The organism is Desulfovibrio desulfopostgatei, from assembly GCF_053570645.1.
The window spans coordinates 2,091,231-2,147,184 of record NZ_JBRBQS010000002.1 but is presented as its reverse complement, the minus strand read 5'-3'; the positions used below and the strand labels follow the sequence as shown (position 1 = coordinate 2,147,184).

The 55,954-nt window shown below is 55.5% G+C and carries 53 protein-coding genes, 1 tRNA gene, 1 other RNA gene and 1 riboswitch (2 of these 56 only partly in view); of the genes, 29 read left to right on the top strand and 26 right to left on the bottom strand.

Annotation, left to right across the window (positions count from 1 at the left end):
- Positions 1-103, bottom strand: partial view of a hypothetical protein gene (locus ACUZ9Q_RS09420; protein WP_449247756.1) — the 5' end (the start) only. It extends 140 nt beyond the left edge of the window; only the first 103 of its 243 coding nucleotides appear in the window; the start codon lies at positions 101-103; the stop codon falls past the left edge of the window.
- A 50-nt stretch (positions 104-153) separates the two neighbouring features.
- Here ACUZ9Q_RS09420 and ACUZ9Q_RS09415 point away from each other — a divergent pair, with 50 nt between their 5' ends.
- The 4 genes from ACUZ9Q_RS09415 (at position 154) to ACUZ9Q_RS09400 (ending at position 3,218) form a co-directional block, all read left to right on the top strand.
- On the top strand, positions 154-750 hold the full coding sequence (locus ACUZ9Q_RS09415) for a phage tail protein (protein ID WP_449247755.1): 597 nt from the start codon (positions 154-156) through the stop codon (positions 748-750).
- The gene (locus tag ACUZ9Q_RS09410) at positions 747-1,547 is read left to right on the top strand and encodes a hypothetical protein (RefSeq protein ID WP_449247754.1); all 801 of its coding nucleotides are present in this window, start codon (positions 747-749) and stop codon (positions 1,545-1,547) included. The genes ACUZ9Q_RS09415 and ACUZ9Q_RS09410 overlap by 4 nt, the downstream gene beginning before the upstream one ends.
- Positions 1,548-1,622: 75 nt before the next feature.
- Positions 1,623-2,540: a tyrosine-type recombinase/integrase gene (locus tag ACUZ9Q_RS09405; protein ID WP_449247753.1), complete on the top strand. Its 918-nt coding sequence runs from the start codon at positions 1,623-1,625 to the stop codon at positions 2,538-2,540.
- Positions 2,541-2,687: 147 nt separating this feature from the next.
- The gene (locus tag ACUZ9Q_RS09400) at positions 2,688-3,218 is read left to right on the top strand and encodes a DNA-methyltransferase (RefSeq protein WP_449247752.1); all 531 of its coding nucleotides are present in this window, start codon (positions 2,688-2,690) and stop codon (positions 3,216-3,218) included.
- Positions 3,219-3,703: 485 nt separating this feature from the next.
- Here ACUZ9Q_RS09400 and ACUZ9Q_RS09395 read toward each other — a convergent pair whose 3' ends face one another.
- A complete protein-coding gene (locus ACUZ9Q_RS09395; protein WP_209819039.1) occupies positions 3,704-4,375 on the bottom strand; it encodes a Crp/Fnr family transcriptional regulator in 672 nt (223 codons plus the stop codon).
- Between the two features lie 217 nt (positions 4,376-4,592).
- On the opposite strand from ACUZ9Q_RS09395, the gene ACUZ9Q_RS09390 reads away from it, so the two are divergent.
- From ACUZ9Q_RS09390 to ACUZ9Q_RS09375, 4 genes are all read left to right on the top strand, one after another.
- Positions 4,593-6,041, top strand: coding sequence for an aryl-sulfate sulfotransferase (locus ACUZ9Q_RS09390; RefSeq protein WP_192113009.1), 1,449 nt, complete (start codon positions 4,593-4,595; stop codon positions 6,039-6,041).
- A 94-nt stretch (positions 6,042-6,135) separates the two neighbouring features.
- On the top strand, positions 6,136-7,536 hold the full coding sequence (locus tag ACUZ9Q_RS09385) for an SLC13 family permease (protein ID WP_449247751.1): 1,401 nt from the start codon (positions 6,136-6,138) through the stop codon (positions 7,534-7,536).
- Positions 7,537-7,565: 29 nt separating this feature from the next.
- Positions 7,566-9,152, top strand: a complete 1,587-nt coding sequence (locus tag ACUZ9Q_RS09380) for an outer membrane homotrimeric porin (protein WP_449247750.1) — start codon at positions 7,566-7,568, stop codon at positions 9,150-9,152.
- Between the two features lie 54 nt (positions 9,153-9,206).
- Positions 9,207-10,574 (top strand): aryl-sulfate sulfotransferase, encoded by a 1,368-nt coding sequence (locus ACUZ9Q_RS09375; protein WP_449247749.1) that lies wholly within the window; start codon positions 9,207-9,209, stop codon positions 10,572-10,574.
- A gap of 204 nt (positions 10,575-10,778) precedes the next feature.
- On the opposite strand, the gene gcvH is transcribed toward ACUZ9Q_RS09375, so the two are convergent.
- The 4 genes from gcvH to ACUZ9Q_RS09355 form a co-directional block, all read right to left on the bottom strand.
- Positions 10,779-11,159, bottom strand: coding sequence for a glycine cleavage system protein GcvH (gene gcvH / locus ACUZ9Q_RS09370; protein ID WP_449247748.1), 381 nt, complete (start codon positions 11,157-11,159; stop codon positions 10,779-10,781).
- A 25-nt stretch (positions 11,160-11,184) separates the two neighbouring features.
- Positions 11,185-12,558, bottom strand: a complete 1,374-nt coding sequence (locus ACUZ9Q_RS09365; protein WP_449247747.1) for a dihydrolipoyl dehydrogenase family protein — start codon at positions 12,556-12,558, stop codon at positions 11,185-11,187.
- Between the two features lie 9 nt (positions 12,559-12,567).
- Positions 12,568-13,389, bottom strand: a complete 822-nt coding sequence (locus ACUZ9Q_RS09360) for a glutaredoxin family protein (RefSeq protein WP_449247746.1) — start codon at positions 13,387-13,389, stop codon at positions 12,568-12,570.
- Between the two features lie 62 nt (positions 13,390-13,451).
- Complete coding sequence (locus ACUZ9Q_RS09355; RefSeq protein WP_449247745.1) at positions 13,452-14,786, bottom strand: MFS transporter; 1,335 nt, start codon at positions 14,784-14,786, stop codon at positions 13,452-13,454.
- Positions 14,787-15,116: 330 nt separating this feature from the next.
- On the opposite strand from ACUZ9Q_RS09355, the gene ACUZ9Q_RS09350 reads away from it, so the two are divergent.
- The gene (locus tag ACUZ9Q_RS09350; RefSeq protein WP_297145028.1) at positions 15,117-16,649 is read left to right on the top strand and encodes an outer membrane homotrimeric porin; all 1,533 of its coding nucleotides are present in this window, start codon (positions 15,117-15,119) and stop codon (positions 16,647-16,649) included.
- 329 nt (positions 16,650-16,978) lie between these two features.
- On the opposite strand, the gene ACUZ9Q_RS09345 is transcribed toward ACUZ9Q_RS09350, so the two are convergent.
- Positions 16,979-18,427: an aryl-sulfate sulfotransferase gene (locus tag ACUZ9Q_RS09345; RefSeq protein WP_449247744.1), complete on the bottom strand. Its 1,449-nt coding sequence runs from the start codon at positions 18,425-18,427 to the stop codon at positions 16,979-16,981.
- A gap of 298 nt (positions 18,428-18,725) precedes the next feature.
- Between ACUZ9Q_RS09345 and ACUZ9Q_RS09340 the strand changes: the two genes are divergently transcribed.
- Positions 18,726-19,394, top strand: coding sequence for a Crp/Fnr family transcriptional regulator (locus tag ACUZ9Q_RS09340; RefSeq protein WP_192113019.1), 669 nt, complete (start codon positions 18,726-18,728; stop codon positions 19,392-19,394).
- Positions 19,395-20,147: 753 nt separating this feature from the next.
- On the opposite strand, the gene eno is transcribed toward ACUZ9Q_RS09340, so the two are convergent.
- From eno to ACUZ9Q_RS09325, 3 genes are all read right to left on the bottom strand, one after another.
- Entirely contained in the window at positions 20,148-21,446 is a 1,299-nt protein-coding gene (gene eno / locus ACUZ9Q_RS09335; protein ID WP_215647437.1) for a phosphopyruvate hydratase, read from the bottom strand.
- Between the two features lie 82 nt (positions 21,447-21,528).
- A riboswitch (Fluoride riboswitch) is annotated at positions 21,529-21,587 on the bottom strand.
- A gap of 60 nt (positions 21,588-21,647) precedes the next feature.
- Positions 21,648-22,175 (bottom strand): Chromate resistance protein ChrB, encoded by a 528-nt coding sequence (locus tag ACUZ9Q_RS09330; RefSeq protein WP_192113021.1) that lies wholly within the window; start codon positions 22,173-22,175, stop codon positions 21,648-21,650.
- A 51-nt stretch (positions 22,176-22,226) separates the two neighbouring features.
- A complete protein-coding gene (locus ACUZ9Q_RS09325; RefSeq protein WP_225529991.1) occupies positions 22,227-23,450 on the bottom strand; it encodes an MFS transporter in 1,224 nt (407 codons plus the stop codon).
- An 807-nt stretch (positions 23,451-24,257) separates the two neighbouring features.
- Between ACUZ9Q_RS09325 and ACUZ9Q_RS09320 the strand changes: the two genes are divergently transcribed.
- Complete coding sequence (locus tag ACUZ9Q_RS09320) at positions 24,258-27,146, top strand: ATP-binding protein (protein WP_449247743.1); 2,889 nt, start codon at positions 24,258-24,260, stop codon at positions 27,144-27,146.
- A 75-nt stretch (positions 27,147-27,221) separates the two neighbouring features.
- Positions 27,222-27,701: a cupin domain-containing protein gene (locus ACUZ9Q_RS09315; RefSeq protein ID WP_192113023.1), complete on the top strand. Its 480-nt coding sequence runs from the start codon at positions 27,222-27,224 to the stop codon at positions 27,699-27,701.
- 86 nt (positions 27,702-27,787) lie between these two features.
- Here ACUZ9Q_RS09315 and ACUZ9Q_RS09310 read toward each other — a convergent pair whose 3' ends face one another.
- Positions 27,788-28,216, bottom strand: coding sequence for a DUF302 domain-containing protein (locus tag ACUZ9Q_RS09310; RefSeq protein ID WP_227119271.1), 429 nt, complete (start codon positions 28,214-28,216; stop codon positions 27,788-27,790).
- 872 nt (positions 28,217-29,088) lie between these two features.
- On the opposite strand from ACUZ9Q_RS09310, the gene ACUZ9Q_RS09305 reads away from it, so the two are divergent.
- From ACUZ9Q_RS09305 to ACUZ9Q_RS09285, 5 genes are read left to right on the top strand one after another with little or no spacing between them, the layout of a single operon-like run.
- Complete coding sequence (locus tag ACUZ9Q_RS09305) at positions 29,089-31,164, top strand: TonB-dependent receptor (RefSeq protein WP_449247742.1); 2,076 nt, start codon at positions 29,089-29,091, stop codon at positions 31,162-31,164.
- A 56-nt stretch (positions 31,165-31,220) separates the two neighbouring features.
- Positions 31,221-32,255 (top strand): ABC transporter substrate-binding protein, encoded by a 1,035-nt coding sequence (locus ACUZ9Q_RS09300; RefSeq protein WP_449247741.1) that lies wholly within the window; start codon positions 31,221-31,223, stop codon positions 32,253-32,255.
- Positions 32,242-33,255 carry a FecCD family ABC transporter permease gene (locus tag ACUZ9Q_RS09295; protein WP_215647430.1) on the top strand — a complete coding sequence of 338 codons (1,014 nt, stop codon included), beginning with the start codon at positions 32,242-32,244 and terminating at the stop codon, positions 33,253-33,255. Before ACUZ9Q_RS09300 ends, ACUZ9Q_RS09295 begins: the two co-directional genes overlap by 14 nt.
- Positions 33,248-34,006 (top strand): ABC transporter ATP-binding protein, encoded by a 759-nt coding sequence (locus tag ACUZ9Q_RS09290; protein ID WP_192113028.1) that lies wholly within the window; start codon positions 33,248-33,250, stop codon positions 34,004-34,006. The genes ACUZ9Q_RS09295 and ACUZ9Q_RS09290 overlap by 8 nt, the downstream gene beginning before the upstream one ends.
- Positions 34,003-35,049, top strand: coding sequence for an energy transducer TonB (locus tag ACUZ9Q_RS09285; RefSeq protein ID WP_449247740.1), 1,047 nt, complete (start codon positions 34,003-34,005; stop codon positions 35,047-35,049). The genes ACUZ9Q_RS09290 and ACUZ9Q_RS09285 overlap by 4 nt, the downstream gene beginning before the upstream one ends.
- 30 nt (positions 35,050-35,079) lie before the next feature.
- Here ACUZ9Q_RS09285 and ACUZ9Q_RS09280 read toward each other — a convergent pair whose 3' ends face one another.
- The 3 genes from ACUZ9Q_RS09280 to ACUZ9Q_RS09270 are packed head-to-tail and all read right to left on the bottom strand — an operon-like array spanning position 35,080 to position 37,233.
- Positions 35,080-35,901, bottom strand: coding sequence for a class I SAM-dependent DNA methyltransferase (locus tag ACUZ9Q_RS09280; RefSeq protein WP_449247739.1), 822 nt, complete (start codon positions 35,899-35,901; stop codon positions 35,080-35,082).
- On the bottom strand, positions 35,898-36,671 hold the full coding sequence (locus ACUZ9Q_RS09275; RefSeq protein WP_449247738.1) for a Rossmann-like domain-containing protein: 774 nt from the start codon (positions 36,669-36,671) through the stop codon (positions 35,898-35,900). Before ACUZ9Q_RS09275 ends, ACUZ9Q_RS09280 begins: the two co-directional genes overlap by 4 nt.
- On the bottom strand, positions 36,664-37,233 hold the full coding sequence (locus ACUZ9Q_RS09270) for an FmdE family protein (protein ID WP_449247737.1): 570 nt from the start codon (positions 37,231-37,233) through the stop codon (positions 36,664-36,666). Before ACUZ9Q_RS09270 ends, ACUZ9Q_RS09275 begins: the two co-directional genes overlap by 8 nt.
- A 353-nt stretch (positions 37,234-37,586) precedes the next feature.
- On the opposite strand from ACUZ9Q_RS09270, the gene ACUZ9Q_RS09265 reads away from it, so the two are divergent.
- Positions 37,587-37,751: a hypothetical protein gene (locus tag ACUZ9Q_RS09265; protein WP_022660060.1), complete on the top strand. Its 165-nt coding sequence runs from the start codon at positions 37,587-37,589 to the stop codon at positions 37,749-37,751.
- A gap of 486 nt (positions 37,752-38,237) precedes the next feature.
- On the opposite strand, the gene ACUZ9Q_RS09260 is transcribed toward ACUZ9Q_RS09265, so the two are convergent.
- The 10 genes from ACUZ9Q_RS09260 to ACUZ9Q_RS09215 all read right to left on the bottom strand — a co-directional run bounded on the left by ACUZ9Q_RS09260 (position 38,238) and on the right by ACUZ9Q_RS09215 (position 44,996).
- Positions 38,238-38,723, bottom strand: coding sequence for an Sbal_3080 family lipoprotein (locus ACUZ9Q_RS09260; RefSeq protein WP_449247736.1), 486 nt, complete (start codon positions 38,721-38,723; stop codon positions 38,238-38,240).
- Between the two features lie 371 nt (positions 38,724-39,094).
- Positions 39,095-39,170 (bottom strand) — tRNA-Thr (locus tag ACUZ9Q_RS09255).
- Between the two features lie 57 nt (positions 39,171-39,227).
- Entirely contained in the window at positions 39,228-39,608 is a 381-nt protein-coding gene (locus ACUZ9Q_RS09250) for a hypothetical protein (protein WP_306666374.1), read from the bottom strand.
- Positions 39,609-39,655: 47 nt separating this feature from the next.
- Positions 39,656-40,645: a tRNA glutamyl-Q(34) synthetase GluQRS gene (gene gluQRS, locus ACUZ9Q_RS09245; protein ID WP_215647368.1), complete on the bottom strand. Its 990-nt coding sequence runs from the start codon at positions 40,643-40,645 to the stop codon at positions 39,656-39,658.
- Between the two features lie 4 nt (positions 40,646-40,649).
- Positions 40,650-41,162 (bottom strand): rhodanese family protein, encoded by a 513-nt coding sequence (locus tag ACUZ9Q_RS09240; protein WP_215647367.1) that lies wholly within the window; start codon positions 41,160-41,162, stop codon positions 40,650-40,652.
- A 10-nt stretch (positions 41,163-41,172) separates the two neighbouring features.
- Positions 41,173-42,366: a C40 family peptidase gene (locus ACUZ9Q_RS09235; protein WP_215647366.1), complete on the bottom strand. Its 1,194-nt coding sequence runs from the start codon at positions 42,364-42,366 to the stop codon at positions 41,173-41,175.
- A gap of 87 nt (positions 42,367-42,453) precedes the next feature.
- On the bottom strand, positions 42,454-42,849 hold the full coding sequence (locus ACUZ9Q_RS09230) for a flagellar basal body rod C-terminal domain-containing protein (RefSeq protein ID WP_022657493.1): 396 nt from the start codon (positions 42,847-42,849) through the stop codon (positions 42,454-42,456).
- Between the two features lie 183 nt (positions 42,850-43,032).
- Positions 43,033-43,812: a GTP cyclohydrolase FolE2 gene (folE2, locus tag ACUZ9Q_RS09225; protein ID WP_192113037.1), complete on the bottom strand. Its 780-nt coding sequence runs from the start codon at positions 43,810-43,812 to the stop codon at positions 43,033-43,035.
- Positions 43,812-44,228 carry a nickel-responsive transcriptional regulator NikR gene (gene nikR / locus ACUZ9Q_RS09220; protein WP_022657495.1) on the bottom strand — a complete coding sequence of 139 codons (417 nt, stop codon included), beginning with the start codon at positions 44,226-44,228 and terminating at the stop codon, positions 43,812-43,814. The genes folE2 and nikR overlap by 1 nt, the downstream gene beginning before the upstream one ends.
- Before the next feature lie 57 nt (positions 44,229-44,285).
- Positions 44,286-44,996, bottom strand: a complete 711-nt coding sequence (locus ACUZ9Q_RS09215) for a class I SAM-dependent methyltransferase (RefSeq protein WP_215647365.1) — start codon at positions 44,994-44,996, stop codon at positions 44,286-44,288.
- 246 nt (positions 44,997-45,242) lie between these two features.
- On the opposite strand from ACUZ9Q_RS09215, the gene ilvA reads away from it, so the two are divergent.
- Positions 45,243-46,778 (top strand): threonine ammonia-lyase, biosynthetic, encoded by a 1,536-nt coding sequence (ilvA, locus tag ACUZ9Q_RS09210; protein WP_215647364.1) that lies wholly within the window; start codon positions 45,243-45,245, stop codon positions 46,776-46,778.
- A gap of 110 nt (positions 46,779-46,888) precedes the next feature.
- On the opposite strand, the gene ACUZ9Q_RS09205 is transcribed toward ilvA, so the two are convergent.
- Both ACUZ9Q_RS09205 and ACUZ9Q_RS09200 read right to left on the bottom strand, forming a co-directional pair.
- The gene (locus ACUZ9Q_RS09205; protein ID WP_192113040.1) at positions 46,889-47,389 is read right to left on the bottom strand and encodes a protoporphyrinogen oxidase; all 501 of its coding nucleotides are present in this window, start codon (positions 47,387-47,389) and stop codon (positions 46,889-46,891) included.
- A gap of 77 nt (positions 47,390-47,466) precedes the next feature.
- Positions 47,467-48,408: a spidroin-2 gene (locus ACUZ9Q_RS09200; RefSeq protein ID WP_449247735.1), complete on the bottom strand. Its 942-nt coding sequence runs from the start codon at positions 48,406-48,408 to the stop codon at positions 47,467-47,469.
- 136 nt (positions 48,409-48,544) lie between these two features.
- Here ACUZ9Q_RS09200 and ACUZ9Q_RS09195 point away from each other — a divergent pair, with 136 nt between their 5' ends.
- The 10 genes from ACUZ9Q_RS09195 to ACUZ9Q_RS09150 all read left to right on the top strand — a co-directional run.
- On the top strand, positions 48,545-49,129 hold the full coding sequence (locus tag ACUZ9Q_RS09195) for a manganese efflux pump MntP (protein ID WP_215647362.1): 585 nt from the start codon (positions 48,545-48,547) through the stop codon (positions 49,127-49,129).
- 44 nt (positions 49,130-49,173) lie between these two features.
- Positions 49,174-49,584, top strand: coding sequence for an OsmC family protein (locus tag ACUZ9Q_RS09190; RefSeq protein WP_192113043.1), 411 nt, complete (start codon positions 49,174-49,176; stop codon positions 49,582-49,584).
- Positions 49,585-49,681: 97 nt separating this feature from the next.
- Positions 49,682-50,797: a glycosyltransferase family 2 protein gene (locus ACUZ9Q_RS09185; RefSeq protein WP_449247734.1), complete on the top strand. Its 1,116-nt coding sequence runs from the start codon at positions 49,682-49,684 to the stop codon at positions 50,795-50,797.
- Between the two features lie 119 nt (positions 50,798-50,916).
- Positions 50,917-52,272, top strand: coding sequence for a bifunctional UDP-N-acetylglucosamine diphosphorylase/glucosamine-1-phosphate N-acetyltransferase GlmU (gene glmU, locus ACUZ9Q_RS09180; RefSeq protein ID WP_449247733.1), 1,356 nt, complete (start codon positions 50,917-50,919; stop codon positions 52,270-52,272).
- Positions 52,273-52,404: 132 nt separating this feature from the next.
- Positions 52,405-52,650, top strand: a complete 246-nt coding sequence (gene zapB / locus ACUZ9Q_RS09175) for a cell division protein ZapB (RefSeq protein ID WP_323390816.1) — start codon at positions 52,405-52,407, stop codon at positions 52,648-52,650.
- Positions 52,651-52,656: 6 nt separating this feature from the next.
- The gene (locus tag ACUZ9Q_RS09170; RefSeq protein ID WP_022657505.1) at positions 52,657-52,929 is read left to right on the top strand and encodes a cell division protein ZapA; all 273 of its coding nucleotides are present in this window, start codon (positions 52,657-52,659) and stop codon (positions 52,927-52,929) included.
- Between the two features lie 12 nt (positions 52,930-52,941).
- A non-coding RNA gene (ssrS, locus tag ACUZ9Q_RS09165) (6S RNA) lies at positions 52,942-53,125 on the top strand.
- Positions 53,126-53,336: 211 nt separating this feature from the next.
- A complete protein-coding gene (gene rny / locus ACUZ9Q_RS09160; protein WP_022657506.1) occupies positions 53,337-54,896 on the top strand; it encodes a ribonuclease Y in 1,560 nt (519 codons plus the stop codon).
- A gap of 128 nt (positions 54,897-55,024) precedes the next feature.
- Complete coding sequence (locus ACUZ9Q_RS09155) at positions 55,025-55,612, top strand: TRIC cation channel family protein (protein ID WP_227119258.1); 588 nt, start codon at positions 55,025-55,027, stop codon at positions 55,610-55,612.
- A gap of 340 nt (positions 55,613-55,952) precedes the next feature.
- Positions 55,953-55,954, top strand: a 2-nt sliver of a protein-coding gene (locus ACUZ9Q_RS09150; protein WP_449247732.1) for a hypothetical protein. It continues 295 nt past the right edge of the window; a 2-nt sliver of its 297-nt coding sequence is all that appears in the window; its start codon straddles the right edge of the window (only 2 of its three bases are visible, at positions 55,953-55,954); its stop codon lies beyond the right edge, outside the window.

Sequence of the window (55,954 nt, the reverse complement as noted above, 5' to 3'; positions counted from 1 at the left end):
ATTGCCGTCCTCCCGTATCGCCAGCACCAAAAGCACCAGTGGGAGCAATAAATTGAGCGTTATCAACAAAAATCTTCCCCGTTTGTCGCCTTTGCGCATCCATATGCACGCCTCCCACGCCGAGAGGCGACCAAAAAATTCAAGGAGTAAACAATGGCCCTAGCCCACAGATATACGCTGCCAGACCAGTATTATGCTTGTACCGTTGAAGACCACGGATACCAGCCCGGCAACAGCTTATATGAGCCTTTGCCTCCATTGCCATGGCCCAAACAATGGCCGAAAAATGTTAACGGCAAGTGGGTATTGGTCGAAGACCATCGCGAGCGCAAGGAGCCGTTTTTTGATGCGGCCCTGACACAGGACGCGACCGACTACTGGTTGCCGGATGACACCAACGCCAATCCCGCGCGCCGCATGACCAAGCCCGGGCCTCTGCCGGAGGGTGCTCTGATCGAGCGCCCCGCCAAAACTGATGCCGAGCTGCTGGCCGAGAGCAAGGCCGCGAAGACGGCGGAGATAAAGGCTGGCTACGATGCCGCCGTGGCCGCGTCTCTGACCATGCCCACGACGTCCCCGACGGAGCAGGATGTCACCATCGGCGCAGCCGCGTTTGCGGCGGAGGATGCGGAGGGCCTCGCGTATGTCATGCAGACGCATGCCGCCCGCCGCGACGAGCTGCTGGCCGCCGTGACCGCCGCAACCACGGTCATTGCCGTGCAAGACATGGTCGTCAGCTACGCGGTATGAGCATAATTAACCAGATCACCGGCGGCGTGTGTAACGGCCCGGCCAACCCCAAGGATGACGGCCTGACTGTTTACGGCTCCACGCATCGGCACACGGAGATAAGTCAGCGGGTGTATGATTTCCGCAATTATCCCAAGGCTGATCAGGATGAGGTGTTGAGCGGCGTGGATGGGGCCGAAGTGAGGCTATCCGGCGTCGTTATTCTGGGCGGCATAAAAGCGATTTTGGCTGGCAACGGTGACCACCCAGGCAATGATGTGCACAATGCACGCTGGGAGCTTGAGGATTGCGTTATCATCGGTGCAGGCCGACGCTGCCCTGAAGCCCAAGACGGCACAACTGTCATTATGCGCCGTTGCTGGATACACGATTTTGGCCAGACGTTTGACGTGCGGGCATTCGGCGGCTGGGCACACAGGGGCGCGCGGATTATTGCGGAAGACTGCCTGTTTACGCAGAGCGATTTATGGCCTTGGGGTCTGGATATTCTTACGGCAATCAAAGACATGGGCAACCACATCGGGCAGGCGGTCAATGATTATGGCCTCGGCGCAATGCTGTACCCGCGTACATATCTGCCCGGCCCATGCCGTGGTTTGACGGCAGACACTGGCGGTCTGGTGCTGGCCACGCGCTGCTATCGCAACCGTCTTTGGATCACGATTGACGGATGTAACAACTATATAGATAGGGCCGCCGCCAGAAAGATCGTTGCACATATTGAAACAGTATGTCCGGATATGACAGGGAAGCTCGGCCAGCCACTGACAGACTTTTTTGATATCGCTACGGTCTGAACAGGCTCTTTAATAATTGCATAGGGATTGTAAATGATTGGCAATGTGCCATAAGCCTTCGTATAAGGAGGGCTTATGGCATCGACGGTTACATTTGCGACTGTTGCGCGCGACTGGTGGGAGCGGTACATGCTCCAGGGAAATACTGAGTATGCGGAGGAGTCGTGGCGGCGGCTGGAGCGTGAGGTTATACCCCGACTAGGCGATAAACCTCTGACCAAGATTACCGCACCCACCATCCTGACGATTTTACGTCATATCGAACAGCGAGGCACACTGGTGGTCGCTCGCAAGGTCAAAAGTCATATATCCCAAATCATGAGATATGGCATAGCGTGCGGGTTTGTCAGCCGCGATCCGGCCCGCGACCTAGGTTGGGCGCTGACCCCTCACAAATGCAAACCCCGCGCAGCCATAACCGAGCCGCGCCAAATTGGACAGCTCATGGCCAGCATAGAGCGTTACCTCAACCACCAGCGCAGATGTTCCCTTAAGCTGGCTGCGTTGCTATTCGTCCGGCCCGGAGAATTATCGTCCGCTGCATGGAGTGAAATCGAATGGGACACGGCTACTTGGCGCATCCCAGCAGAAAAAATGAAGATGAAGCGCCCGCACAACGTGCCGCTAACGCGCCAGGCATTGGATGTTCTACGAGAGTTACAGCCAATAACGGGCAAAACCCAGTGGCTGTTTCCTTCGCGATGGGACAAAACGCGGCACGAGACAGGTCATGTGCTTAATCTGGCCTTACGTCGCATGGGGTACGGCCCGGAAACAATGACAGCCCACGGTTTCCGGGCAATGGCGGCCACAACTCTTTCTGAAATGGGTTGGGCAAGCGAGGTAATAGAAAGACAGCTCGCGCACGTAGATAAAAACCAAGTGCGCGCGGCATATCAACGTTCAGATCTGCTGACGGAGCGGCGCAAGATGTTGCAGGCGTGGGCAGATTATCTCGATTTACGTTGCGCTCAGGCGATTTTGGGGAGGTAACGATTGACAGTGGCGGGGGCGCGTCAACGCCCCCACCGGCGCGGCGTAGTGCCGCCGCACCACGGCCCTACATGGCGTTAGAGCGCTAAGCAGGCTGATCCCGCAAGCAAGTATCAGTCATCTGGCGTCAAACGCCAATATCCCCCGATGTTGGGAGATGCCAAAGACCAGCGTAGCTGGACGCACTGGTGCATGCTATGGCTGGCTGAATGCTGGCGTGTCAGTCGTGATGGCGCACCGCTCATGGTGTTTACGGACTGGCGGCAGCTTCCAGCGCTTACAGATGCGGTACAAGGTGCTGGCTGGCGTTGGCTCGGCATTGTGCCATGGGATAAGCGGACCGCACGCCCACAACTCGGCAGGTTCCGGCAACAATGTGAGTACGTGGTGTTCGCTGCCAAAGGCCGCCTTAAAAGCCCCACGCGGGCGTGCCTACCAGGCTTGTATGCGCACCCCGTGACGGCAGCCCGGACGGTTCACCTGACCAGTAAGCCAGTGGCGCTCATCCACGATTTGCTGGCAATCACGCAACAGGAAGGCACCGTACTGGACCCGTTTATGGGCGGTGGTTCGGTAGGCGTTGCTTGTGCCGAATCCGGTCGGAGTTATGTCGGTATTGTTGAGTTGTCTGCAGAGTATTTTGCTATCAGCTGGGATCGTATAGCTACCGTAAAGTAAATAAAAATGGGGCGGGATTTGTCCCGCCCCTACAATTCCAATAAATATATTCTGTGTGCCACATTTGGCACGGGTTAATCTGCTGTCATTTGTGCAAAATTAAGTGGCGTTTGGTCCAAATGTAAGGGGCGCGTTACATCCATCAGCCATTTCATCAGTGCAGAAGGCACACAAATCTCTCATGACATACAGTTGCGGCGAGGCGGGGGAGAGTGGTGAACTCTCATGCAAGAGGAATTTGCGTGGAAACCTCTTGCCGCAGCGTGGTGGTCAATTCCCATTTATCTTAATGGCAACCAAACTGATGCCGGCACTCTTTCGCCAGAGGCGAGCTGCGATGGGACTGTATTTTGCCTAATGAATCAGCTTGTCTCGTGTTTTTGGCAGGAACCTGCACAATCTGCGCGCGCAGATCTCCCGCTGTGCGGCAACTGGCCGCAATGCATCACCGCAAAGTGACTTTTCTGTCTTTATGTCGAAGCGCATCAGCTCCTTGCCAGCATAAAAAATTCTTCAGGGCGCAGAATTGTTACGGTTTTGCCGGAGAATGGCCCGAACAGACCGCTTTCCTCCTGCTGTCGCAAGATTTTGTACAAGGAAATTCTGTGTACGCCCAAAAGGCTGGCCATCTCCTGCTTGGAAACCCCCATATTGGCTGTGAGGGGGTCGCTGCCGGGGATTATGTGCTGCGCCAAAAATTTGCAGGTACGGGCCAGCACGTTATCAAGGTAGAGAGACGAAGCCTGATTTGAGAGCACCCGCAATTTTCGGGACATGGAGCACAACAGATTGATGAGCAGGTGGGGATAGTCCTTGCAGATTTCTTCTACATTTTCAGCCGTAAAGGCATAGCTCACGCAACCGGTTGCACACGAAAAATAACTCTCGGCAGGCATGGGATCAAAAAACGGCGTTTCACCAAAAACGCATCCCTCGTGAATGTACCAGAGGATTTTTTCTACCCCTTCCATGTTCTGATTCGTCAGCCGAACCCTGCCTCGATCCAAAAAGTACAATTCCTGCCCAAAGGGTACGCGATGCCCCTTGGGCCAAACCAGCTTTCGCCCCAGATGCAGTACAGAACGCCAGCTGGAGTTCATTTCGCGCATTTCCTTGAAGGCCAGGCTGCGTCCACAATTGATGCCGCGATTTTCCATTTTGCCTCCTTAGAACAGTTGCTCTGGCATTCTGATAACAGGGTTTTGCTCCAAAATGCAATTAATTGTGAAAAATGTTGCAAATGAAACACGTACCTTCCCTGAATCCGTACTATCCTGCCCAATAGAGTGGATCAAATACCTTGTGCGCTGTTCCTCGTCTTCTGCTGGATACTGGCGCATTCCGCAAACATCAATTGATCTGGAGGAATTTAATATGGGCCATCCAACAATTTACCCCACAGGCGTTACCATATTCAAACCTGAAAAATGCTGGGGCGGGTACACCATCTTTCAGGCTCAGGAAGTTGGCGCTGTGCTTATGGATATGAACGGACATGAAATAAATGTCTGGAAGGGCGTTCACGGTATGCCCAATAAAATTTTCCCCGGCGGGTACCTTGTGACAAGCAGAGGACGCCGCAGTGGTAAATTCAGTGTGCAGGACGGCCTTGATGTTGTCCAGGTTGACTGGGACGGCAACATAGTATGGAAATTCGATCAAAATGAATTTGTTGAAGATCCTGGCTATCCTGGCCGCTGGCTTGCACGTTATCACCACGACTTCCAGCGCGAAGGCAACCCCGTGGGCTACTATGCCCCCGGCATGGAACCCAAGGCGCTTGAAGGCAAAACCCTTATCCTGGCGCACCGCAACGTGCGAAATAGCGCAATCAGCGACAAGCAGCTGCTTGATGACCTCATCCTTGAGGTGGACTGGGAAGGGAACATCCTCTGGGAATGGTCGTGCAACGAGCATTTCGACGAAATGGGTTTCCGCGAAGGCCCCAAAAATACGCTTTGCCGTAACCCCAACTACCGTCCGACCCAGCCCGAAGGCATGGGCGACTGGATGCACATCAACTCCATGTCTGTGCTTGGCCCCAACAAATGGTACGATGCTGGCGATGAACGCTTTCATCCTGAAAACATTATTGTTGATGGACGCGAGGCAAACATCATCTTCATCATCAGCAAAAAGACCGGAAAGATCACCTGGAAGATCGGGCCGGACTACGACACCTCCCCCGAGCTCAAGGCCATAGGCTGGATCATCGGTCAGCACCATGCGCACATGGTGCCGCACGGCTTGCCGGGCGCAGGCAACATCCTTGTTTTCGACAACGGCGGCTGGGGCGGCTACGACGTGCCCAATCCCGGCTCGCCCACGGGCGTGAAAGCAGCCCTGCGCGACCATTCCCGCGTTCTTGAGATAGACCCGGTTTCTCTCAAGATTGTCTGGCAGTACACACCCAAGGAAGCCGGATTCCTTGAACCCATGGACAGCAACCGCTTCTACAGCCCCTTTATCAGCGGCATGCAGCGCCTGCCCAACGGCAATACCCTCATCACCGAAGGTTCTGACGGGCGTGTATTCGAGGTTACCCCCAACCACGAAATCGTGTGGGAATTTATTTCACCTTACTGGGGCAAGCATGTGCCCATGAACATGACCTACCGCGCATACCGCGTGCCTTACGAATGGGTGCCGCAGGTGGCAAAGCCAGTAGAAACCCCCATTGAACCGCTGAATGTTTCTACCTTCCGTGTGCCCGGGGCAGCCGCAGCCGGAGACCGCGCCAAAGAAGTGACCGTTGAGGGCTGCCAGCCCTACGAAGGCAGTAACGCGCTTTGCGTGGCTTCTGTGGAAGATCCCAAAGGCTAGGGCGTTAGAGAAAATTCGCGTTGAAGTGCTTCCGGGTTCGCCTCTGCCTAGTAGCGGGGCGAACCCATGATCCCCACTTTCACAGGAGATCCTCATGATTATCAAGACTTCAGACCTGACGCCCGGGCTGCTTGCCAAATGGGGCATCAACCTGGCGCTCCCCCTAGCCTTGTATTTCGCCCTTCCTCGCAGCGAAAGCCTTACTCCCCCCATGATAGCATTTCTGGCGGTCACGCTCTGGGCTGTAATTGCCTGGGCCCTGGATACGCTGAACGACATTGCCGTGGGTATCCTGCTGCCCATCCTTTACATACTGCTTTGCAGCACACCACAGAAGGTGGTTTTCGCTTCGTGGCTTTCCGAGGTGCCGATCATCGTTATTGGTGGTTTTACCCTGGGCAAGATCATTCAGGTCACCGGCCTTGGCAAACGCATTGCGCTGACATGCGTCAAACTTACGGGCGGCAGTTTTGCCGGGGCGCTTGCAGGCATTACCCTTGGGGCCGCCATTGTTTCTCCCCTTGTGCCTTCCATCATGGGCAAGGCGGCAATTTTTTGCGCCGTGGCGGTGAGCCTGTGCGATGCCCTCGATTTCAGGCCCAAAAGCCGCGAAGCCACAGCCGTTGTGCTTGGCACCTGCATTGCCGTAGGGGCAACCAAGCTGGCCTATCTTACGGGAGCTGGCGATCTGGTTATGGGCATGGGCATAGTGGACAAGGTCATGGGCATTCAAACCAGCTGGATTGAATACGCCAAGTTCAACTTCCTTCCCGCCATGCTGTACACGGCCATGTCGCTGGCAATTGTACTGCTGGTACTGCGCAGCTCGGTCAACAGGAGTGTTCTGTGCGCCGTAGTGGAGCAGAAACACGCCGAGCTGGGCGATGTTACGGATGAACAAAGGCGGGCGCTTATCCTGCTTTGCCTCACCCTGGTGCTGCTTGCCACCGACAAACTGCACCATCTGAGCGCAGGGTCAGTGCTGGTTATCATTACGGCGCTGGCCTTTATGCCCGGTATCGGGCTTATGGACGGCAAGCGCATGACTTCCATCAATTTTGCCCCGCTCTTTTTCATCATGGGTTGCATGGCCATCGGCAGTGCGGGCGGATTCCTCAAGGTTACACACTGGCTGGCAGGCCTTGTGTTGCCTCTGTTCAGCGAAACAGGGGCCTGCCTGGCCTCTGTATGCTCATATGTTGTGGGCGTTGTGCTGAACTTCCTGCTCACGCCGCTTGCGGCCACTTCGACTCTCTCCGCCCCCATTACTGAACTCGGCATGCAGATGGGTCTGGATCCGCGCATCCTGTACTTCTCGTTCCAGTATGGTCTGGACAACCTGATATTCCCCTATGAATACGCCTTGTATCTCTATTTTTTCAGCAGCGGCTACATCAACTTCAAAGAGATGGTTCTGGTCATGGCTTTGCGCATGCTGCTTACGGGCGGGTTTGTGGCCTTTGTGGCCATGCCCTACTGGCGCATGCTTGGATAACTCGCACACTGACAAAAGGAGGCGGGAGGATGAAAAAGCTGGGCATATTACTTTTGGCAGCAGGATTGCTGCTCGGAAGCGCACCCCAGTGCAGGGCGGTCGATTTTGACGTCAAGGGAAGCTGGCAGTTTGCCTTTGACTACATCAACGGCGGAAATTTCATGGGAAAGGACCGCAACGGCAACAACGTTGTGGGGCAACAGTGGGCTGCCATACACCAGCAAAGGGACGAGTTTGAAGCTATCCAGAGGTTGCACCTGCAACTGAACGCCAAGGCTTCCGAGAACCTTGCCGGCACCGTTTTTTTTGAAATTGGCGAACAGCGGTGGGGCATGGCAGCTCAGGGCGGCGCGTTGGGGGCAGATGGCAGCAACGTTGTCAAAGTCAAAAACGCCTATCTCGACTGGGTCGTGCCCAATACTCCGCTGAAGCTGCGCATGGGCCTTCAGGGCATAAAACTCCCCGGATTTGCTCTGGACAGCCCCGTTTTTCAGGACGATGTGGCCGGAATAGCGGCATCGTGGAAAATGAACGATGCCGTCAGCATCACCGGTGTGTGGATGCGCCTGCTCAACGACAACTGGAGCGGTACAGCCTCACAGCCTGCCAGTTACATGGATAATTTCGATCTGTTCGCGTTGACCGTGCCCGTGACGGTGGACGGACTCAAAATTACGCCCTGGGGCATGGGCGGCGCCATGGGGCCAAACAGCCTCATGCCTGCCGCAGTTACCAACATGCCTGGCGGCAGCAAAAAGGTCGCCTTGACCAATCCCATAACCGGGCAGGCCATTGACGGTCTGGAATTGCGCGATGGTTTGTATCCGGCTGCTTTCAGCTCCGCCAGGGGCACCTCCAGGCTGTGGAACGATGATTACAGCTCCATGTACTGGGGTGGGCTGACCGGGCAGTGGACCAGCTTTGAACCTCTCAGGATTTCATGGGATTTCATTTACGGCAGCGTTGACCACGGCAAGGAAGACCTGAACCGCCGGGGCTGGTTTGGCATGTTGCTGGCAGAATATGCTTTGGATTGGGGCCTTCCCGGCCTGTACGGCTGGTATTTCAGTGGCGATGACGACAACCCCAATAACGGTTCGGAACGTCTCCCTTACCTTGCCACCACCAATAACCTGACCAACTCGCTCTCCACTTTTGGCTACCGGGGCAATCCCATCATGGGCGGCGGCAAGGGCGTGCTGGGGGTTAACCCCAGCGGCACATGGGGCGTAGGCGCGCGCATCAAGGACGTGAGCTTTCTTGATGACTTAAGCCACACCCTGCGCGTCAACTATTTTGGCGGCACCAACGATACAAAAATGGCCTCATACATCACCGGGCGGCATGCCACTGATGCTTCAGGAAGGCAAATCTACCGCAATAACACTGACTTCAACTCGTTCGGCACGTATCTCACCACAGCCGATACGGGTATGGAAGTCAACCTCGACAGCAAGTACAAGGCAGCGGAAAATCTGACGTTTATCCTGGAACTGGGCTATATCCACCTTTGGCTGGACAATGACGTATGGGGCCACTACCAGAACATCTCCGGCACAAGCCTCAATGTCAAGGATGCATGGAAGGCGTCGTTCAATGTGGTCTATTCGTTTTAGACCCGAGCGATATTTTCGTACATGCAATGTTCACGAACTCGGAGGAATATGATCATGAGATTTCGTGCTTCCATTTCCCTGTTGGCAGGTCTGCTTGCCCTTGGATTGTCCACGCAGGCTCCTGCATATGAGGTGCATGACGGCCCCACCGGCGTCATCAAGCTCGTGCCCGAAAAAACCTTCAAGGGCTACACGCTCTTTGCGCCCACGGTCAAATGCACAACCACCTATCTAATTGATATGAACGGCGATGTTGTGCACACGTGGAAGAGCAAATACCCTCCCGGCCTCTATGCCACGCTGTTGCCCAACGGCAATCTGCTACGCGCAGCCGCCCCCAAGGATCAACCGGTTAAAATTGGCGGCGCAGGCGGCATTATTGAAGAAATGGACTGGAACGGCAATGTGGTGTGGTCGTACACCATGCTTACGGAAAACGAGATCCAGCACCACTGCTTTGACCGCATGCCTAACGGCAACACCATGATTCTTGGCTGGGAGCGCAAAACTCCCGCCGAATTCCAGGCCAAGGGCCGCAAGCCCGGCACGTGGCCTGAAGAAGTCAAGATCAAGGGGCAGGCCGTGCGCGACTTCTGGGTGGATTTTGTGCGCGAGGTGGACAAAAACGGCAAGACTGTCTGGGAATGGCATGCCTGGGATCATATCGGCACCGGCCCGGACCAACTGGACATCAACTTTGCTCTGCCCACACCTGTGGGGCCGGGATACGACAGCTTTGACTGGTCGCATTTCAACACAGTGCAGTACCTGCCCAAGACCGACCAGATTTTGCTGAATTCCCGCAACTTCAGCGAATTTTATATTGTTGACAAAAAGTCGGGCAAAATCGTCAAGCGCTGGGGCAACCCCGCCGCCTACGGCAAGGGGACGCGTCCCGAATGGTACTACGATGGCACCCAGCAGGTTTTTGGCGAACACAACGCCACCATGTTGCCCAACGGTAATGTGCAGATATTTGACAACGGTTCGGAACGGCCCGAAGGCAACCGCTCCCGCGTGATCGAGGTCGACCCTGCCAGCGGCAAGGTCGTATGGCAGTACGCCGCCAATGGGTCCAACAGCTTTTTCAGCTACCGTCAGGGCGCTGCGGAAAGACTGCCCAATGGCAACGTGCTTGTGACATCCACGCATCAGGGGCATCTTTTTGAAGTAACCCCCGCAGGCGAGGTTGTATGGGAATTTGTGAACCCCATCATGGCAGGGCAGGCCAAGCCTGTTTTCTCCGACCGTGAGGATGCCGTGCCCAATGCCCATCAGACATTTACCAATATGATCCACAGGGCTTATCGCTACGCTCCCGATTATCCCGGCCTCAAGGGCAAGGATCTGAGCGTTAAGGCTCCGTTGTTGCCCGGTTATCCAAAATTCTTTGAAGTTTGGAAGCCCACCGCAGTAAAATAAAATCCGCTCCACGAAAGTTCACAGCCCCTGAGTCTTTTACAGACTCAGGGGCTGTGCGTTTGTACGCCAAAAATTGTTGTTCAGTCAGTTTCGGCAGCGTGGTGAGTGCACATGAAGAAGAACGTTGCTACCGCGTGATAAAAGAATAGCCCCGAAGGGCAATTCTTCGGAGCTATTGCTGGGGGAGCTTAACAATGGGGGAGGTCAGCTTGCCACAGCCTGAGCGTATTCCTCGGCTGTAATGCATCCGCCTTCATCGGGGGCCGTGGGTTGCACCTGTATCAGCCATCCCTGATTGTAGGGATCGTCGTTGAGCAGTTCCGGGGCGTCTGCGAGGGCTTCGTTAATGGCCGTAACCTGACCGGAGACGGGCATGATGGCCTCGCTGGTCACCTTGACGGATTCAATGGAAGCGCAGGATTCCCCCTGCCGGAAGCTTGCGCCCACAGCGGGCAGGTCAACAAAAATCACCCCGCCCAGTTGATCCTGGGCAAAGTCGGTAATGCCGATGATGCAGGTGCCGTCAGGCTGGCTTTGCGCCCATAGATGTTCTGCATGATATTTTCTGTCGTGAGGAAAGTTCACGGTATTCTCCTTGGTGGTCGCCGGGTCAGTTGGATTCCACGCGCACCTTGGGCGCTAGAATGGACATGGACACAATTTCATCCAGCGTGGGATGGGCAAACATGATTTTGTGCAGGTTTTGCGCCGTATAGCCTTCCTTGATCAGCAGCAGGGCCACCATCACGAGGTGCGAAACTCCTGCGCCAACAGCGGCAATGCCTGCAATTTTGCCATCGCTCCATACTGTTTTGACAAAGCCGGCTGTGCCGCCGCTTGCCTGCGCAATGGGATTCAGGGACAGGGCCGCCTGGGAGACTTCCACGTTCTTGCCTTCGCGCAGGAGGGCCTCCGCCGTCTGGCCGACGCGCATGACTTCCATTGCCCCGTAAACGCATGAGGGCACCGGGCCGGACTGATATTCTCCGGCGCTTTCGCCAAGGATGCGTTCCGCCACATACACAGCCTGATGTTCCGCAGAGTGGGCCAGCAGCACAAGGCCGTTGACGTCGCCCACGGCGTAGACGTTAGGGGCGGCTTCAAGAAAGGCGTTTGTCTCAACATAGCCGCGCTTGTTGAGATTGCAGCCCCATTGCTGGGCGTTCAACCCGGCGGTGTTGGGCGTGCGGCCTACAGCCACCAGAGCCTTGGCTGCGCTGATGACCGTGCCGTCTTCCAGGGTGAGCTGCGCCTGCCCGTCAACTGTGCGCAAGTCTTTGGCCCGTGCGCCTTCGTGGCAGGTTATGCCGTTTTTTTGCAGTGCCCGGCGTAATTCTGCGGCGATATCGGTATCTTCCAGAGGTGCGATGTGGGGCGCAGCCTCCACTATGGTCACCTTGCTGCCCATGGCCGAGAAAAAATCACCCAGTTCAAGGCCGATGGCCCCGGCACCAATAATGACAAGACTTTCAGGAATAGATTCAATGCGCAGCAGGTCGGTGCTGTCCAGCACGCAATCGTGATCGGGCGTCAGACCGGGAAATGCCGCTGATGATGACCCGCAGGCCAGAATGATGTGCTGGGCTGTCAGATCCGTAGTGCCGTCTTCGGCATGGACGCGCACTGTGCCCGGCGCGATGCCTTCGCCGCGCCCGGTAAAGATCGTCACGCCCATGCTGGCAAGGCTTTTGCCAAGCGTTTTGCTCGTTCCTGAGGTGAAGCGGCTCACGCGCGTTTGGAGCGCTGCAAAGTCAACGGCAATTTCGCCCTTGGCTACACGGGTTCGTTGCTGGGCATGCAAGAGGGCCAGCGGGGCCACAGCGCCGAGCAGCATCTTGGTGGGGATGCAGCCGCAGTTCAGGCAGGTGCCGCCAAGGTGTGTTTTTTCCACCAGGGCAACGCTCCTGCCTGCCTGGGCAAGAATACGCGCTGCCGTGGTTCCGCCGGGGCCGCCGCCCAGAATGACAGTATCAAAAGATTGCATGACGCCCCCCTATTTAACGATGTCTGCCTTGAACAGGTGCTGGCGCGAGGCGGAGCGGTACATGAGCAGGTTCTGCTCCGGCAGGGGCTCAAGCCCGCGCATGTCCCATACCATATCTGCCGTGACGGCGGTGATGCTGTAGGGCATGGTGGGCTGACCGCATGCCTCGGCCACCAGTTTTGCCGCCGCTGCGGCATCTTCCCTCTTGGGCCAGTCCCAGCCATCGCCAGCGGGAAGCGGCATGGCCAGAAAGCGCACCGAGCCATCGGGCGTGGCCTGCACAAGGGCTATGGTTTTTGCCAGTTCTTCCTTGCTGGGCGCGCCGCCAAAAATTTTTGTGCTTGCCTCAGGGCCGCCCACAAGATTGCAGACTACGTGCACATCCTTGATCTTCAGCAGCTTTTCCAGCAGCTCCGGCTTGCGGCCATCGGTCTGCAACCAGACCTGCAAGCCGCCAGCAGCCAGGCGATCAACAAGAACCGCAAAATTATCTTCCTGCCCGGCAGGGCATTGCGAAGGGTAAAGGCCCGCAATTTTGCCGTGGAGCATGTTGCTGCGGGTTACGCAGGCCTCCAGCGTGTGGCCCGAGAGCAGGTAGGCGATGATTTCGCCGGAACCCTGCTTGATGACCTCGCCATCGGAGAACAGGGGGAATTCCACCCCTTCAGGATTGCGGTAAATGGCCTTGCGGTTTGTGCGATAGAACGTGTTGAATTCCTGCGCGTCAGCCTTGAAATCTATGGTGTCGTATGCAAGCCCGCGTTCGGCAAGAAAGGCTTTGACAATCTTGCAGCGGATGCAGTCCGGCGCTGTATAAAGGGTTATGCCCATGTGAGCCTCCTGTTACGAAAAACCGTGAATGCAGATGCGTAAATTCCTGTTTTAGCCGGAGGTTAGGCAATGTCTTCGAGCGACTTGCCACCCGTGCGCGCACCCCATACGCCAACGACAATGGCGGGGATGATGCACAGCATGCTGAAAATATAAAACACTCCGTCAAAGCTGTATGCTGCATAGACAACAGGAATGAGAGGTTGTGAGAAAGCAACGGCCAGACGGCCAATTGAGGAGTGGAAACCCGTGGCGGTGTTGCGAAGGTGGGTGGGGTAGGATTCCGCCGTGTAGGAAAATACGGTGAAACCCATGCCCATCACAAAGGCCGTAAGCACTGCGCCGGTAAGTACCACTACCCAGTATTGGCTTAAATTGCCGAAGATGGGGGCCAGCACGGCCATCACAATCAGCATGATGACAATGGGTATTTTGCGTCCGCCCTTGTCGGTAAAGGCGCTGGAGGCAAACAGCCCGAGCGGTACGCCAATGGAAATGAGCGTGGTGGCCATAAGTGTATCTTCAAGCGGGAAACCGTGGGCCTTGAGCAGAGTGGCAGTCCAGTTGGTGACCACAAAGGTGGCGGGGTTGGTGCAAACCACCAGCATAAAAATAACCAGAGTGCGCTTGAGATACTTGGAACTGCACATGCCGAGCAGCACTTCCTTGAGCGGGGGCTTGCTGGTCAGACATTTGCTGGCCGCATCGGCAAGGTCAACATCCCTGCCGGTAAGGTCTTTCATGACGGCTTCCGCTTCTGCAATGCGGCCACGGGCCACGAGCCAGCGGGGGGATTCATCAAGGTAGCGCCAGGCGATGATGAGAGCGATGTAGCCAACGCCGCCCATATAGAAGATGTAGCGCCAGGCTTCTTCGTGCAGGGGAATGATCAGGCGGCAGAGCATGCCCACGACCGGCACGGCGCAAAAACCAACGCCAGCGATCATGTTTTGCCATTTGCCGCGGCTTTCAGCAGGAGCCATCTCTGCAATATAGGCTTGCGAACACACCATGAGGCAGGACACGCCAAAGCCCGTCAGGGCGCGTGATGCCACAAATACGTGGAAGCTGTCTGTGAGGCCGTTGATGATGGAGGCAGTGGAAAACAGAGTGATGGCAATGAGGAAGGTTTTGCGCCGTCCGATGATGTCCGAGATAAATCCGCCGACAAATCCGCCGAGGGTCATGGAGGCAAAATACCAGAAGGTCACGGTTCCGATGTCCTTCATGGTCAGCCCCCAGTTGTGCATCAGCGCCGGGGCAATAAAGCCGAAGTTCCAGTTATCCATCTGTTCGCAGAAGTATGCGACCATGATGATAAAGAACACAGCCTTGTGGCGTCCTGTAACAGCAAGGCCGTCAAAGTAGTTATTGCTGATGCGCGGCGAATCCTGCATTGCGCCTCTCCTTTTCATTGTCTGCCATTTTGCATTTTTTGTGAAAAAAATCATCCACTGCCGTATTGGTTCAAAAACCTAGGCTAGCAGTGGTGCTGGTGACGTTGTTACGGCAACCTTTTCTGAATATTTTTTTCACATTTATAAAAATATTCTTTTTAAATAGCATGTTAAGTAATTTTTGAGAGGTGATGCCTGTTGATTGTGAAAAAATAAACTTTTTTCAAAAAACGTTGTTGCGGCAACGGTGCAGGCCCCCGGAAAGCGCCATTACAGAGCATTACTGGAAGAGGTTTCTGTATGGTTGCACCAACTTGCACAGGAGGAATGATGAAAGCTGTTCGCAACAACGTACTGGGAGTGTTGCTTGCCGGGGGCTTGCTGCTTGCGCCGGAAGCGGCCGAGGCGGTTGATTTCAAGGTCAAGGGGGCATTTGATGTAAGCTTTGAAGCATCCAATGTCATGCCGCGCGGGATTAAGGGGAGCGACACCTTCGGCGCCATCGAGCGCCTGCGCACCCAGATAGACGCAATTGCCAGCGAAAACGTGTCCGGCAGCCTGATGTTCACCGTAGGCACCGGCACCATGAATTGGGGCAAATCCGGCGATGGTGCATCTCTTGGAGCGGACAGTTCAAAGAATCTTGGCGTCCGGCATGCGTACATTGACTGGCTCGTGCCCAGGACTGATATAAAGGTGCGCATGGGTATGCAGCCGCAGCTTCTGCCCGGTTATGTGACTGGCTGGAGTGCGGTATATGGTCAGTATTCCACCGGTGTAACCGTCAGTTCTCCTCTGGTGAGCAGCGGGGATTACAAGATGGGGCTGACGGGCTTCTGGGCGCGGCCTTATAACGACAATTCTGAAATTACGCAAAACGGGCAGACGCAGAAAAACTACCTTGATAACCTTGATCTGCTGGCGCTGACCTTGCCGATCACCGGCAACGGCCTGAAAATAACCCCTTGGGGCATGTACGGCCTCATTGGCGAGAACAGCCTGCGCGGCATCAACAACAATACCGACCAGCGCGAACCTGCCATTTACGCCCCGCGCGGCGGGCTTATGCCTGTGCTTGGCAGCGGCGGCAATTACTTCAGCACGTTTGAAAAAAAATACCGCAACGCAAACAATACCTGGGGTAATGGCTTCTGGGGCGGCCTGACCTCTGACGTCACGGCTTTCGAGCCTTTTGATATCGCGGCGGAGTTCACGTATGGCCGCGTGGATATGGGTGAGTTGAAAGATTACACCCAGTTCAGCTCCACGGGACAGACCAAGACCTTTGATCTCGTGCGTCAGGGTTGGTACGCGGCCTTGCGTGTGGATTACAAATGTGACTGGGGCGTCCCGGGCATCACCGCCTGGTACGGCAGCGGCGACGACAGCAACCCCTATAACGGTTCGGAACGCTTGCCTGTGTTCAACTCTCCCTGGCCGGTCACGCCCCTGGGTTTTGGCGGCGGTTTCTTTGATCTCAATACATGGAAGGTCCTCGGGCACAACCCCGGCGGTCTGGCTGGCGTTGTGGGCACCATCAAGGATGTCAGCTTTATTGACGACCTTACCCACACCTTCAAGCTTGCGTATTTTCATGGCACCAACAGTGCGGAAATGCCCCGCAAGGCCAATATGACGAGTTATCCCAGCAGGGCCGATGGCCCCATGGCCTACCTCACCACCACCGACCATGCCTGGGAAGGCAGCGTGTCCAATACCTACAAGATTTACGACAACCTGCTGATGAATGTTGAAGCTGCCTATGTGAACCTGCATCTTGACGGCAGCACGTGGCGTGGAGTGGAAGATTCGCAGTATCGGGATAACTGGCGGGTTTCGCTGACCTTCCGTTATCAGTTCTGATTTTTTGCAGCCCTTGGGCTGATGTGGCGGGGGAGCTTGCTCTCCCGCCTTTTTTATGGCGAAAATTCGTGAGGGTAAGATTTGTTGTGGGGGGCTTCCTTAAAATTTTTGCCTTGTCCTGCGTTGTTGCGGGCTGCCTCCTGATCTGAAATTAGGGAGGGAAGCTGGCTTTCCGGTGATGTTGACCCCGCGTGGGAGGTGTCCTCATTCTGCAAGAGGCACTTGTCTGCATCATGAGGAACAGGCTTTGAGCGGGGGGGCATCCATAAACGGACAGAGGCCCCGCCCGAAGACGGAGCCCCTGCAAGGAAGGTATGGCGGACAGTTTTTTATTCCGTGGCGGCAACGCAGTGCCCTGCGCCGCTGTAGTACCCGATGGTGCCTTCAACCTTGACTTCAGACATAGGCCCAAACTGGGCCGCGCCGGGTACGCGGAAGGTTTTGACTTCCAGAGGTTCAATGGCTTTTTCTTCCGGCACGTCAGCCTGCGGCACCCAGGAATAGGGCAGGCGATAGGCGCGGTACACCCAGTTCATGGGCAGGCTGATGTGCCCCTTGTAAGGGCAGATGTATTCCCACACGATTTCGTGTTCTGCCGTCACTTCAAAAACGCGGCCATCAGAACCTTCGCAAATAAGCGTGTTGCCGTTGGGCAGGCGCTGGGCAGAGCTGATGAAGGGGCTGTAAAAACGGCTGGCGTCCAGAGGCACGAGGAAGCCTGCTTCGTGCGGCGTGTACTGCCACACAATCTTGCGGGCCACGGGGTCTATTTCGAGCACGCGGGAGTAGTCGCGCTGGGCAGCCTTGACGCCCTTGGGCGCGCCGGGATTGGGGTTGCCGTATCCGCCCCAGCCGCCGTTGTCGTATACCAGAATATTGCCCTCGCCGGGCAGGCCACGGGGGATCATGTGCGCGTGGTGCTGACCAATGATCCAGCCAATGGCCTTGTCTTCAGGGCTGCGGTCATAGTCCGGGCCAAGCTGCCAGACAATCTTGCCAGTTTTTTTGTCCAGAATGAGAATAATATTGGTTTCCCGGCCATCAATGATGATGTTGTCGGGGTGGAAGCGGGCATCGCCAGCTTCAAACCATTTGTTTGGACCAAGGGTGGACATGGAGTTGACGTGCATCCAGTCGCCCACACCGGGGGCGTCTTCCATAAGGGTGCCACCACGGTAGTTGGGGTCGCGGCACATGGCGTTGAGTGCAGCCTCGGTGAAGCCCATTTCTTCCGCATGGTCAGAGCAGTTCCATTCCCACACAATGTCGCCGTCCCAGGTGACTTCGTAAATCACGTCGTCAACCAGCGTTTTGTCGCTGATGTAGGGCTGCACAGTGTTTTTGTGGCAAAGCACAAGAGTGTTGCCGGAATCAATCTTGGGTTCCTGGCCGGGGGCGTAATAGCCAGTGGAGCTGCCTTCACGCTGAAAATCGTGGTGCTGGCGCGCCATCCACTGAGCCTTCTGGCCGGGATCTTCGACAAATTCGGCGCGGTCGAACTTCCATACGATTTTCCCGTCCCAGTCTATCTGCACAAGATCAAGCTGATCCTGAAGCCCGTGCTTGGGGTGGCGGGTGCCGGTGCTGCCCATGAGCATGCCGCCGGGGAACATCTTGTTGGGAAAGCCGTGAACGTCCTTCCACATGCGGATTTCATGACCGTTCATTCCAAGCAGCAAAGCGCCGTTGTCCGGCGCCTGGATGATGGTGAATCCACTCCAGGCTTTTTCCGGGTTATAGACAGTTACGCCTGTGGGATAGATAGTCGGGTGTCCCATGACAACCTCCTCGGATGGGCTGAATGTGCTTACATTGAACCGTTGAAGGCTTTCCGGCAAGCAGTGCAACAACACGCAATGCCGAAGTGAAAGTCTCACGATGGTTGGTCAATGACCTGAGGCCGTTGACCGTGTACGCTGGAATGCTGCCACAAGATAAATGGCCAAAACGTTGTCCTTGCAACATAATTCACAAAAAGGGTACGGTAGGTTCCAAAACATGATGTGGAACTCTGGAATGGTATAAGCCGGAATTCCGCTTAACGCCTTGAGTTCACCGCTTTCCCAGGGGGCTGACGTGTCATTTACTGAATTGCTCAGACAAAATGAGTGTTGGCGAAGCGTGGCACTGACAAAGCCGCGTCTGTTTCGTAAGGGGCATAAATTTTATGACAATCAGCCAGAAATGTACTTTCTGGTAAGCGGCAGGGTTCGCCTCATGGCTTTGGCCCCTGATGGAAGTGAAAAATCGCTCTGGTACCTTGGCGATGGTTCATGTTTTAATGAAACACCAATGTTTATGGACGGGGATAAAAATATACCCTCCGGGCAGGGTGAGGTGCGGTTTTTTCATGACTGTTCAGAAGATTGCTATATCTGCACATTTACCAGGGAAGACGTGCATCGTCTGGGTATGCAACACCCTGAACTCCTTTTTAATCTTTGTAAAAGCTATAGCGTAAAAGTTACATTGTTATCAAAAAATGCTGTTTCATTATGTATGGAATCGCATCTTACACGCATTTGTAAATTTTTGGCTTCGCGGATTGTGCCCGGCTCAGAACCGCTACGCGCCAAACGCGATATTTCTTACCGTGATATGGCTGACCTGCTCGGCATGCACCGCATCACCCTGTATAAGGTTATGCGGCAGGCGCAGGAGCGTGGTTTGTTTTCTTTTGACAAGAACAGCGATGAAATCTTTATTCTCAAACCGGACGAATTTTACAAAGAAGCACATCTGTAGATGTGTTGTGATTTTCAATAGCGGCATCAAACTCAAAAACATAATCCAGAGGAGTTGTGTTGTGTAATAAAATCGAATTATTGTTTATATATTGAATTTATAATTTATTTTTTATTCTAATGTAACTATGGGAATAGTAATGATTTGATGTGCCTATAACATTTTTATATAGCAGAAAATCTCAGCGTTCTCATTGTAAACTGTGCTCTGTTTCTTGCTTTTAAGCGTATCAATAGAATCATACCTGCTCATCATATATTTTTAATCTCTTTTGAGGCGATGCTCTTTTATGTGGGGGGGGCAATATGAATCCAGCCGCCTTGGGCAACAGCCCCAGTTTTATTTTATGCATGGCAGCTTAAGTGCTTGCCCTTTCCCAGAGGGCCTTAGGGGCCTAAAAATACGCCGCCTCAACTTTCCGGCGCGGAATACAAGATAAATTGAGGTATATGCTGCCTCGCCCAAGGACACGCCAGACTGATTTTAATTTTTCCAATGACCCAATGGTCCCGTCCAGAGGCAGGGATGCCCCTGGACGGGATTTGATATCTTCCCTGAGTTCGCTGATGACATTCTGATAAGGGCTTGCTGCATCACAAAGAAGATGAATATAACGCATGCCTGTGCAAAAGCGGCAAGATCAAAAACCATCAATGGCTTTAGCCCTGTTGGCTGATGTGTCTTGCCCTAAAAGCCCTGGAAATTTGAGCAGAAAAGACCGCGCACATTTTACGGCATGCCCTTGGCTGAATGTTATTTGGGTGAGCCGCTGGCGATAAACGCTTTAGACCCTGCATAGACAGCTGTTTCACCAAGGCTCCGTTCAATCCGCATCAGCTGGTTGTATTTTTCAACCCGCTCGCCACGGCAGGGCGCACCGGTTTTTAAGTGACCAGTGCCAAGGCCAACTGTCATATCAGCAATAAAGGTGTCTGTTGTTTCGCCGCTTCTATGGGAAACAAAGGCTCCCCATGCATTGCGCTGGCACAGGCGCACGGCATCAATGGTTTCGCTGACCGTGCCGATCTGGTTCAGCTTGATCAGCGCCGCATTAGCCAGTTTTTCATCAATACCGCGCCTGATATACTGAATATTGGTTACAAACAGGTCATCGCCCACAATCTCGACCTTGCCGCCCAGTCTGGCTTGCAGCAGCGTCCAGCCCGACCAGTCATCTTCGGCCAGCCCGTCCTCAAGCAGCACAACTGGAAACTCGTCAATAAGTGTCGCGTAATACTCGGTCATTTCTGCGGAGGTCAGTTCCCGCCCTTCTGTGCGCAGGTGGTAGCGGCCGTCCTTGTAGAATTCGCTCGAAGCGGGGTCCATGCAGATGGCAACATCTTTGCCGGGGGTGTAGCCAGCCCTCTGAATGGCTTGAACAATAAGTTCCAGCGGTTGACGATTGGAAGAAACAGCGGGTGCAAACCCGCCCTCGTCGCCAACACCGGCGGAAAGGTCGCGTTCAAGCAACACCGCCCGCAGAGCGTGGTACACTTCGCTGCCCCAGCGTATTGCCTCGCTAATGCTGGGGGCGCCCTGCGGCGCGATCATGAATTCCTGAAAATCTGCTCCTTGCCAGCGGGCATGCACGCCCCCGTTGATAATATTCATGCATGGGACAGGGAGCAGCGTGGCTGCTGCGCCCCCAATATAGGCGTAAAGCGGCAGGTTGGAGGCATTGGCAGCCAGGCGGCATACAGCCATGGACACACCCAAGGTGGCGTTTGCACCAAGCTTTGATTTGTTTGGCGTGCCGTCCAGGCTGATAAGTGTGTTGTCGATCAGCCTTTGATTTCTACAATCCAGCCCGGTGACGGCGTGTCTAATCTCTTTGTTGACGTGGTTTATTGCCCGCAAAACACCTTTGCCGCCAAAACGCGCAGTGTCTTTGTCCCTCAGTTCCACAGCTTCTCTGGTGCCAGTGCTTGCCCCAGAGGGAACAGAAGCCAGAGATCTCACTCCACAGTTGGTTGTAACTTCCACCTCAAGAGTGGGATTGCCCCGTGAATCAAGAATTTCTGACGCTTGCACCGTTTTAATGCCATAGTCCATGACGGGCCTCACAATGGTAACAGGACAAAAAAAGGATAACCACCTGTAGCGTGGTTATCCAAAAATTTGCCAACGCGTTCAGTGCCTGGCAGGAGTCATCAGCGAATGCGGTTCAAGGGGAACTCCATCCCCTAATTTTTACTTTGTTCCAACCAACCCAAAAGTCAAGCATGGATGCAATCGGGCTGGCATCGGTTTGTTTTAGGCTTTATCAGCCCGCTCATAAGCAACTGCCGAAAACTGTTCAAACACTTCTTCGCATTTGGCAATTGCGGTGATGGCCTGCTCTTTTTCAGGTATTTCCACAATCTGGCGCTTTTGAATTTTTTTGAACCAGTTTTTCAGCTTTTCCAGTTCTTCTTCGTTTTCTTCGACCTCTGCAAAGATAAAATTCTCGGCAGCGGTCTCCTTTTCTATTTCTTTCAGATAGTCAGCGCACTTATCTAAAAGCTCCGTGTATTCAAGGCGCGAGGCCTCTCCCAGGTTGTCCAGAACACGGCCCTCGTCGGCATCGTTCAAAAGCTTTCCTTCAAATACCAGGGATTCCCCCTCAAGAGAAAGCACCAGTGCTGCCAGTTCCTCCAGCAAAGGGATTCGCTCTTTGTTGAAAGGAATAACCCATAGTCCACGGTAGCTTATGGCCCCGGTTTTTTTCAATTGCCGCCAAACCTGTACACGGCCTTTGGCCGCCTTGGTCGGCAGGGTGTACGAGAAGAAGAGGAAACGCATAGTGCTGTGTCACAGTATGTTAAATGTCGTTTCGTTGGCAAGTTGTAAGCGCTATGCCGCCTCAGGCTTCGCTGTGGCCTTGTCGCTGTGAATGCGGGCATACAGGGGCAGCGCCAGCAATTGCGCCGTTACCGAGCAAATAACCAGGCCGTGAGGGTTGAAATCGTAAAGCCAGCCCATAAACCAGCTGCCCATAAACCAGCTGACCCCAAAACAGGATTCAAAAAAACCAAAGCTGGCCGAACGGTTTTCCTTGGAGGTTAAGCCCACTACAGCCGCCTTGAGAATTGATTCCTGCGCGCCCATGCCTATGCCCCAGAGCGTAACCCCGATGGCAATGCCCCAGAAGGAGCTTATGGAAAAAATGAATACGGCAGAAAAGGCCGAGATAATTCCCGACACAAGCAGCGCTTTGAATTGAATTTTATCATAGAGCGCTCCAAACACCAAGGCTGCAAAGGCGTCCACGATCATCGCCCACGCGTACAGCAAAGGTAATGAGCTTACAGAAAAAATATTCTGCTTTGCGGCATGCATTGTGACGATGGGAAAATCAATGAACCCAAACGCAAACAATGAAATTGCCACAAGGTAGAGGATAAAGGAGCTTTTTTTGTTCACTGCCCCATTGGCTGTTGTTTTTTCAAAAAGTTCAGGGGTAGGGAAGCATTGCTTTGCCCAAAAAAGCCAGCACATGGTGGCTACCGCCGGAATCCCCAGAACTGCAAAACACAGCGCGTAAGACTCAAGCGTGTCTTCACCGCCTTTGAACCACAACACACAAAAAAGCAGCACAGGCCCTAAAAATGCGCCCATCTGGTCAAGGAATTCTTGCAGGGCAAAGGCCTTGCCCACACCAACCTGAGTGGCGGCAAAAGACAGAAGCGTATTTTTTGCCGGTTGCCGTATGGCCTTGCCTGCTCTCTCGGACACAATCAGGATACAAGCCAGCATCCAGCCATTTTCTGGAACCAGCGCCAGAAAGGGAATGGCGACAACATTGACGCCATACCCCAGCAGGGTCATGCCCCAGTAGCATTTTGTCTTGTTGGCTATGATGCCCGTAAACAGCCGGAGCGAATAGCCCACAAGCTCGCCAAAGCCGGAAACAAAGCCGATTGCAGTGGCAGAAGCCCCAAGAAGGGGGAGGTAGGAGCCGTAAATGCTTCGGGCTCCCTCATGGGTCATATCGGCAAACAGGCTGACTATGCCCATCAAGACAACAAAGGTTACGGCAGGTGTGGCTGTTTTTTTGCCCAAGAATTTAAGCACCATAACTTCCTCGTGCGTTCAGAGAATCTGTGGGCTTAATGGGTGCCCAAAACTGCGCTCAGCACTTTGTACAGGGCATACGGAACGATACTGGCCAGAGGGGAAGTAAAGAATCATGAAAAGACGATTTCAGTCAGTGCCTTTTTGTTCAGCGTCTTAAGTCCGCTCGCCCCAGCAGACAGGCAAGCCGGGGTGACTTTATAACGCCAACCCCATAGGCCATGCCAAGCATGGCTTCGGTGTAGTGTGACCCGATGGTCCAGCCAAAAAACAGGCAGGATAGAACCGCGCAGGTCGCGTGGGCGTCTCCAGAAGAAACCTCTGAAAATAAAGTTGAAATTTCCATACGAACATCAGTAATATCTTTCCATGAATAAATTGTTATCTAAATAACAAAAATATTCAATATATTTTAATTAATTTTTGTAACTTTTGTCATAGATGATAAGCATGGCAGATGCCGGGTGCCAGACTGATAATTCTCAGAGCATACCATGCTGATTTTATTCCGTAACCGAATGGCGGATTAAGAAAGAATAACAGCCTATTTTTATTGGGGAATCATCAATGGATGCTATTGAGGCATGCACAGTTATTGAAAAATTAAACATATTAACACGCTATAATATCAGAATAAAAAGTTTAGTCATAAGAATCACACAACCTGCGGTGGCTGGACTTCAGCATTGGATGCACTTAATGTAAAATACAAGATTTAATCAGAAGCCACGAGGTGCGCAGCGCGCACGGCAGGCACCCTTACGCAGATTCCTCGTTTTATAAATGGGCTTGCGATGCAGGGGTGAATAGATGCAATCACTGCTGACAATTGTGAAAATGCCGAAGAGCAGTTTTTATCGTCCATCTATCCTGCGCATTGCTGCAATGTGGCTGGCTACAATATTTTGCGCCATGTTGCTGGATTCTGATGCCAGTTTTTTCACTCTCGCGGCAAGCGCTGCTACGGACAATGCGCAGGGCATGCAGCCGAAAATGCAAACGGGCAAGCCGCAAACATCTGAGCACAAGTCCGTACTCATTCTTTCAGGATCGCAATATGGCCTGCCTGTTACAGACAACATGGCCGCCGGAACAGTTGAAGTCCTCAGGAAAAAAGGCCTGAGTTTCAGCGATATCTACGTTGAAATGCTCGACCTTGTACGCAACGACAGCACCTATTGGCGCTCCAGGCTTGCATCCGTATTGCAGGAAAAGATCGCCCGGGCAGACATTGGGCTGGTGGTAGTGCAAAACCAGGCTGCTCTGGAATTTTTTGCATATGAGTGCGCTGGCATGGTGCCGCTTGATGTGCCGGTTCTGGCAACCCAGATATCCAATCCTGCGGTATTGTGGCGCGGTCGTCCGCACTCTGTTTTGTATGTGGGCAGCCGATGGGATATTGCCGGGACGCTCCGCTACGGGCTCGATCTTTTCCCGCAAACGCGCAATCTGGTTGTAGTTGCCGGAGCATACAAAAAACAGTCGTTGTTCCATACTCAGGTGGTTTCGGCCCTGGCCGCATTGCCGGAAAATATTAAGATGGAGGATACTGCGGCATTGTCCTACGGGGAAATGCTTGAGCGGGTTTCCTCATTGCCCCCCAATACCCTTGTCTTGCTTGGAACCTATTATAAGGACAGCACCGGGCACAGTTTTGTTCCCGCAGAAGTGGCCGCCGATGTTGCCAGGCTGGCAAACGCGCCAGTACTGGCCCTCTATGATGCGCATGTCCTCCAGGGCGCAACGGGGGGATCTGTTGTAATGACCACAGAGGTTGGGCGGCAAGTAGGCAAGGTCGGTTTTGAGTTTCTGACCGGAATCCGCAAAATTGATGCCGACAATACAGATGCCGCAGTGCTGCCGCAGCCCATGTTTGACTGGGTTCAGTTGTTGCGTTGGGGGGCCGACACCACCAAGTTACCCCCAGATTCTGTAATATTGAACCGCCCGCGAACCATTTGGAGCGAATACCGCAATTCGGTGACCGCCGCAGCGGCAGCCATTGCCATTTTGTCTGCATTGTCCATTGCTCTGGCAATACAGAATCAAAAACGCAAAAGGGCAGAGCAGGCCACTGCCGCACTTAACGACCAACTGGAGGCGCAGGTTGCCAGCCGGTCTGCGGAGCTTGCCGCGCGCACGGCTGTGTTGCAGACCATATACGACTGCGCCAGCTCCGGCATAGCGCTGATCGCCGACCGTACAATCATTCGCGGTAACCGCAGAATGCACGAAATGTTTGGCTGGCCTGAGGGCGAGATGATCGGCAAGTCCGTAAGGGTATGGTATGTAGACAACGAGGCCTACCTTGATGCGGGCAAAATCCCTTATGAGCGGATATGGAACGGTGAAACTTATTGCAGGGAAGAAGAACTGGTGCGCCGTGACGGAACCCGTTTTTGGGCTCGCATGACGGGCACGGCGGTTGATCCGGCTGACCACTCCAAGGGGATAGTGTCTGTTATTGACGACATTACAAATGAACGTCTGGCAATGGCCCAGATGACCCTGTCCCGCGAGCAGGCCGAAGCTGCCAATGCCGCCAAGAGTATCTTTCTGGCGAGCATGAGCCACGAAATCCGCACACCCTTGAACGCCATAATCGGGCTTGCCCACCTTTTGAGGAAAAGAACGCAGGATAAGGATACAACGGAAAAGCTGGAGCGCGTTCAGGCATCAGGCAGGCATCTTCTCCGCCTTATCAATGATATCCTTGATTTTTCAAAGATCGAAGCCGGCAAGCTGGTTATTGTTGCCGAACCGATGGATATAAGGGCTATCTCCAACAACGTGGTGTCAATCATGGCAGAAAGCGCGTCTGCCAAGGGCATACAACTGCATGTGGAGTCTGATTCCATGCCCTGCGCGCTCAATGGCGATGCCTTGCGCGTCACGCAGGCCCTGCTCAATCTGGTGAGCAATGCCATCAAGTTTACGCACTCGGGCAGTGTTACCATCCGTACCTTGAAGGACGCGGAAATGGAATCGCACGTGAGGCTCCGCTTTGAGGTGACAGATACCGGCATAGGCTTTGCCGAGGTGCAACTGCCAAACCTGTTTGCTCCCTTTGAGCAGGCTGATTCTTCCATGTCCAAACGGTTTGGCGGCACAGGCCTGGGCCTGGCCATTACCAGAAAACTGGCAGAACTTATGGGCGGGCAGGCCGGGGCCCACAGCACATTGGGACAGGGCAGCACTTTCTGGTTTACGGCAGTTTTTGACAAGGTAGAAGACGCCAGCCTTGTTAAGGCCAGGGAACAGGTCAAGAATGCCTGTCAGGAAATTTCTGTAAATTTTGCAGGCAGCCGTGTTTTGCTTGTGGAAGATAATGAAATAAACATGATTGTTGCAACAGAAACACTGGCAGAGGCCCTGCTTGAAGTAGAGGTCGCGCGTGACGGGCTGGAAGCCCTTGCCATGGTGCGCCAGACCGACCCAGACCACTATGCTCTGGTGCTGATGGATATGCAGATGCCCAATATGGATGGCCTGGAGGCAACCCGCGAGCTGAGAAAGATGCCGTCCGCTCAGCACCTGCCAATCATTGCCATGACGGCCAATGCATTTAATGAAGATCGCGACCGCTGCTTTGCAGCGGGAATGGACGACTTTATTGCCAAGCCAGTGGAACCGGATCAGATGTTTGCAACCATTTTGCGCTGGCTGCGGCGGGGCAAAACGCAGGCTGATCTGGCATAGTGGCGCGCGCGGGCGTTCTAATTCGCGGAGATGTTCCCCCAATTTTTACGAAGCGGTGCCGTGCAGGAGATGTCTATGTTCAAAAAAAGTTACGCCCTTGCAATAACCGCAGGCATTGTCATTTTTGCTGCCGGTTTTTGGGCGGGCGGCAGAGGCGCGGTGCTGTTTGAGCTGGGTCAGGCTGTTGCCGCAGTGGCCCCATCCACGAGCGTGACCAAAACGGTGCTGTTTGAAGCCGATCGCTCATGGGATGGAACGCCCTATGGCGCATACCCAGCCGGGGATGCGGACATCAAGATTGTAAAAATTGTGATTCCTCCCAATTCGCGTCTTGGCAGCCACACCCATCCCATGCCGAACATTGCCTATGTGCATGCGGGCGCGCTGACAGTAAAAAGCGAGGCGGACGGTCTGGAGCGGCAGTTGAAGCAGGGGGACTTTCTGGCGGAAATGGTCAATAAGCCGCACTATGGATATACGGGCGATGAGGGAGTGGAGCTCTTTCTTGTCTACTGCGGGGTTACTGGGCAGGAATTGTCTGTCAGCACAAAATAGCGCCTTTCTTTAGCGCAAATACTTGTGAGGCGAGCCGGGATATTTCCGGCCCGCCTTTTTTATGGCTTGCCCGCCAAAACAATTTTCTACTGTCCGCCAGCCCCAGCCTGATGTTGAGCCGCCTCACGGGCAAGCCGTTCCATCAATTTCTGCATTTTTTGCGCAACGTCGGCGTTTTTAACAATCCCGTGGCGGCTCGCAATCCATGCGGGATCATTCCAGAGCAGGCAAACCCCTTGCGGCGTTTCCACCGCCAAGATGCGCAGGGGCAGATCAAGGGCCGCGTCCGGGGCTTCAAGCATGAGGGCTGTGCCCACTGCCGGATTGCCAAAGGTGATCACGCGCGCGCCAGTCATATCAAGGCCTGCCTCAACGGCATTCTGTTTGTGATCCACTATGGAAAAAACAGGGATTTTCGCACTCTCGATGGCGTTCAGCAAGCGTTTCCAGACAGTTTCCAGGTCATCTTGAGGGGCTGCCAGTACACGCTGCAAACCATTATCAGGGGTGTTCATAACTACTCCTGCTTGCGGGTGACAGGTTTATTTTTCTGCGCACAGGGGCGCCAGCATTGGTCTTCCGGTCAAGGTATCCAGGGGCTGGCGGGTGATGTGCCGCAGGGTAAGGCGAACCAGCGCCGCATGCAGCAGGGTATGGGAATAAGAAAAGGCGGGCTGGCAAAGCAGGCATGCTCAGGATGCCACGTAGGAATTCCAGAGCCGGATGGCGGCAGATTCGCTGACTGACCATTGTAAGGGGCAGTTTCCGCAGTCGCAATAGAGGCGAAAGATGTCGTGGGTTCTGCCTTCAGGTCTGGATGTTTGAAGCTTGGGGAATTTGCCGCATTTTATACAGGGCCGAATTACGGGAAGGTTGTCTTTATTCATTGGTAAAACATAGCCCTTGGCAGAGAGGCCGTCAAAGATTTGTTGTAATCAAATAAATGAAGCTATGTATATTAATTAGCCTATCGATTTGCAATATTATAATTATCTTTCTTCCTCTCTACCATATGCGCGCGTGCGATTGCGCTATCCCCCAGTGCAGAAACACCGCAGCATCAATCCCAATTTTGCGCGGTTGCCAGAACATTTTTTCATCTTTTCCTCATCCAGAATTTATTGAAACCTGCGTCCGTTGCGGAAGACTAAGGATCCGTGCGCTTTTCTGTTTTTTTAGCAGCAAGTTCAGTGAATTACCTCTTGCCATCTGAAATTTAAAGAGATCGCTTCCCAAAGCTTCACCAATAATCACGGTTCCCAATATATCGTGCCACCGTTGCTCCTCTTCAATCGGTTGTTTACACAATAAAATATTAATTATCAGAAGCGGTTTTAAATAATTGGCAGGAAGAGGGCAGGGAAGACGATTCAAATCTGGAGGCACAATGAAACAGTGGCACAGGCATGCGGCGGTAATGGCTTTATTGGGGATCATAGGCAGCCCGTGTGCTGCATCCGCCGGTAATGAAGGTAATGGCGAAGTTCAACTTTCTCCCCTGGAAATGGCAGCTTCCAAGGACACCATCGACCACATCACCCAGGTGGACATAGAGCGGAAAACCGCCAGAAACCTCTGGGAAGCCCTGCGCGGCGTGGAAGGCGTGAACCTGCAAACTTCCGCAGGCCGCAATGAGGGAACCATCAGCATTCGTGGCTCCAACCGCTATCAGGTAGGCCTGTACATTGACGACATCCCCGTTGCAACCGCTTATCGCAACGAATGGGATGCCAACAACATCCTGACCTATGGCCTTGAATCCATCGAAGTCTCCAAGGGCTACAGCTCGCCTTTATTGATCAGCAACAACAACCTTGCGGGTGCGGTGAACCTGCGTACGGCAAAACCCAAAAAAGAGTTTGAAGCCACCGCCAAGTACATGAATTTTTTTGACCGCAACGTGCAGAATCAGGGTCAAATGGCTGCGGCAAGCGTGGGAACCAAGCAGGATCTCTACTACCTCAAGGGAACGTTCATATTCAATAACCAGAACTTCTTCACCTATCCGGCCAGTTTTGACTCCGCGCCCTATCAGCCGGGCAGCCGCGCGCGCAACTCGGACAATCAGACCCTCTCTGGCAACATCATTGGCGGCTGGACGCCAAACGACGATGTGGATGTCATGGTGGGCTACACGCGGCAGCACTTTCAGAAGGGACAGCCCTTTGATGCCGCCCAGACCCGTACGGGCGACTCAACCACCTATCCTTACAAGCGCTTTTGGGAATGGCCGGAGTATGAAACCAGCCGCGTGTATGCCAATGGCAATTTCAATCTCAGCAGCAAGGCGCACCTGAAGGCTGTTGCCTATTACGACTGGCATCAGGACACTTCAAAAAGCTACACCGACGTGTCCATGACCAGGCGGGATTCTGCGGACAAGACGTATGACCAGTTTACCACCGGCGGCCAGTTGACGTTTGACTATACTTTCAACCCCGCCAACAAGATCGCCCTTTCCGCTGGTTATCGCCTTCTTTCGCACAAAGAATACAATGACTACAGCGTGTTTGACGACACTGGCCTGAAACCGAAGCTCAAGAAAAAGGCCGCTGATGTGGGTTCGCAGCTGGATGAGCACATTACGGAAACCTACACGGATCTGGGCGCGGAATACACCCTCAAACCAGTGGACAAGCTCACTCTGGTTTTCGGCAGCAGCCTCAGCACCATGGTTCCGCAAACCCTTGAGAGCCGCGACCATACCACGGGCGACATGTATTCCTACAAGGACGGGCTGAGCGACCCCAAGACCCTGTTCAACTATCAGGTTGGGGCCTTCTATGACCTGACGGAACACCATGAGGTGTTCGCCACCTTTGCCAAAAAATCGCGCTTTGCCACCATGCGCGAGCGCTACATGCGCACGAGCGGCATTCCTGCCAATCCCGATCTTAACCCCGAGCAGGCCTATCATTATGAACTGGGCTACAAGGGTATTTTTGGCGACTGGCTCAAGCTCAACAGCAGCGTGTACTACAGCGATGTGACAGACCTGATCACCTCGCAGGGTACTTCTGGCAACATGTCGTTCTCAAACCTGAACCGGGCCACCTTCTACGGTTACGAACTGGGCGCGGAAGCCGTGTTCAACCAGTATGTGAGCGTGGGAGCGGTGTTCAACTACATGCACTGGAACAACTGCACCAACGACGACAAGCTTACCCAGTTGCCCGAGCTTACAAGCACCCTGTACAGCGTCATCACGCCTGTGGAAGGCTTCTCAATCATTCCGCAGGTCAACATGAGCAGCGGCTTCTACTGGAACAGTGCTCCTTACGATACGTATTACCGCAAGGCCCCCGGCTTCACCACCGTGGACCTCAAGGCCGTTTACGATATCAACAAGAACTTTTCCGTGGAAGCTGGCGTGAAGAACATGTTTGATCAGGAATATGCTTACAGCGCCTATTATCCGGAGCCTGGCCGCAGCTTCTTTATGGGCGTTACCGCAACATTCTAATACGTTAATCCTAATAGGTGGGGCCGCCCGCAGGCGGCTCCACCTGGGGCAATATCATGCAGATTCGCCGTACATTTCTGTTTTGGGCAGTGCTTATGTTTGCAGCTTTTTTGCCTTGCACTGGCGCAGGCGCGGCAGAGGGCGCGCCGCCTGCCGTCAGCGGCGATGCCAGAAGCGTTTATTGCCCCACGCCGCCCTCGGCCTTCACGCTTTACGCCTTTGCGCCGGAGCTGCTTGCAGCATGGAACACCCCTCTGCGGGATTATGAAAAAAAATTTATTCCGCCACAGTATCACGACCTGCCCATCCTGGGCGGCTGGTATGGGCAGGGGTTTATTCCTGACAGGGAAATGCTGCTGGCAAGCGGCATCAAAAAGGCCTTTTACCTCTCCATGAGCATGCACGACCATTTGCCCATAGAGCAGACCCTGACCAGCCTCGGCATGAAGGTATCCACCGCCCAAGGCGGCAGCATGAAGGATATGGCGACCTGCTTTCTGACAATGGGGCGGCTGTATAATCGCGAACAGCGCGGGCAAAGCCTTGCCGCATATGCTGATGCAACGCTGAACCGGGTGGCTGCGGCCATGAAAGACCTGCCGTCAGAACGGCGCACGCGCGTGTATGTGGCGCTGGAGGCCAACGGGCTTGCCTCGGTCTGTAAGGATTCCGAGCGTTCAGAGGTGCTTGAAGCCGCAGGCGCGGACAGTGTGCACATGTGCCCGCCCGGCACGGAAAACGCCCAGCTCAAGGTCACGTTTGAACAGGTCATGGCCTATAATCCGGATGTGGTGCTGGTATTCCACCCGAATCTTATGCGCCGCATACGTACAGACCCCCAATGGTCGGCCTTGCCTGCGGTGCAGGCGGGCAGGGTGTATTTTATCCCGCGCGGCCCCTTCAGCTGGATAGAGCGCCCCGCAACCTATATGCGGCTTATGGGCGTGCAATGGCTGGCAAATCTGCTGCACCCAGATCTGTACGCAGTGGACATCAAGGCCGAAAGCCGCCGGTTCATGAAACTGTTTTTTAACCTGGATCTGAGCGATGCGCAGATAAACGAGCTTTTTGAACCTTATGGCACGTTCTGAAAAAATTTTGCTCTGGCTGGGGGTGATGCTGGTCGCCGCAGTGCTGCTCTCGCTGCACATGGGCCGCTACCCTTTGGACATGGGCGCGCTCTGCCGCGCGCTTGCCGATGCATGGTCTGGAAACACGCTCAACCCCGATCAAAAGCAGGTGCTGTTTCTGTTTTTTAATCTGCGGCTGCCGCGCATTGTCACTGCTCTGCTGGTGGGTGCAAGCCTTGCGGTATCTGGCAGCGTGTACCAGGCCATGTTTCAGAATCCGCTTGTGTCGCCCGGTATTCTGGGTGTGCAGCACGGGGCGGCTTTTGGCGGGGCCGTGGGCATTCTGGCCTTTTCATCCATGGCGGCCACACAGGTGCTAGCCTTTATTGGCGGCGCGCTGGGCGTGGGCCTTGCCCTGTTTTTTTCCATGCTCTACCCAAAGGCGCGATTTCTTGCCCTGCTCATTGGCGGCATGGTGAGCAGCTCCTTTTTTGTGGCCCTGACCTCGCTTGTGCAGTACGTGGCAGACCCCAACAGGCAGTTGCCCGAAATTGTTTTCTGGCTCATGGGCACGCTTTCGCGCACTGAGCCGCGCCACCTTGCATGGGGGGCCCCGCTCATGCTCTGCGCGCTGGCCTTCATCTGCCTTAACGGCAAAGTCGTGAACGCGCTTTCCATGGGCGATGATGAAGCTATGGCTCTGGGCGTGAACAGCATGCGCATGAAGATGCAACTGATTGCGGCGGCAACGCTGGCCTGCTCGCTGACAGTTGTCATGGCGGGCGTCATCAACTGGGTTGGCCTTGTCATTCCGCACGTGATGCGCTTTATCTGCGGGCCGGACAATCGCCTTGGCCTGCTGAATTCAGCCCTGGGCGGCGCGCTTTTTATTCTGCTGACGGATTCGTTCATCCGCACGATCTGGACAGTGGAATTGCCGCTGGGCATCGCCACCTCGATCATCCTGCTGCCGCTGTTTGCCTTTAGCCTGTGGTACGACTGGAAGAGACGCTATGATTGAAGTGCGTGACCTCACCCTTGGCTATTTTGATGCCCCGCCTGTGCTGCAGCAGGTCTCTCTGCGCGTGGGCCGGGGAGAAGTGGTGAACGTGCTTGGCCCCAACGGTTGCGGCAAAACAACGCTGCTCCGGGCCATTCTGGGATTTTTGCCCGTGCCGCGCCGCAGTGTTTTTCTGGAAGGTCGCCCGCAGGAAGAAACTTCGCGGCGGGATCTTGCGCGCACGCTGGCCTATGTGCCCCAGATGCATACGGGCGTTTTTGCCTATCAGGTTCTTGATGTGGTGCTTATGGGGCGCACAGCCCGTAGCCCCTGGCTCAGATTTTCTGCCGAGGATGTGGACAGGGCCATGACCGCTCTGGAGCAGGTGCGCATGGCAAGCTACGCGCGCAAATCCTATCTGGAGCTATCCGGCGGGCAACGGCAGCTTGTACTTATTGCGCGGGCCTTGTGTCAGGAGTGTTCTGCTTTGGTCATGGATGAGCCAGTTACCGGGCTGGATTACGGCAACCAGTTTCATTTGCTGGAGCTGATTGGCGAACTTTCCGGCTCCGGGCCGGCGATCATGCTGACCACGCACCATCCCGAACAGGCGGTGTATCTGGGCGGACGGGCCGTACTGCTCAAGGCGGGGCATGTGGTTGCGGATGGCCCGGTTTCCACTACTGTTACCGCGCCTCAGATCAAGGAACTGTACAACCTGCCCCCCAGGGCCCAGCGCTGGATGCACCTTACAGAACCGGATGCGCCATGAGTATGGAATCCGCAGCCGACAGGCAGATTTTTGCCGCTCCCTGTCTTGAGGAGCCGCCCGCAAAGCCGCATACCAGAGGCCCGTGGTTTTTTGCGGCCTCATTTGCGGCGCATCTTGCCGTGCTGGGGATGATATGGTTTTTGGGCAGCCTGTTGCCGCCCACGGGCAATGGCGATTTTGACGGGGTGGTGATTACCCTGACTTACGGCAAGCCCGGTTCAGGCACCGCCGGAGAGCCATCTGGAGCTGGCGGCGGCAGCGCCCAGACGGAACAGAATGCAGAGCCGCAGGCGGATGCGGCGGCACCTGCCGCAGAGGCGGCAGCCGCTCAAAAAGAGACAAGCCCCGCACACCAAGAGCAGGAAAAACCCGCGGAATCCACAGTGGCGGATTCCCAATCTCCCCTTGCCATACCCCGGCTTGCCGATAAAACAGTGGCAAAAAAAACAGCCGATGCTTCACCCAGGGAAAAACCGCATCCCGCCAGGGTTGAAAAAATTACAAAAGCTACGGCCCGCAAGGAACAGAATGTTCAGCAACGGGAGCAGGCAGACAACAATACGACAGCCAAAGTTGCCGACCTGAAACCGTCTGTCACTACTGCTGGCGCAAGTTCAGGCGCAGAGCCTGGCGCTGGCAGCGGCGCAAACCAGAGCAAACTGCAAGGGCAGGGCATGTCTTTGGCAGAGGGATCAGGGCCGGGGCGCGGCAGCGGCAGCAGCAGTCAGGGCAACGGGGCCGCAAGTGAAGGGCAGGGTGATGCCGGGGGCTACCTTAAGGGCAATTACGAATATATCAAAAAACGCATCCGCAAATATCTGGAATACAGCCCGCAAGCAAAGCGCATGGGCATTCAGGGGCTTGTGTATGTGGCTTTTACCATCACCAGGGATGGATCCGCGCAAAATGTGGAGTTGCGCACCAGCAGCGGTTTTGATTCGCTGGACGAATCAGCGCTGGAAGCCGTGCACCGGGCATCGCCCTTTGCGCCGCCGCCGCAGGCCGCCCGCGTGGTTGTTCCCATTCAGTTCAGCCTCAAATAGCAGAAAGCCCAGCCTGTGGGGCCGGGAGGGTTATATTTTCCAGAACATGACGGCCAGCTTTGACTCCACCCTTTCCTGAATAATCCCGTCGCGGCAGAGGCTTGCCAGTTTCTTGCGCATTTCGGCTTTCAGACTGTCAGAAATTGTCATCATGCTGGTGAAATAATTGAGGTGCATCAGTTCCGCATCCTCAAAGGTCGTTTCGCTTTCCCACGCCCGGTCAAAGTATTCTACCTCAGGATAAAAACCCATCAGAAACAGCATGTTGAAAGCGCAGAAGAAACTGCGGGCAATGCGGGCCTTTTGTTCGTCCCAGTCGAGCAGGCTCTTGAGCTGATCCCTGACAGAATGGCGCATTTCCACATGCGTGATCATGCAGCAGGCGCGGCTGGAGGCGGCAATCATCTTTTCCAGCGTTGCGCGGTTGTTGATGGCTGGCGTGCGCGATGCCAGAACCAGATCGAATTGTTTGCGCCAGCCCATGCTGTCGATGTCTGCCGCCTGCCAGTCCAGAACCCGAAAACTGGCGTTGGGGCAGTTGTCTTCAACGGCATTGGCCTTTGCCAGATCAATCATGTTGGGCGCAAGGTCAAAGCCTTCCACCCGGCCCACCAGCGGGGCCATTTCAAGGCTTTGCGCGCCGGGGCCGCAGCCGATATCCAGCACCGCGCTGTTGTGGTCAAGGGCAGCCTTGCGCGCAAGGTGTTCCATCAGGCGCTGGCGGTGTTCGTCCGCAGTTTTGCGGCGAATGCGCTTGTTGAACGAGGGCGCGCGCTTGTTCCAGAACTCCTGCGCATCCTTGCGGTCTGGCTGATAATCGACCCAAAGCTTCTCAAAAGATTCAATATTCACTGGGCACCGCCGGGCAGCAGATTTACCTTGAGGCCCCCGCTGGCAAAAATGGCCTCGCAGTTGTTGTCTTTAAGGGCGCGGGCCATGCCTGCGGCATTTTCCACCACCAGGCCGGAAAGCGAAGCAAAACCGTGCCGGAACAGCAGGGGATGCATGGGGGTGCTTGGCCCGACCATGAAAACCTTGGCCTTCCGGGTCAGTTCCAGCAGGCGGGTGATGGTTTTATTGATGAATGTTGTGCCCGTGACAAAAACAATATCCTGCTCCGACAGAACGTATTCCGCTGCTGCGTCGGGCAGGTCGCCGGGCTGTGGATTGCGCTCAAGAATGCACATGTCGCAGTGCTGGCGCAGCATGCGCAAACCGGGAAAATGCCCGATCACCGCAACTTTTTTACCTGTAGCCTCTGCAAGAAAAAATTTGAAGGCATCTCCGGGCATGCGGTTTATACCGGGCTGGATGGGGCTTTCGGGCCGCAGGGCCAGAGTGTTGTTGGCTGCATTAAGGGCCGCAAGGCCGATGGAGGCCTGATTGAAATCCCACGATTTTAGGCGTTTGGCCACCTTGCGCAAGGGCTGGCCGACAATTTCATACGGGGAGAGCGAGGGATCCTGCACGCCCGGCATGGTCGGGAAATGCTGGGCCATGCCCACGCCCCCGGCGTCTGATTCCACCATCAGCCAGTGATCGCCGTAAACAAAGGATTTAACCAGCTCCTTTGACGGAACGGAATCAACCAGTTCGTCATACAAATGCCAGCGGTTATGCATGGCTGCCTCCCATGGGGCTGTAGTATGCGCCGTTGAGGCATGCCCGGCAGTATGTTTTGCCATCCTGCACAACTTCCTTGCAATCCAGCACGTCCTCGCCGCAGGCGCAGCAGGTTGCAATGCGCGCTGGTGGGCCGGGCAGTTCGCCCTCCGGCATGGTGATGTTCACAGGCTGGCAGGAAAAAATGTCGCTGTCGGCGTAGCCTTCCCAAAAGGCGAGCTGGGCGGCTTTATCCGCATGGTGGGGCGGTCTGTCAGAGGTGATGACGCTGACCCGCACGGCCTTGCCGCTTTTCAAATCCAGAAACGACATGGCTGTTTTGCCGTAGCTGTACATCTTGACCCGTCTGCGCCCCACGGTCACGCCAGTAACCACGTAGGAAGCATCCGCAACGCAGCGGTCAGTCTCCAGAAAGATAACCAGATCGCGCATATCGTCATGCGGCGACATGCCAAGCGCTTTCAGCGCCATCAATGTCATGCGGATGCCCAGAATCTGCCCGCTGCAAATGTGCCCGTGATACTGTTCGGCCTTTTCAAGGTAAGGTTTTATATCTTGCATTGTTTTTATGTGTAAGAGTGTTTGTATGTTCAAATGCGTACATTTTACTATATGCCCGCACGCTGGTTGTCATGCTGGTATCTGTTTCAATAAAAGCGTGAACATTGTGCGGTAGCAAAAGTGCTGGGCTGCGGGTGGAGACTGGAGGGCAGAAAGGCAGCGGGGCAGGGCGGATAGGAAGAATGCGGGATCTGGCGGTGCTGGGCGGGCATCTGTACGCTCGCTGACGAGCGTGCCAAAGCTGGCGCGGCATGCTGCCGTTGCGGGTATCCGGGCTGGAACTGTCGCTTGTGCACTTGACACTGGGGTGCTAGTAGTAATGTATAGCATAACTCCAGAAAGGGGGACTCATTATGGCCCAGAATACGAGAGTTGATGACTACACCACCTGCCCGGCTTGTCAGGGCAACGGAAAAGACGATGCTGGCATGAAGTGTTTTGAGTGCAACGGAACCGGAAAAAAGCAGCAAGCCTGCACTGTTCCCGAAGGTCCCGAGCATGAAGGCGTTTGCGACTAGCAGCACCGAGCGGCCCCATTAATGAACATAACTTGCCTCCTGATCAAACCTGCATGGCAGGCAGAAATCAGGATGATACAAATGATCGGCTTTCTCCGCTAAGGAGAAAGCCGATCATGTTTTTTGGGGGGAGTTGAAAATTATACACGACCGGGAATGGGAGCTTCCTCAGCGCGTGAGGAGCAATTTCAGAATGAGTTCAATCGTCGCTACAGCAAACTGCCCGAGTACTTTAGCAGAGATGGCAGGAAAGCGGTGCAAAAAAAATCAAAGCCTGACAGCATGAAATGAAAATTCCGACCCAATGATGGGCCGGAATTTTTTGTGGCCTTATCTGTGAGGCGGTGGCGAGCCTTCTCCCCTGCCGGGAAACACATGCAGGAGGTGGATACCAATTTTCAATTTTTATTCCTCAAAATAGCTGCTACACCTAAGGCATGCGGCCTAATACCCCATAGCGCTCACGCTAAAAAAATCAGCACAATCCTATTCGGCTCGGGCATTTTCCGCTGTTTTTTCTTGCATAGGGGGCTGTGCGCCATTTTTGAGCGGGAGCATTTGGCTAATAAGCTCGTTCACCTTATTACCGCCCTTGACCCATTTTTTAGGATTGGCACCGCCATGATTGGAATCATACAGCGCAGCAGCAACAACGCGGTTATTGTGGATGACATCAATTTTTGCATAAGCCATATACAAAGCAAAATCCCATTTCCAATTTGCAGTATAAATAATATTGTATTTGCAATCATCAAGCGCCTTGTCGTTCTTACTGAACACCTTTGGTTTGTATCCGCGCTCAATAAGTGTTTTTTGCATTGCCTCAAGAAATCCATTTCGTACACTAGGATTATCTACAATGCATATTTCGTCAGTTTCTATTTGTTCTGTAGATGGTGTTACATCCTGCCGAATTGAACAAGCAGAGAGAAATAGGCCGACAACAAGCAACAAGGCACCGTTCTTTTTCATTGGCATCCCGCTTTATTTGTCATCTGTATATGACTGTGTGGAGGCAAAGCGCCTGTAGCACTTTAGGTGCCGCGCCCTATTTATTTCGTACGCTCGACCACGCAAGAGGTCACGTGAACTATACTAATCTCCCATGGAAGTGCCGGGCAGTAGAAGAGAGAAGGCAGAAATGGGCAAGGGAAAGGACGTGCTTTTTCATGCTGTGAACCTCTGGCCTCACTATGCCAGAAGTGGGACAAAAAGCGAAGAGATATAGGATAAGCGCAGCAATTTTTTTCACCTAATTGCACCCAGTTCTATTTGTGGTGTTACCCTGGCGTTACCCCAACAAAAAAAGCCCTCGCGGTTTTCACCGTGAGGGCTAAATTCTGTGGAGCCAGCTAAGAGACTTGAACTCTTGACCTGCTGATTACGAATCAGCTGCTCTACCAACTGAGCTAAGCTGGCAACCGACATGAAGTGCCAAAAAACAGGGCCGTTGTCAAGCGGATAGGTCTGCTCGGCTTACGCGCATTCCACCACGAGGGGGATGACGTGCAGCTCGCGGTTCACTTCTTCCGTGTGGCCTAGTTTCCACTTGGTGGATTCCGCAGGCCAGCCGAGGTGGGAGGCAACATCGCGCGCAACGCCAGCCACATTCAGGATGGGGTGCCGCTGAAAAACCTGGGGCAGTCCATAGGTCAGGTTGCAGGCAAGGCACTTGCCGGGGCGCTGGCGCAGTTCAAAAGCCAGCTTGGCCTTTTGCGGCTCAACGCTGCGGCAAACCAGGCCGATGTCGTAAGCGCCTTCTTCCGCGCCGCCAAAGAGCGCGTCAAAAAATTCATCTGCACGGCCAGCGGGAAAAATCTTGTCCAAAAAGGTCTGATCCAGGTTCTGCATGGTCATAAACATCCTCTGTCATTACATGAGCGGTGTTTGTATTCAAATGGCCGTCAGGCCACAAGCGCGCGTAGCATCTCGCGCCCAAGGCGGATATCATCGCCATCAAGGCGCGAAAGCGAAAAATATGGTATCAGCTCCGCAGGGCTGGCGGCATCGCCGCCGGGATTGCACCCGGCAAGCGCGCCGAGCAATCCGGTTATTCTGCGCGGGTCTGCGCCCATTTGCCGCAGGTTGCGCAGCGCGAGGCTCTGGTGCCTTTTGGCAAGGCGTTCCCCCTCGTCATCCAGAAGCAGCGGCACATGCGCATAAGCGGGAGCACCATAGCCCAGGAGCTTGAGAAGAGCAATCTGCCTCGGCGTTGAAATGAGGATGTCGCGCCCGCGCACCACCTGATTTATGCCCATGAGCGCATCGTCCACGGCCACGGCAAGCTGATAGGCCACAACGCCGTCAGAGCGGCGCAAGGCAAAGTCGCCCCCGCAGTCTGCCAGCGTGTACGATTGCGGCCCAAATACCGTATCGGTGAAATTCACAGGCCCGTCCGGGCAGCGCAAACGCAGGCAGGGGCGGCGGCCTGACTCCAGCAGGGCTTGCCGCTGCGCCTGATTCAGGCTGCGGCATGTGCCAGGGTAGGGCGCTCCAGCATCATCAACATGCGGCGCACCTGCCATGCTGCGCAATTCCTTGCGCGTGCAAAAGCACGGATACGTCAGCCCAGCGCTTTCAAGCTGCGCAATGGCCGCCGTATAATGCTGGCCCCTGCGGCTTTGCTCAAACGGCCCCATGCATCCGCCATCCGGTTCCGGCTTGTCCGGGCCATAATCCCAATCCAGGCCAAGCCAGGTCAGGTCTTCAATGAGGGCTGCGGTGTATTCGGGGCGTGAGCGCTGCGGATCAATATCTTCAATGCGCAGTACCACCTCGCCAGAGCTGGCCCGGGCGGCTAGCCATGCAAGCAAAAAGGCCCAGGCGTTGCCAAGGTGGATATAGCCGGTAGGGCTGGGAGCCAGCCTGCCGCGAATAACAGGCGCGGCGTGCATAAAACTATTTTTTGTTCCAGGGCATAGCCGAAAGCAGTATGCCCAGACCGCAAAAGCCTGTCACGCCTGCAAACACAAGCCCCGCGCCCACAAAGGCCGAAAGCCACAGTATTGAGGGCCACGCCAGGGAGCCGAGCACTCCAGCCAGCACCAGGCCGCCAGCGCCAATCTGAATCTGGCGAAAAATGGGCAGCGTCTGTTTGGAGGTTTCCACCGGAAGCCCCTGTTTGGCCCAGGCGCTGACGCCGCCTTCCATCTGCCATGCGGGGCCTGCCGCAAGCTTTTGCAGCAGGTCGCTGTTCTTGGTGGTGCGGTTTCCGGAATTGCAGGTAAATATGATGGGGAGTTCAGCGGTGGCGGGGCGCAGATCCATCCACGAAATAACCGAAAGGGGGGCCGCTTCGGCACCGGGAACGCGCAAGGCGGCGAGTTCGTCCGCCTCGCGCACGTCAACAAGGCGAGCCTTGTTATCCTGCAGCATTTTCAGTGTCTCTGCAGGAGAAATATTGGGAAGCATCGACTATGTCCTATGAATTCTTATCCCGGTTTTTGGCGGGAGTTTTTTTGCTTTTGCCATCGTCAGACTTGGAAGAAGCCACCTTGCCGTCGCTCTTGTCCTTTTTGCCGGATTCAGACTTGGCAGATTCGTGCTTGGTAGATTCGTGCTTGGTAGATTCGCCCTTGGAGGCGCTGGACTTGGAAGAGCCAGACTTGCTGTCGCTCTTGGCGGCTTCCGGCTTATGGCTTTCAGTCTTGCGCGCTTCAGCCTTGGGGGCGTCAGATTTGCGGGCCTCGCTCTTGCGCTCGGACTTTTCAGCTTCAGCCTTTGAAGAACCGGATTTGGACGAAGAGGCGCTGCTCTTTTTGTCTGACTTGTCTTCCTTTACTGATGCCTTGCTTGAAGACCTGGAGGACGACTTGTCAGCTTTTTCCACCTCGATTTTGCGGGTGGAGTGCTTCTTGTCCAGACTGGCCACTTCCACAAACTGGTCGCGTGATTTGGACGGATTTTTGTCTCTGGAGCGGTCTTTGTCTTTTTCCTTGCCGCGATCCTTGCTGCCCTTTCTGTGGTCGTCGTTGCTGGCAACGCTGGAGCGGGAGGAAGGCTTGTGGCTGCGATAAATATCGCGCACGGCCTTTTCTTCCGCGTAGTCGTTCAGGCGGGTCTGGGCTTCGGCCACGAGATTTTCGGTGCCGTCCATCTTGACGCGCCGGGCGCCGAGGAATGTGCCTTTGAAATAGGGGTCGTCCAGAGAATTGACGCGCACGGTGGTGCGGCGGTGGGGGCTGTGGATGAACTTGCCGTCGCCCACATAGATGCCGGTGTGATAGCCCCGGCGGGGGTGGCGGAAGGCGACAATATCGCCAACCTGCATATCTTCCACATTATTGATGCGCTTACCCACAACTGATTGTTCACGAGCGGTGCGCGGCAGGCTCACGCCAACGCTTTTGTATGCCCAGCAGACAAATCCCGAGCAGTCAAACCCGCCCGGCGACATGCCGCCGGGAACATATGGGGTGCCGATGGCAGACCGTGCCTTGCGCAAAAGCTGCTGACTGCCCTGCTGCTCGTTGTTGTCAAAAGCAGCTTCATACGAACGGCGAAAACGCTGTTCCGCTTGTGTGCTGTAGTCATCACGCTGGTTGTTTTTTACTGCGCAGCCAAAGGTCATGGCGCAAGCCAGAGTCAGCGCACACAGTTTCAGGCATCTACCCATCGGCACTCCGTGTGGGTTGCGCCGCAGCACAAGGCAACGGCGGGTCACGCAAAAAAAACGGGAATAACCCCGTTTGTCTGTAGTTGGTCAAGCCTTGATGTCTAAAAGCGTACCCAGCATTGAATCACTGGTGCGCACTACTTGCGCGTTTGCCTCATAGGCGTGCTGGGTGGAGATCATCTGAGTGAATTCCCGCGCAAGATCCGTACCGCTGGGTGCGGATGCTTCCAGGGGAATACCGGAAGTGACATCAAGAACGGCGTTGGCGGCGTTCCAGTTCGAGCTGGGGCCGACTTTTGATCCCGCGTCTTTCATCGCGGCTTCAAAACTGACGCCCTGATCGTTGGCGTTGCTGGAGTAGACGGCACGGCGCGGCTCAAAACCAGCCGTACTGACGTTGGCTACATTATGCGCTGTAACAGCCGTGCCCCACGAAAAGGCATTCAAGGCTGATGCGCCGATCTGTAGGCTACTGCTACTCATCATTCACACCTTACGGCTTAACTAGCACAAGTATTACCCGAATACAAAAACTTTTTTTTTGCCCGGTTGGCGGGTAATTGCGGTTTTTTGCAATCAAGGGGCGAGGCAGGTTTCCAGAGTATTATCGCCTACTCAGAGCATGCTGCCGCAAGGCGCCAGTGTAATCAGCGTCAGCAAGGCATGTCAGCGAACAGAGAGATCGCGCTCAATGCGGGCAAAGGCATTGTGGTTGTGGATGGATTCCATGCTCTCCACCTCTACGCTGAACCACTCTACCTGCCCGTGGGCCGTAAGCTTTTGCGCCACGTTGCGCACCACGTCTTCCACAAAGGTGGGGCGGGCAAAGGAACTCTCGGTGACGAATTTTTCATCTTCGCGCTTGAGCAGGGTGTAGACGGCGGAAGATCCCGATTCTTCGGCGATGTCGATGAAATCCTCTAGCCACGAAAAAGCCCGCATGCGCAAACGCATACGCACCATGGCCCTCTGGCTGTGCGCGCCCTCGCGGCTGATGGCCTTGGAGCAGGGGCAGACAGTCATGACCGGGACTTCGGTTTCAAGAATAAACGACTGGCCTTTGTCGTCCAGCTCGCCTGTCAGGCGGCATTCGTAGGCAACCGTGGCCGGGCTGCCCGAGGCAGGGGCCTTTTTGACAATAAAATAGGGAAAGCAGAACCGGGCATACGCCCGCTGCGCGCCAAGCCGTTCCTTGATATTGACCAGCAGCCGCCTCACGGACTGATAGCTGATCTCGTCGTTCCATTGCTCCAGAGCCTCAACAAAGCGGCTCATGTGGGTACCTTTGAAGGATGAAGGCAAGTCCACCCCAAGGTCTACGGTAGCCACGGTCTGTTGCGTCCCCTGGCAGCGGTCGCGCACCAGCAGGGGCAGCTTCAGCTCGCGAACACCCACGCGGTCAATATTCAGGGCAACCTGCGGGGCGTGGCTCTGTACGTCTTCCATTATGCCAGATCCTGTCCTGTAGTAGTAGCGGTAAAAGTGCCGTGCTTGACGCCGCGGCAGGAGATCAGTTTGTCGGCAAGGGCTCGCAAACGCTTGGGTTCGCCCTTGAGCACCAACACCTCAAGGCAGTTGTAGTGATCCAGGTGCACGTGAAGCGTGGTGACAATAAGGTCGTGGTCATCGTGCTGGATAGTCATGAGCCGACGGGCCAGATCGTTTTTGTGGTGGTCATACACCAGGGTGAGCGTACCCGCGCCAGAGGCGTCGTTGCTCCAGCGTTCTTCCACCAGCGCCTTGCGGATAAGGTCGCGTATGGCTTCAGAACGGTTGGGATAGCTTTTGCGTTTGCACAGCTGGTCAAAAGGTTCCAGCAGATCTTCATCCAAAGAAACGCCGAAGCGCGCCAGGTTTCCCATGGTATTTCCCGTATGGCCCGTGAGGGCTGATTGCTGTGGTTGAAGAACGCCCCGAACTCAGGCCCGGCGGCTGATTTCCCAAACGTGTACGGTAACGGGCACTGGCTGGGCGTAAAGGGGATCCACTGTTTCGTGATACACCCGTCTGCCTTGCCAGCCGCCGTTTTGCAGCGCGTGCAGAAAAGCATCGTACACTGTGCGGCCCGGCTCCGCCACCCATGCCGCGCCATCAGGGGCGAGGGCATGGTCAAGGAAGCGCAGCACCGGAGCCACAAAACGTTTTTCATACATGATATCGCCGCCCCAGATGCGGTGCATGCTCTGCGCCCGCACGGCGGGCCGCCGCCAGTCCATGACTGTCCACAACGGCTGCGGCACTTCGTTGATATCAGCGTTGCGGGCCGCAAAGTGCAGGGCGGCTTCCTCATAATCCATGGCAGTCATTTTTGCGCCGAGCCACTGGCCCACCATGGCGGTGAGGCCCAGGCCGCAGCCTATATCCAGGCAGTGCTGCCCGGCAATGCATTGCCGCTGCTGCGCAAGCCAGCCCGCCAGGGCAACGCTTGAAGGCCAGAGTTCCGTCCAGTAGGGCAGCCGCTCATCATCAAAATCATCGGGCGAGGCCGTCATGGCGTCCCAAAGCTGCTCAAGGTCGGCGGCCCGGCTGAGCCGCCACAGGCGGCCTGCGGCGCGCACTGAAATGTGCGGCGTGTATTCGGTCAGGCCATGCGTTTCAGACTGGGAAAATTCGGAAGTCAGTTCGGTCATTCGACAAGCATAGCGCAACGTGCTGTAGCTGTACAGATATGCAACAGAGGGGCAAGCTTGGGCCGATGTGCCCTGCCGCGTGAAAAAACGCGTCAAAAACAGAATGTAAGTTCGTAAAAGCAGCGCGAATTTTAAAAAGTAAGCACTTGAGAAGCATTTCTTGCGGGTATATAAAGATTGGCCTTACAAAAATGCGTTTTTCGACCGCAAGGGCGGCCATGCGCGAAGCCCCGCAAGGACATTTTCATGGACAAGCACAGCGAATACCTGAACCGTATCCTTTTGAGCCGCGTGTACGACGTGGCGGTAGAAACCCCCCTGGACGAGGCGGTCAGTCTTTCGCGCCGCACCGGCAATAATATTTTGCTCAAGCGCGAAGACCTCCAGCCTGTTTTTTCCTTCAAGATCAGAGGCGCCTACAACAAGATGGCGCACCTTACCAAGGAAGAACTGCGCAGGGGCATTATTACCGCCTCGGCTGGCAATCACGCTCAGGGGGTTGCCCTTGGCGCGCGCAAGCTGGGGTGCGAAGCTACCATCGTCATGCCCGTGACCACGCCCGCCATCAAGGTCGAGGCTGTGAAGCGGCTGGGTGGTCAGGTTGTGCTTTCGGGGGAGTCTTTCAGCGATGCCTGGAAGCACACGCTTGACCTGATTCAGGAAACTGGCTGCGTGTATATTCCGCCCTTTGACGACCCGGATGTCATCGCCGGGCAGGGCACCATCGGCATGGAAATTCTGCGTCAGCACCCCGGTGATATCCATGCCGTGTTTGTCCCCATCGGCGGGGGCGGCATGGCGGCGGGCGTCGCGGCCTACATCAAGAACCTGCGGCCTGAAATCCGCGTCATCGGCGTGGAGCCTGTGGATTCCGATGCCATGCGGCGTTCCGTCATGGCCGGGCAGCGCGTGGAACTGCACGATGTTGGTCTGTTTGCCGACGGCGTGGCCGTCAAGCTGGTGGGTGAAGAAACGTTTGTTCTCTGCCGCGACCTGCTTGACGACATCATCACCGTTGAGACGGACGCCATCTGCGGTGCCATCAAGGATATTTTTGAAGACACCCGCGTTGTGGCCGAGCCTGCGGGCGCGCTCGCTCTGGCTGGCCTGCGGGCCTATGCCAAGGCGGGGGATCTGCATGATGCCACCCTGGTAGCCATTGTGAGCGGCGCAAACATGAACTTTGACCGCCTGAGCCACGTGGTTGACCGTGCAGAAATAGGCGCCCAGCGCGAAGCCTTGCTGGCAGTGACCATCCCCGAAACCGTGGGCAGCTTCCGGCAGTTGTGCGCATCTTTTGGCAGCCGCAACATCACGGAACTCTGCACCCGGTATTCAGACCCGGTAAAGGCCAGGGTGCTGGTGGGCATCAAGATCAACGGGCGCGATGATGTGGCCCAGGTGCTGAAAGAACTGCGCGGCAAGGGCTTTGAGGCCATTGACCTCACGGATAACGAACTGGCCAAAGTGCATGTGCGGCATCTGGTGGGCGGCAACGCGCCCCAGATTCTGCACGAGCGTTTGCTGCGTTTTACCTTCCCCGAACGCCCCGGCGCGCTGCTCGATTTTATGGACGCCATGCGCGTGGATTTCAGCATTTCGCTGTTCCAGTACCGCTATCACGGCGCGGATTTTGGCCGCGTGCTTGTGGGATTTGAAGCGCCCGATGAGAAGAAGGAAGCCTTTGAGGATTTTCTCAAGCGTGTTGAAGCCATGGGCTATCCGCATGTGGAAGAATCCAACAACGATGCCTACAAGATGTTTCTGGGCTGGCACGAATAAGCCCGCCTGAAGCTGAACAATGTAAAACACCGGCTGCCTGCAAAGGACAGCCGGTGTTTTACATTACGGCCTCTTGTTCAAAAGCCGTGTCAACTATGTGCGGATACTGCTTACTGGCCGAGCAGCTTGCGCGTTTCGGGGGTGAGGCCCTTGAGGCTGGCAAAAACAGCTTCGGCCCCCCGCTGATCAGGATCCTGAACAATGGCAATAATGACCTTGTCCGCAGTGGCGTTGACCTTGGTCACGCCGGGGGCGGGAAAGGCCTGGCTGCGCAGTTCGCCGTTGAACGTCCAGAACGGCCCCTGCGGGCGGGGTTGGGAAGCGTTGGCCTGAAGGGGGGCCAGCTTGTTGGCAAGGGAGGCGCTGTCGTCATTCTGAGTATTGGGCAGAACAAAAATGCTGATGAGTGCGGCGTAGTCGTCTTTCTTTTCGTTGGAAAGGCCCAGAATCAGCATGCATTCATCGGGGTTGCCCGATTTGAAGCCCATTTTTTCCTCGCCGTCCCAGCCCTGGGGCAGGTCGGCACTGAAAAGCGTAAACGAGCGCGGTTCAGCCTGGGCTGTGACCGTCAGGCAGAGCATGAGAAGGGACAGAAAAAACAAAGTCCGCATGGGAACCTCCGGGTTGCGGAAAAATCGAATCCGTATGTGCAGTTGGGTATACGCGCTGCCCGTGTGCGGGGCAAGCATCAGCGCCCGAGCGCCAAAAGGAACGGAAAGCTCGCGCCCAGCACAAGCAGCAGAAGCCCAAGAACGTTGAGCCAGTAAAATTTGCGGGGGGCGCGCAGAACAAACAGGGCCACCCAGCAGGCAATGGCGAGGGTCATGGGCACAAGGCCCATTGCCTGTTCCGCCAGCCCTTGCGGCAAGGGCCCCTGGCGCAGGGAAAAGCCGATCACAAGCCCCCAGCGGTCAATGCAGCGGGGGATAAAGCCCACCATGGCCCACAGCGCGCACCAGCGGGCAGCACGCTGCTCGTCCGCCAGCGTGAATGCGGCTCCTCTGTTGCGGGCCACAAGGGAAAGGATGATCAGCGCAACGCTGCCCGCTGGGGCCAATGCGGTAAAGTAGTCGTGCAGGGTTTTGGGAAGCACGGCCAGAGCCACATCCCCCATGCTCAGCCCTTGCGGCAGGCCGGAAAAGGGCCAGTTGGGCAGAACCTGCGCGGCAAAAAAGCAGAGGGCCGCCAGCAGCGCAAGGCCAACGCGCAGGCCGATCTGCCCTGGCTGCCAGTAATCCTGCGCAGCTTGCGGCACGGGGGCCGCGCGGTCGGCGGCAAGATACAGCAGCAGGCAGATTATGCCAGCCAGCCATGCGGCAACCGCCGTTGTGTAGGGCAGCATGGCGGGCATCCACAATGATACGCCTTCAAACATGTGTTCCGTGCTGCGTATGCTTGCCAGCAGGGCAAGAACACTGCCAGCGGCCAGCAGCGGGCCAAAAACAGCCAACCCCGCGGCGCAGCGGGCGAGGGTGCGCGCGCCATAGGCGCAGAGCCTGGCCTGGCCCCGTCTGCCGGTGGCCAGGGTGAGAGCGATAATAATGGGCATGGCCGAAGCGGCGCTTGCGCCCAGGGTCAGAACAGCGGCAATCCATTGCCAGCAGAAAAGCCAAGAAGGAATAGTTTGCATACCCAGCCTTGTATCCCGAGGCCGTGTCAGCCGCAAGCGAAAGACCTCTCTTGCTCCTGGGCGGCCCTTGCCCTATAGTTCACGCCACTCTGCAATCACACTGGGCGGTCATTGCGCACCGCAGCATGGGGTTTTTATGTCGTTTTTTGCTGTTCTGCTCCTGGCCGTTGCCCTTTCCATGGATGCATTTGCCGTTGCCCTGGCTTCTGGCTGCGCCCTGCGCGTGCCGCAGGCACGTCATTACTTCCGGCTTTCTGCGGCATTCGGCTTTTTTCAGTTCGCCATGCCGGTGGTGGGGTGGTATCTGGGCATTACCGTGCGTTCTTATATGGAAGCTTGGGATCACTGGATCGCCTTTGCCCTGCTGGCCTGGATAGGCGGCAAGATGGTGCTTTCGGGGTTTTCGGCGCTACGGGCGAGTTCCTCCTGTCCGCGTCCTTCGGTGGATCCCACCGCGGGGCGCAACCTGCTGGTGCTGAGCGTTGCCACAAGCATCGATGCCCTGGCCGTGGGTCTTTCTTTTGCCATTCTGGGAACTTCTGTCTGGAGCCCGGCCCTGATGATCGGTCTGGTCTGCGCGGTTATTACCGCTGTGGGCGTGTATCTGGGCAAGGCGCTGGCCAATCTCTGCGCGGTCAACGGATGGGCTGAACTGCTGGGCGGGCTGACCCTGCTGGCTATTGCCTGCAACACGTTGCGCGAGCATAATGTTTTTGGTTAATCACCAGTAACTGCCGTTTGACCGGCAAAACCGCAGGAGTTTTCATGGCTACCGTCAGCGCAAAATATCTTGGGGATCTGCGCGTGGAGTGCGTCCACAACCAGAGCGGCACAAAGATCATCACAGACGCTCCTTCTGACAATCAGGGGCTGGGTGCGGCTTTTTCACCTACCGACCTGTGCGCCACAGCCCTTGGGGCCTGCGCCATGACCATTATCGGCATTTATGCAAAGACGCATGGCGTGGACGTGACCGGCACAGAGATGGAGATCAACAAAACCATGAGCGCCGACCCGCGCCGCATCGGCAAGATTGAAGTGACCTTCAAAATGCCCGACCGCGAATATTCCGCCAAGGAAAAGACGGTAATTGAGCGCTGCACTCAAAGCTGCCCAGTGCACCACACCCTGCACCCCGATGTGGAGCAGGTGTTTACCTTTATATGGAAGAACTGAAATCGGCGTGCGGGAGTGCTGAAAGGCGCGCCTTGAATCTGCTTGGTGCGCGTTATCAGCACTCCTGCATGGTGCTTACGGCATAACAGGATATCGCATGACTTCTCCTCCATTGGTTTCAGTAATAATCCCCAGCTATAATTACGCCGGTTTTCTTCCTCACGCTGTTTCCAGCGTGCTGCAGCAGCGTTGTCCGCAGGTGGAAGTGGAGGTGATTGTGGTGGATGATGGCTCGACGGACAACACCGCTGAGGTTGCCCGTTTGTTTGGGCCGGACGTGCACTATATTTATCAGGAAAATCAGGGGCTTTCCGCAGCGAGAAATGCTGGATTGCGTGCGGCGCGCGGTGATTTCATCGCCTTTCTTGACGCGGATGACCTCCATGCAAAGGAATTGCTGGCGAGCCAACTGAAAGTTTTTACCGCGCAGCCTGAACTTGATATTGTCATTTGTCGCTGTCTGGATTTTTCAGAAGGCGCAAATAGACAGGTCGATGGGGTGTGGTCGCTGGTCAACAGCCATTGGGATGTGCATGCATGCAACGCCAATCTTGCTCCCGTGCATTGCTATATGGTGCGGACAGATATTGTGCGCCGTGTCGGCTACTTTGATCAGGGCCTCAGATCCTGCGAAGATCAGGATTACTGGTTGCGATGCTACGGCCTGGGGGCCAAAGTGGGCATAAATACAGATGGGGTGGTGTTTTACCGCAAGCACGGCGGCGGTATGACGGAAAATCGCGCCCGGATGTATCACCATGACTCGCTTATGCACGAAAAGGTGGGCCGTATGCTGGCCGAGCTGCCGGAGTTTCCCTTGCAGGCCAAGTGTGCAGGCTGGCTGGCCCATGCCGCTGGCTGCCTTGTTTCTGCCGGGTATCTCTGCGAGCTTGATCCTGAGCGCTCACGGGTCATGCAGGATTTTTTTACAAAGGCAGTGCTCGCAGCCGCGCCGCTGTTCAGCCACTGTGCGCCGCGCAATGATACGGGCAATCTGCGCTATGTTCAGGATTATTACGGGGGGCGGTGTTTGCGCCTCGCCTCATGGTCTGGTTTGCAACTGACGCCCACAGCCGCCAAGGCCCTGATGGTGCTCAAACGCATGTTTCCCCGTATGGCCGATCTCTCGTCAGATGCGCTGAATGCGCGCCTGCGCAGCACCTATGCCAGACTTTGCGTGATTGGCCTGCCATCGCAGGTGGGCACGGGGTAAACGCCCGAGCAGCGCCGCACAGCGCAGACCACCTCTGCGGTCTTGCTGTTTGGCCCGCAAGAGGCTATTGGTCTGCCTGCACAGTTTCCCGCCATATGTGGCGAACGAAGGAGATATTCATGCCGAAGAACGCGGCTTTGATTCTTGCAGCGGGCAAGGGAACCCGCATGCACTCGGACAGGCCCAAGGTGCTGCAAACGCTGCTAGGCGAGCCAATGCTTGCCTGCGTCATTGAGGCTCTGCGCCCTGTTTTTGCGGAAGACGTCTGGATTGTGGCCGGGCATCGCGCCGAAATGGTGCAGGCCGCCTTTCCTGATGCCCGCTTTGTGCTGCAGGAGCAGCAGCTTGGCACAGGCCACGCCCTTATTCAGGCTCTGCCCGCACTGACCGAAGCCGGTTGCACCCATTTGCTGGTGGTCAACGGCGACGCGCCCCTGCTTTCGGAATCTCTGGTTCGTTCTTTTCTTGCCGAGGCCGTTGGTGCTGACCTGGCCTTTGCCACCATTGAGCTGGACAACCCCGGCGCGTATGGCCGGGTGGTGCGCCAGCAGGGCAAGGTCAAGGCCATTGTGGAAGCCAAGGATTATGATTCCTCGCTCTACGGGCCGCCCTCCAACGAGGTCAACGCGGGCATGTACTATTGCAGCCTTGGTGCGGTGCAAAGCCTTTTGCCGCACCTGAACAACAGCAACAAGAGCGGCGAATATTACATTACAGACCTCATCGGCCTCGCCGTTGCGGAAAAATACGAAGTTCTCGGCATCCAGTGCGGCCGCGATGATTCGCTCATGGGCGTGAATTCGCCGCTTGAGCTTTCCCGCATGGAAGAAACCCTGCGCGCCCGTATTGTTGATGGTCTGCTTGCTTCCGGCGTTATCGTACATGCGCCGGGATCGGTGCGTGTGGGGCCTCTGGCGCAGATTGAACCCGGCGTGGAATTGACGGGTCCGTGCGAAATTTATGGACGCACCAGCATCAGCCGTGGGGCCAGCGTTGCCTCGCACTGCGTGGTGCGCGACTGCGTGATCTCCAATAATGCAGAGATCCGCTCCTTCTCCCATCTGGAAAAAGCCCGCGTGGGCGCAACCGCATTGGTGGGGCCCTTTGCCCGCCTGCGGCCCGGCGCTGTGCTTGAAGAACAGTCGCATGTGGGCAATTTTGTCGAGCTTAAAAAAACCCACCTTGGCAAAGGCGCCAAGGCTAACCACCTTACCTATCTTGGTGATGCCGAAATAGGCGAGGGCACCAACATCGGCGCGGGCACAATCACCTGCAATTACGATGGAAAGCACAAGTTCCAGACCAAAATCGGGCGCTATGCCTTTATTGGCAGCAATACCGCCCTGGTTGCGCCTGTGAACGTGGGCGACGATGCCCTTGTGGGCGCAGGCTCGGTCATTACCCGCGACGTGCCCAACGGCGAGCTTGCCATTGCCCGCGAAAAGCAGAAAAATCTGCCCCGCAGGAATAAATAAACGGCCCTGGCGGCCTGTGCCGCAAGGGTTTTGTCTTTTTGCAGCCCGCGTCGGCACAGCCCGGCGCGGGTATTTTTTCGCCCGAGCGTATCCATTCTTGCCAAGGTCATGCCGCGGTGTTATCTACAAATCATGGAACTTTTGGAGCAGCTTGAATCGCAGGTTGAGGCGCTTTTGGCCCGACTTGACCGCCTCACGGCGGAAAACGCGAAAATCAGTGCGGAGTCTGCCGATGTGGCAGCCAGAAATGACGCACTTGATGAAGAAAACCAGAAGCTGCGCGAAGCTCTTGAAAACGAAGAAACGCTGCGTACTGAGGCTCTGAATCGCATTGACGCCTTGCTGCGCAGGATTCAGGAGCACGACAGCGTCGAGTAGGTTTTTGTGAACCAGGATACTATCAACCTCACCGTTCTTGGGCTGAGCATTGCATTCAAGCCTGGAGCCGACATGCGGCGCGTACAGGAAGCCGTGCGGCTGGTGGAGGAACGGTTCGCAGACCAGAAGCTGAGGTTCCACGGAGGGCAGACCAAGGACATTCTGCTGACTTTTATGGCCCTTGGACTGGCGGATGATTTGCTGCAATCGCAGAAAGAGCAGGCGGACGTGCAGAATCGCGTCTCAACCTTGCTTTCAAAAATAGAGGAGTCCTCTTAGGCTCCTTTGGGCGCTTCCCTGGGACGCGCGTGATTTATGCCTCGGTGCTAACCTGACAAGAATATAAAAGGGAGCCGTCACTGTCTTTGTGTGTGCACGCCCGGCAAGACCGGGAAGCCCGGAAAGGACACACAGGCGCCCGACCTGGTTATCCAGGTTCTGTACCGCAAGCATGACACGGCGCTCCGGGGAACGCGCCTTCTTTTGACGTATCTGGCTGCCATTCTTAGTGGCCGATGCTTTTGCGCAGTTCATTCCAGACCGTTAATCGGTATCCAGCCAGGGTTTCAGCAGCCCCTTTGGGCTCATTTTGCTACGGTGTGCGGCAGTCTTGCCGCTTGCCGGTGTTCGTCGGCCCGCGCCTCGTGGCGCAGGGTCCGTATTGATAAAAGAGAGAGGCTGGATTCATGGATCCATTGTTCATTGCAGCGCTTGTAGCTGCGGCGCTGCTGGGGGTTGCGCTGGGGGTGTTTGCGCACAAGCGTTCTGCCGCAAAACGTGTGGGCGACGCCGAAGATCTGGCGAAGCGCATAGTGGCGGAAGCGCGTAAAGAGGCGCAGGCCCAGAAAAAAGAGATATTGCTTCAGGGCCAGGATGATCTGTTCAATCAAAAGCGGGAACTCGAAAACGAATTCAAGGAACGTGAGCGCGAGGTCAAGGCCCGCGAACGCAAGCTTGAAGAAATGGGCGGTCGCCTTGAGGAAAAGCTTGAAAAAGCAACCACAAGGGAGCACGAACTGCTGACTTCAGAGAAAGAACTGGCCCGCAAGGAGCGCCAGCTTTCTGAATCTGAAATGTTTTTGCAGACCCGTATTGAAGAGCAGGAGCAGCGGCTTTCTGAAATTGCTGGCCTCACTGCCGATGAGGCAAAGGTTCGGCTTTTCAGCGAAATTGAAGCCAAAACCCGGCACGAATCGGCGCGCATGATCCGCCAGATTGAAATGGAAGCGCGCGAAACTGCCGACCGCAAAGCCAAAGAAATCCTCTGTAATGTCATCCAGCGCTACGCGGGCGACTACGTCAACGAGCAGACCGTTACGGCTGTGACCCTTCCGAGCGAAGACATGAAGGGCCGCATCATCGGGCGCGAAGGCCGCAACATCCGCGCGCTTGAAGCTGCCACCGGTGTGGATCTTATTATAGATGATACGCCTGAAACCGTTATTCTTTCAGCTTACAGCCCGCTGCGCCGTCAGGTTGCCAAAATGGCGCTTGAGCGTTTGATCCAGGATGGCCGCATTCATCCTGCCCGCATCGAAGACATTGTGCAGAAGTGTGAGCAGGAACTGGACACCCAGGTGCGCGAAGTGGGCGAACAGGCCACCTTTGATGCAGGAGTTCACGGTATCCATCCGGAAATCGTCCGTTTGCTCGGGCAGTTGCGCTACCGTACTTCGTTTACCCAAAACGTGCTCCAGCACTCTCTTGAAGTTTCGGCCCTGTGCGGCATGATGGCCGCCGAGCTCGGCATGGACGTCAAAAAAGCCAAGCGGGCTGGCCTGTTGCACGACATCGGCAAGGCCGTTGACCACGAAGTGGAAGGCCCGCATGCCCTTATCGGCGCGGACCTCGCCAAGAAGTACAACGAAAGCCAGGAGATCATCCACGCCATTGCAGCCCACCATGAAGATCAGCGCCCCTCAACGGCTCTGGCAGTGCTGGTGCAGGCGGCGGACTCCATCTCCGGCGCGCGCCCCGGCGCACGTAAAGAGCTGCTTGAAAACTACGTGAAACGGCTTGAAGATCTGGAGGGCATTGCCACCAGCTTTGATGGCGTCAGCAAGGCATACGCCATTCAGGCTGGCCGCGAGATTCGCGTGATGGTCAACTCCGACATGGTTGATGACGATACCACGTATATTCTCTGCAAGGATATTGCTGAAAAGATTGAGAAAAACCTTACCTATCCCGGCCAGATCCGCGTGACGGTCATTCGTGAACGCCGGGCAGTGGGGCTGGCCAAGTAGAGCGAAAGCCTTAAACAGGCGCTCACGCTGGCAAAGCCCGCATGTGCCTGTTTCGCGGCAATGATTTGCAGGCAAATCCTTGCTGGAGCATTTCATGAATGAAATGGTCTGGCCCTTGGGTGCAGCGTATGCAGAACCTTCCCTTTTTTGTGTTAGATCTGGCGGCCAGCTTCATGCTGGCCGCTGCCGCATCTTGCCGGGCGCGCTCTACGGGTGCGCATTTCAGCGGTGCCGCCGTTCTTGCCTGTCTGGCGGGGATGGCCGCGCCGCTCGCTCGTGATGGGCTGCTCGGCTACGGCGCCATTACCCTCAATCAGGGGGAATATTTGGCCGCAAGCGTGTGCGGCGGCATTGCCGGTATCATTATAGGGCAAAGCAGCCGGGCCTGGATGTCCTTCTTTTGGCTGGATGCGCTGGGGCTGGCGCTTGGAGCTGGCGTGGGAACCGTAAAGGGCGTGATGGCCGGGCTTGGCCCCACAGGCAGTATACTGGTTGGTATACTGGGCGGGCTTGTGGGCGGCATTGCGCGAGACCTTTGCCTTGGGGATATGGCCCGTGCGGTTGAAGAAGATATGTACGCTACGGCAGCCGCCTTTGGCGGCATGCTGGCGCTGACCATGATGCTGCTGACGAATCTGGATTCCTGGCAGAGCGCGCTGTGTGGGGCGTTGCTGGTGGTTGTTTTGCGAGGGGTCAAAAAAGTCAAAATTGTCTGAAACGTCGGCGAGTTCGGCAAATGATTGCGAAAAAACGGCACTACGGCTTGACTCTGTGGTGTCGTTTCGCTATTTTTAACTTCCGCTGAGCAAGAAAGCCATGCTTTTTGTGGTTAATTTGCAAAAAGTTGAAATAACGGTTGACTTGCGGAGTGAGGAGGAGCATAACCGCTCCTCGCGACAAGGGAAAGCGGTTCACGGAAACGCAAGCGAAAAGAATTTTCGCGGAAACGAAAATAACAGTTGACTCCTGAAGCGAAGGGGAGCATAACCGCTCCTCGCGATTGAAGAAAACGACTTGGCTTCACGGTGAAACGAAAGTTTCAGGAAATGAAAAAAAGT

Coding starts and splice junctions, on each gene's coding strand:
- ACUZ9Q_RS09415 (WP_449247755.1), top strand. CDS start 154: ATGGCCCTAGCCCACAGATATACGCTGCCAGACCAGTATTATGCTTGT.
- ACUZ9Q_RS09410 (WP_449247754.1), top strand. CDS start 747: ATGAGCATAATTAACCAGATCACCGGCGGCGTGTGTAACGGCCCGGCC.
- ACUZ9Q_RS09405 (WP_449247753.1), top strand. CDS start 1,623: ATGGCATCGACGGTTACATTTGCGACTGTTGCGCGCGACTGGTGGGAG.
- ACUZ9Q_RS09400 (WP_449247752.1), top strand. CDS start 2,688: ATGTTGGGAGATGCCAAAGACCAGCGTAGCTGGACGCACTGGTGCATG.
- ACUZ9Q_RS09395 (WP_209819039.1), bottom strand. CDS start 4,375: ATGGAAAATCGCGGCATCAATTGTGGACGCAGCCTGGCCTTCAAGGAA.
- ACUZ9Q_RS09390 (WP_192113009.1), top strand. CDS start 4,593: ATGGGCCATCCAACAATTTACCCCACAGGCGTTACCATATTCAAACCT.
- ACUZ9Q_RS09385 (WP_449247751.1), top strand. CDS start 6,136: ATGATTATCAAGACTTCAGACCTGACGCCCGGGCTGCTTGCCAAATGG.
- ACUZ9Q_RS09380 (WP_449247750.1), top strand. CDS start 7,566: ATGAAAAAGCTGGGCATATTACTTTTGGCAGCAGGATTGCTGCTCGGA.
- ACUZ9Q_RS09375 (WP_449247749.1), top strand. CDS start 9,207: ATGAGATTTCGTGCTTCCATTTCCCTGTTGGCAGGTCTGCTTGCCCTT.
- ACUZ9Q_RS09365 (WP_449247747.1), bottom strand. CDS start 12,558: ATGCAATCTTTTGATACTGTCATTCTGGGCGGCGGCCCCGGCGGAACC.
- ACUZ9Q_RS09360 (WP_449247746.1), bottom strand. CDS start 13,389: ATGGGCATAACCCTTTATACAGCGCCGGACTGCATCCGCTGCAAGATT.
- ACUZ9Q_RS09355 (WP_449247745.1), bottom strand. CDS start 14,786: ATGCAGGATTCGCCGCGCATCAGCAATAACTACTTTGACGGCCTTGCT.
- ACUZ9Q_RS09350 (WP_297145028.1), top strand. CDS start 15,117: ATGAAAGCTGTTCGCAACAACGTACTGGGAGTGTTGCTTGCCGGGGGC.
- ACUZ9Q_RS09345 (WP_449247744.1), bottom strand. CDS start 18,427: ATGGGACACCCGACTATCTATCCCACAGGCGTAACTGTCTATAACCCG.
- eno (WP_215647437.1), bottom strand. CDS start 21,446: ATGGACTATGGCATTAAAACGGTGCAAGCGTCAGAAATTCTTGATTCA.
- ACUZ9Q_RS09330 (WP_192113021.1), bottom strand. CDS start 22,175: ATGCGTTTCCTCTTCTTCTCGTACACCCTGCCGACCAAGGCGGCCAAA.
- ACUZ9Q_RS09325 (WP_225529991.1), bottom strand. CDS start 23,450: ATGGTGCTTAAATTCTTGGGCAAAAAAACAGCCACACCTGCCGTAACC.
- ACUZ9Q_RS09320 (WP_449247743.1), top strand. CDS start 24,258: ATGCAATCACTGCTGACAATTGTGAAAATGCCGAAGAGCAGTTTTTAT.
- ACUZ9Q_RS09315 (WP_192113023.1), top strand. CDS start 27,222: ATGTTCAAAAAAAGTTACGCCCTTGCAATAACCGCAGGCATTGTCATT.
- ACUZ9Q_RS09310 (WP_227119271.1), bottom strand. CDS start 28,216: ATGAACACCCCTGATAATGGTTTGCAGCGTGTACTGGCAGCCCCTCAA.
- ACUZ9Q_RS09305 (WP_449247742.1), top strand. CDS start 29,089: ATGAAACAGTGGCACAGGCATGCGGCGGTAATGGCTTTATTGGGGATC.
- ACUZ9Q_RS09300 (WP_449247741.1), top strand. CDS start 31,221: ATGCAGATTCGCCGTACATTTCTGTTTTGGGCAGTGCTTATGTTTGCA.
- ACUZ9Q_RS09295 (WP_215647430.1), top strand. CDS start 32,242: ATGGCACGTTCTGAAAAAATTTTGCTCTGGCTGGGGGTGATGCTGGTC.
- ACUZ9Q_RS09290 (WP_192113028.1), top strand. CDS start 33,248: ATGATTGAAGTGCGTGACCTCACCCTTGGCTATTTTGATGCCCCGCCT.
- ACUZ9Q_RS09285 (WP_449247740.1), top strand. CDS start 34,003: ATGAGTATGGAATCCGCAGCCGACAGGCAGATTTTTGCCGCTCCCTGT.
- ACUZ9Q_RS09275 (WP_449247738.1), bottom strand. CDS start 36,671: ATGCATAACCGCTGGCATTTGTATGACGAACTGGTTGATTCCGTTCCG.
- ACUZ9Q_RS09270 (WP_449247737.1), bottom strand. CDS start 37,233: ATGCAAGATATAAAACCTTACCTTGAAAAGGCCGAACAGTATCACGGG.
- ACUZ9Q_RS09265 (WP_022660060.1), top strand. CDS start 37,587: ATGGCCCAGAATACGAGAGTTGATGACTACACCACCTGCCCGGCTTGT.
- ACUZ9Q_RS09260 (WP_449247736.1), bottom strand. CDS start 38,723: ATGAAAAAGAACGGTGCCTTGTTGCTTGTTGTCGGCCTATTTCTCTCT.
- ACUZ9Q_RS09250 (WP_306666374.1), bottom strand. CDS start 39,608: ATGACCATGCAGAACCTGGATCAGACCTTTTTGGACAAGATTTTTCCC.
- gluQRS (WP_215647368.1), bottom strand. CDS start 40,645: ATGCACGCCGCGCCTGTTATTCGCGGCAGGCTGGCTCCCAGCCCTACC.
- ACUZ9Q_RS09240 (WP_215647367.1), bottom strand. CDS start 41,162: ATGCTTCCCAATATTTCTCCTGCAGAGACACTGAAAATGCTGCAGGAT.
- ACUZ9Q_RS09235 (WP_215647366.1), bottom strand. CDS start 42,366: ATGGGTAGATGCCTGAAACTGTGTGCGCTGACTCTGGCTTGCGCCATG.
- ACUZ9Q_RS09230 (WP_022657493.1), bottom strand. CDS start 42,849: ATGAGTAGCAGTAGCCTACAGATCGGCGCATCAGCCTTGAATGCCTTT.
- folE2 (WP_192113037.1), bottom strand. CDS start 43,812: ATGGAAGACGTACAGAGCCACGCCCCGCAGGTTGCCCTGAATATTGAC.
- nikR (WP_022657495.1), bottom strand. CDS start 44,228: ATGGGAAACCTGGCGCGCTTCGGCGTTTCTTTGGATGAAGATCTGCTG.
- ACUZ9Q_RS09215 (WP_215647365.1), bottom strand. CDS start 44,996: ATGACCGAACTGACTTCCGAATTTTCCCAGTCTGAAACGCATGGCCTG.
- ilvA (WP_215647364.1), top strand. CDS start 45,243: ATGGACAAGCACAGCGAATACCTGAACCGTATCCTTTTGAGCCGCGTG.
- ACUZ9Q_RS09205 (WP_192113040.1), bottom strand. CDS start 47,389: ATGCGGACTTTGTTTTTTCTGTCCCTTCTCATGCTCTGCCTGACGGTC.
- ACUZ9Q_RS09200 (WP_449247735.1), bottom strand. CDS start 48,408: ATGCAAACTATTCCTTCTTGGCTTTTCTGCTGGCAATGGATTGCCGCT.
- ACUZ9Q_RS09195 (WP_215647362.1), top strand. CDS start 48,545: ATGTCGTTTTTTGCTGTTCTGCTCCTGGCCGTTGCCCTTTCCATGGAT.
- ACUZ9Q_RS09190 (WP_192113043.1), top strand. CDS start 49,174: ATGGCTACCGTCAGCGCAAAATATCTTGGGGATCTGCGCGTGGAGTGC.
- ACUZ9Q_RS09185 (WP_449247734.1), top strand. CDS start 49,682: ATGACTTCTCCTCCATTGGTTTCAGTAATAATCCCCAGCTATAATTAC.
- glmU (WP_449247733.1), top strand. CDS start 50,917: ATGCCGAAGAACGCGGCTTTGATTCTTGCAGCGGGCAAGGGAACCCGC.
- zapB (WP_323390816.1), top strand. CDS start 52,405: ATGGAACTTTTGGAGCAGCTTGAATCGCAGGTTGAGGCGCTTTTGGCC.
- rny (WP_022657506.1), top strand. CDS start 53,337: ATGGATCCATTGTTCATTGCAGCGCTTGTAGCTGCGGCGCTGCTGGGG.
- ACUZ9Q_RS09155 (WP_227119258.1), top strand. CDS start 55,025: ATGCAGAACCTTCCCTTTTTTGTGTTAGATCTGGCGGCCAGCTTCATG.